This window comes from Halopseudomonas nanhaiensis (assembly GCF_020025155.1).
Classification (GTDB): domain Bacteria; phylum Pseudomonadota; class Gammaproteobacteria; order Pseudomonadales; family Pseudomonadaceae; genus Halopseudomonas; species Halopseudomonas nanhaiensis.
This window is the reverse complement of sequence record NZ_CP073751.1, coordinates 3,287,501-3,342,816: the sequence shown is the minus strand read 5'-3', so window position 1 is coordinate 3,342,816 and position 55,316 is coordinate 3,287,501. Positions and strand designations below refer to the sequence as shown.

Sequence of the window (55,316 nt, the reverse complement as noted above, 5' to 3'; positions counted from 1 at the left end):
CAGCGAGGAGCAGGTCGATCTGCTGCGCAACGAGGTAGCCAAGAGCACCGTTGAAGGTGACCTGCGTCGTGTGATCAACATGAACGTCAAGCGTCTCATGGATCTGGGTTGCTACCGTGGTCTGCGTCACCGTAAGGGCCTGCCGGTCCGCGGTCAGCGCACCAAGACCAATGCTCGTACCCGCAAGGGTCCGCGCAAGCCGATCCGTAAGTAATCGCGAAGGAATATACAGATATGGCTAAGCCTGCTGCTCGTGTTCGCAAGAAAGTAAAAAAGACGGTGGTCGATGGGATCGCCCACATCCACGCGTCTTTCAATAACACCATCATCACCATTACCGATCGCCAGGGCAACGCTCTGAGTTGGGCTACCTCTGGTGGCTCCGGTTTCCGTGGTTCGCGTAAAAGCACCCCGTTTGCTGCCCAGGTAGCTGCCGAGCGTGCTGGTCAGGCGGCCCTGGAATATGGTCTCAAGAATCTCGACGTTAATGTGAAGGGCCCCGGCCCGGGTCGTGAATCAGCTGTTCGTGCCCTGAATGCTTGTGGTTACAAGATCAGCGGCATCACTGATGTCACCCCTATCCCACATAACGGCTGCCGGCCGCCCAAGAAGCGCCGCGTTTAATCAGGAGACGGTAAATGGCTCGATATATTGGTCCCAAGTGCAAGCTGTCTCGTCGCGAAGGCACTGACCTGTTCCTCAAGAGCGGCGTCCGCGCCCTCGACTCCAAGTGCAAGCTGGAAAGCCCTCCGGGCGTACACGGCCAGCGCCGTGGTCGTCTGTCCGAGTACGGCACCCAGCTGCGTGAAAAGCAAAAGGTACGTCGTATTTACGGCATCCTCGAGCGTCAGTTCAGCAACTACTACAAGGAAGCCGCTCGCCTGAAAGGCGCAACCGGCGAAAACCTGCTGCAGTTGCTCGAGCGTCGCCTGGATAACGTGGTTTACCGGATGGGCTTCGGCTCCACCCGTGCCGAAGCGCGTCAGCTGGTTTCGCACAAGGCAATCATGGTAAATGGCAAGACCGTCAACGTCGCTTCGTTCCTGGTATCTCCGGGTGACGTGGTTGCTGTACGCGAGAAAGCCAAGAACCAGCTGCGCATCAGCGGCTCGCTGGATCTGGCTGCTCAGCGTGGCTCGGTCGAATGGCTGGAAGTCGACGCAGCGAAGAAGGAAGGCGTGTTCAAGAGCCTGCCTGCACGCAGCGATCTGTACGCCGACATCAACGAAAACCTGATCGTCGAGCTGTACTCCAAGTAAGCGACAGACAGCAAAAGGTGCCTCCCATGCAAAGTTCGGTTACCGAGTTTCTAACACCGCGTCATATCGACGTACAGGAAAGCTCGCCCACGCGCGCCAAGATTACCTTGGAGCCGCTGGAGCGTGGTTTCGGTCACACCCTGGGCAATGCGCTGCGTCGCATTCTGCTCTCCTCCATGCCCGGTTGCGCCGTGGTAGAGGCGGAAATCGACGGCGTGTTGCATGAGTACAGCGCCATCGAAGGCGTGCAGGAAGACGTCATCGAGATCCTGCTGAACCTGAAAGGCCTGGCAATCAAGATGCACGGTCGTGATCACGTTACCCTGAACCTTTCCAAGAAGGGTCCGGGTGCCGTGACTGGCGCAGACATTCAGTTGGACCACGACGTCGAGATCGTCAACCCCGATCACGTCATCGCCAACCTGTCTGCCAACGGTTCGCTCAACATGAAGCTCACGGTCGCTCGCGGTCGTGGCTATGAGCCGGCCGACGCCCGTCAGTCTGACGAAGACGAAAGCCGTTCGATTGGCCGTCTACAGCTGGACGCCACCTACACACCGGTTCGCCGCGTCGCGTACGTCGTCGAAAGTGCTCGTGTAGAGCAGCGCACCAACCTGGACAAGCTGATCATCGATCTGGAAACCAACGGCACGCTGGATCCGGAAGAAGCCATTCGCCGCGCTGCGACCATCCTGCAGCAGCAGCTGGCCGCATTCGTCGACCTGAAGGGCGATCATGAGCCGGTTGTAGAGCATCAGGAAGACGAGATTGATCCGATCCTGTTGCGCCCGGTTGATGATCTGGAATTGACAGTGCGTTCAGCCAACTGCCTGAAAGCCGAAAATATCTATTACATTGGCGATCTGATCCAGCGTACCGAAGTGGAACTGCTGAAGACCCCGAACCTTGGCAAGAAGTCCCTGACAGAAATCAAGGACGTTCTGGCCTCGCGTGGTCTGTCACTGGGTATGCGTCTGGACAACTGGCCGCCGGCAAGCTTGAAGAAGGACGATAAGGTTTCTGCCTGATCGTCTCGACACCGAGGATTTGAAAGATGCGTCATCGTAAAAGTGGTCGTCACCTGAATCGGACCAGCTCACACCGCAAGGCCATGTTCCAGAACATGGCAGTGTCGCTGTTCGAAAACGAACTGATCAAGACTACTCTGCCCAAGGCAAAAGAACTGCGCCGTGTGGCTGAGCCCCTGATCACCCTGGCCAAGGAAGACACCGTGGCCAACCGTCGCCTGGCATTCGACCGCACCCGCAGCAAAGAAGCTGTGGGCAAGCTGTTCAATGACCTGGGCAAGCGTTATGCCGACCGTCCCGGTGGCTACGTGCGCATCCTCAAGTGCGGCTTCCGCGCTGGTGATGCTGCACCCATGGCCTATGTGGAGCTGGTCGATCGTCCGGAGCTGGCTGCTGCCTCTGAAGAGTAAGCTGCCCGCTGCGAAAAAAAGCCGAGCATCGCTCGGCTTTTTTGTGCGCGTGAATTGATGTTAGTAGATATCTATCGAAGAGCTTTGGTTTATAAATTAGAGCTTTTAAGCGAGGCGGCTGATACTGCATTTGCCCGGCGAACACCCGGATCCAATCGCACAAGGAACTCCGCATGCTTGATAGAAAAACCATGACAACCAGTGCCGGCAACCCCATTGCCGACAATCAGAACTCGTTGAGCGCCGGCCCCCGTGGGCCGCTGCTGCTGCAAGACTATCAATTGATAGAAAAGCTTGCGCACCAGAACCGCGAGCGCATTCCCGAGCGCGTGGTTCATGCGAAAGGGTGGGGCGCCTTTGGCACGCTGACCATCACCCATGACATCACTCAGTACACCCGCGCGCGGCTGTTTTCCCAGATCGGCAAGCAGACAGATCTGGTGATGCGCTTTTCGACCGTCGCTGGGGAGCTTGGCGCAGCGGATGCCGAACGCGACGTTCGCGGCTTCGCAGTAAAGTTTTATACCGAAGAGGGCAATTGGGATATCGTCGGCAACAACACACCGGTGTTCTTCGTTCGCGACCCTCTCAAGTTTCCCGATTTCATTCATACGCAGAAACGCCATCCGCGTACAAATCTGCGCTCGCCGACTGCCATGTGGGACTTCTGGTCGCTTTCGCCGGAAAGCTTGCACCAGGTGACCATGCTTATGTCCGACCGTGGTTTACCTACCGACGTGCGGCACATCAACGGTTACGGCTCGCATACCTATAGCTTCATCAATTCAGCCAATGAACGTTTCTGGGTCAAATTTCACTTCAAGACCCTGCAGGGACATCGGCACTGGACCAACGAAGAGGCGGAGAAGGTCGTCGGGAAAACGCGCGAGAGCACACAGGAAGATCTGTACAGTGCCATCGAAGGGGGCGATTTCCCGCGCTGGCGCATGTGTGTGCAGATCATGAGCGAGGAGCAGGCCAAACACACGCGTTACAACCCATTCGATCTTACCAAGGTCTGGCCTCACGGGGAGTTTCCGTTGATCGAGGTGGGCACCCTGGAGCTTAACCGCAATGCTGAGAACTACTTTGCCGAGATCGAGCAGGCAGCCTATTCGCCATCCAACGTAATCCCTGGCGTCGGCTTTTCTCCCGACAAGATGCTGCAGGCGCGCGTATTTTCCTACGCGGACGCGCATCGCTACCGCCTGGGCACGCATTACGAGGCGCTGCCGGTCAACGCGCCTAAATGTCCGGTGCATCACTATCACAAGGACGGAGCCATGCGCTTCATGCCGAATATGCCGGTGGCCGATGCGTACTATGAGCCCAATTCGTTTGGCGGGCCGACGCAGAACCCGGAACATCGGGAGCCGCCACTGCCGCTTGAAGGCGACGCCGATCGATACGATCACCGGGCAGGCAACGATGACTACGATCAGCCGCGTGCGCTGTTCGAGTTGTTCGACGAAGGCCAGAAGCTGCGGTTGTTCAGCAACATTGCTGCGGCGATGCAGGGTGTACCCGGGTTCATCATCGAGCGTCAGCTTGGTCATTTCGACAGGATTCATCCCGACTACGGCAACGGTGTCAGGGCAGCTTTGAAAGCGTTGATATAGGAGCCGTTAAAAAAAACCGGGCCTGATGCCCGGTTTTTCTATGGCGGTTATGCCCGATCGCGTTTCAGCAGGGGACCGAGGAACAGACCGGTATGCGAGTGCTTCATCTCGGCAACCTGTTCTGGCGTTCCGCTGGCAATGATCTGTCCGCCCTTGGACCCACCCTCGGGCCCCAGATCGACAATCCAGTCTGCCGTCTTGATCACATCCAGATTGTGCTCGATGACCACGACGGTGTTGCCGTGATCACGCAGTCGGTGCAGGACGTCGAGCAGCTGCTGAATATCGGCAAAATGCAGACCCGTTGTGGGCTCGTCGAGGATGTACAGCGTCTTGCCGGTGTCGCGTTTCGACAGCTCACGCGCCAGTTTCACCCGCTGCGCCTCACCACCCGAGAGCGTCGTCGCCGACTGCCCGAGACGAATATAGGAGAGGCCGACCTCCATCAAGGTCTGGAGCTTGCGCGCCAGGGCCGGGACGGCGTCGAAGAAGCTTCGGGCTTCCTCGATGGTCATCTCCAGGACCTCATGGATGTTCTTGCCCTTGTATTTGATTTCCAGTGTTTCGCGGTTGTAACGCTTGCTCTTGCACACGTCGCACGGGACGTAGATGTCGGGCAAAAAGTGCATCTCCACCTTGATCAGCCCGTCGCCCTGGCACGCTTCGCACCGCCCACCCTTGACGTTGAACGAGAAACGTCCAGCCTTGTAGCCACGCGAGCGAGCCTCCTGCGTCCCGGCAAACAGCTCGCGAATCGGCGTGAACAGGCCTGTGTAGGTCGCAGGATTGGAGCGTGGCGTACGCCCGATCGGGCTCTGGTCGATGTCGACCACCTTGTCCAGGTGTTGCAGGCCGTCAAAGCTGGTGTACGGAGCGACGTCCAGCGTCGTCGCCCCATTCAGGGCGGTCGCCGTGATCGGGTGCAGTGTGTTGTTGATCAAGGTTGACTTGCCGGAGCCGGACACGCCGGTGACGCACGTCATGAGCCCAACAGGGATCTCCAGATTGACGTTCTGCAGGTTGTTGCCACAGGCTCCCTTGAGGCGCAGCCACTCGTTCTTGCGCGGGGGCGTGCGCTGTGCCGGTACGGCAATCTTCATGCGTCCGGACAGGTACAGTCCGGTCAGTGAATTCGGGTCCGCCATGACTTCGCCAGGGGTACCCTGGGACACGATCCGGCCGCCATGGATCCCCGCGCCCGGACCGATGTCCACCACGTAATCAGCCAGCCGGATGGCGTCCTCGTCATGTTCCACGACGATCACCGTATTACCCAGGTCGCGGAGGTGCACCAGCGTGCCGAGCAGGCGCTCGTTGTCGCGCTGGTGCAGACCGATGGAAGGCTCATCCAGGATGTACATCACCCCGACCAGCCCGGCGCCGATCTGGCTGGCGAGGCGAATGCGCTGGGCTTCGCCGCCGGACAGCGTATCGGCACTGCGGTCGAGCGTGAGGTAGTCCAGTCCGACATTGACAAGGAAGGCGAGACGCTCACGGATTTCCTTGAGGATCTTTTCGGCGATTTCGCCGCGATTTCCAGGGAGGGTCAGCTGGGCAAAGTATTCCGCTGCCGCACCGACCGGAAGGGTAGTCAGCCCTGGCAGATTGCGCTCGTCGATGAATACATGACGTGCCTCGCGACGCAGCCGCGTGCCGGCGCACTCCGGACAGGGCTGGGTGCTGAGGTATTTCGACAGCTCCTCACGCACGCTCTGCGATTCGGTCTCCCGATAACGCCGCTCAAGATTCGGCAGGATGCCTTCGAACGGATGCTCGCGCTTCACCACGTCACCCCGATCGTTCAGGTAGCGAAAGCTGACCTTCTCGCTACCGGTGCCGCTGAGGATCAACTTGCGATGCTTGTCCTGCAGCTCGCCGAACGGTTGATCGAGGTTGATGCCGTAGTGGTTGGCCAGGGAGCTGAGCATCTGGAAGTAATAGACGTTGCGTCGGTCCCAGCCGCGAATGGCGCCCTCGGCGAGTGTCAGCTCGCCGTTGACCAGACGTTTGCTGTCGAAGAACTGTTTCACGCCGAGGCCATCGCAGGTGGGGCAGGCGCCGGCGGGGTTGTTGAACGAGAACAGCCGCGGCTCGAGCTCGCTGATCGAATGGCCGCATTGGGGGCACGCAAAGCGTGCGCTGAAGACGATCTCGGGCGCCAGTTTCTCGCCCTCCATCGGCGCAATGATCGCCAGTCCGTCGGCAAGATTCAGTGCCGTCTCGAAGGACTCGGCGAGGCGCAGCTGCAGATCGGCGCGTACCTTGAAGCGATCGACGACGACTTCGATCGTGTGCTTCTTGTTCTTCTCCAGCGCGGGCGCTTCGTCCAGGTCGTGGATGCGGCCGTTGATACGGGCACGTACGAAACCCTGGGCGCGCAGCTCCTCGAACAGCGCCAGGTGTTCACCCTTGCGTTCGCGCATGACCGGCGCCAGCAGCATCAGCTTGCTGCCTTCCGGTAGGGCAAGCACCTGATCCACCATCTGGCTGACGGTCTGCGCGGTCAGCGGCAGGTCATGATCGGGGCAGCGGGGTGTGCCGACCCGCGCGAACAGCAGGCGCAGGTAATCGTAGATTTCAGTGATGGTGCCGACCGTCGAGCGTGGGTTGTGCGAGGTCGACTTCTGCTCGATGGAGATCGCCGGAGACAGTCCCTCGATGTGGTCGACATCGGGTTTCTCCATGATCGACAGGAACTGACGGGCGTAGGCCGACAGCGATTCGACATAACGTCGCTGCCCTTCGGCATACAGCGTGTCGAAAGCGAGGGACGATTTTCCGGAACCGGACAGGCCGGTAATCACGATGAGCTTGTCACGGGGCAGATCGAGATCGACGTTCTTCAGATTGTGGGTGCGTGCCCCACGGATGAGAATGGTATCCACAGTACTTTTACCCAGCGGCCAGCAAAGCCGGTTAGTATACGTTGCCCGCGAGCAGGGCAGCAAAATCCCGGCCTTCGCAGCCGTAATTTCCCGTTCGCATTGCAACCAGAGATGTCCAGACGCAGCGTTGCAAGCGCTACGCTGCGTAGTCATGCGTGCTAAAATGCGCGCCTTTTCGAACCCGGAGATTCCATGCAGCAGGCTGATTCGATGTCGCCGGTCGAGCGCCGCGCCGCGGTGTCGCTCGCGGCCGTGTTCGCCTTTCGCATGCTCGGCCTGTTCATGGTCCTGCCGGTACTGGCCACCTACGGTCAGCATCTCGAAGGCGCGACGCCGTTGCTCATAGGAGTGGCCATAGGAGCCTATGGTTTCACCCAGGCGCTGTTGCAGATTCCGTTCGGCATGTTGTCCGACCGCATCGGCCGCAAGCCGGTCATCATCGGCGGACTTATCCTGTTCGCCCTGGGCGGGCTGGTGGCGGCGCAAGCCGACAGCATGATGGGAGTGGTGCTCGGCCGCATTCTGCAGGGCGCAGGAGCGATTGCTGCTGCGATCATGGCGCTGGTTGCGGATCTCACACGAGATCAACACCGCACCAAGGCGATGGCCATGATCGGAATGAGCATCGGCGTGTCCTTTGGCCTGGCCATGATCGCCGGGCCGTTGATCGCGGCGGCTGCCGGGTTGGCGGGGGTGTTCTATACCACCGTAGCGCTGGCGGTGGTCGGGCTGGGGTTGGTGGCATGGGTGGTGCCCACGCCTACCCTCGCGCTGCAGCATCGGGAAGCCGGCGTGGTGCGATCAGCGCTGCTGCCGGCGTTGAGCAATCCGGAACTGCTGCGGCTGAACTACGGCATCGGCGTCCTGCACGCGATCCTCATGGCGAGTTTCGTAGTCATCCCGCTGGCGCTGCAGGATCGCGGCGGGTTACCGACCAGTCAGCACTGGTGGGTGTACCTGTCCGCGCTGCTGGTATCCTTCGTCGCGATGGTGCCAGCCATCTTTTACGCCGAACGCAAGCGCCGGGTGAAACAGGTGCTGCTTGGTGCCGTCGCACTGCTGGCGCTGGTCCAGGGTCTGCTTTGGCTCAATCTCGACTCGCTGGACGGTCTGGTCGTTTCCATTATCGTGTACTTCACCGCATTTAACCTGCTCGAGGCCACGCTCCCGTCACTGCTGAGCAAGGTCGCCCCACCGGGTGCCAAGGGCACTGCGATGGGAATCTACTCCACCAGCCAGTTCATTGGCGCTGCGCTCGGGGGCGCGCTCGGCGGGGCCGTTTACGGGCAGTTCGGACTGGGAGGGGTTTTCCTGCTGTGCGCTGTGCTCGCTCTTTCCTGGTTGGCGATTGGTGTTACCATGAGTCAACCGCCCTATGTCAAAAGCTATCGCCTGCCGTTGCCCGACACGCACTCCCGGGATGAGGCGCTGCTCCGGCGAATTCTCGCGGTGCCGGGCGTGGCCGAGGCGGTAATCGTGGCCGAGGAAGCGGCCGCATACATCAAAGTCGATACGCAGGTGCTGGATCGCGAAGCGCTGGATCGAGTGCTACAACCAGCCTGAGCTCAGGCACGTCAGGAGATTTGAAAATGGCCAGAGGCGTCAACAAGGTAATTCTGATCGGCAACGTCGGTGGCGACCCGGAAGTCCGCTATCTGCCCAACGGCAACGCCGTTGCCAACGTCACGCTTGCTACCTCCGATAGCTGGAAGGACAAGCAGACCGGCCAGCAGCAGGAGCGTACCGAGTGGCACCGCGTGGTGTTCTTCGGGCGTATTGCCGAAGTGGTCGGCGAATATGTGCGCAAGGGTTCGAAGATGTATATCGAAGGCCGGCTGCAGACGCGCGAGTGGGAGAAGGACGGTGTCAAGCGCTATACCACCGAGATAGTGGTCGACATGGGTGGGCAGATGCAGTTGCTCGATGGTCGTCCTCAGGGCGGAGAGCAGGGCGCCGCGCCGTCGCGTCCTCAGCAGCAACGCCCGCAGCAGCAGCCGTCGCCCCAGCCGGCTCAGCAGCAACCGCAGGCGATGCCCGATTACGACAGTTTTGACGACGACATTCCTTTCTAGAATGTAGCTGGTCGACCAGCCCGGTTTGGCCGAGGATGATTTCTTCGGCCCACCGGGCTTTGTTTTGCCCAGATAAAAGCGAACACACGATGTCAGAAGTCTACTTTGTGCGACATGGCCAGGCGTCCTTTGGCTCCAGCAACTATGACCAGCTTTCCGAGACCGGGCATCGCCAGGCTCGCCTGCTCGGCGATTACTTTCGAGAGCGGGATATGCAGTTCGATCACATCCTCACAGGCGACATGGTTCGTCATCGCGAGACTGCCGAGGGCATCTGCGCCGGTCTCGGTCTGGTCGATCCCGCCTTCGAGGTGTTCCCGCAGCTCAATGAATTCGATTTCCACGCGATCCTGTCGGCCTATACCGCGCAGTTTCCCGAAGAGCCGATGCCTGAGAAGCCATCGGTCGCCGATTTCTTCAAGCGCCTGCGCAAGGGCATCATCCTCTGGTCGAAAGCCGAACTCGAGGGCGAGTTGCCCGAGACCTGGGCGGCATTCGAAGAGCGCGTCGCCTTCATGCGGAGCGACCTGATGGCGCGCTGCGCCGGCAAGCGGGTGCTCGCGATCAGTTCCGGCGGCGCCATCGCCATGCTGGTTCGCCAACTGCTCGGTGCGCCCTGTGAAACGATGGTCGAGCTGAATCTGCAGACGCGCAATACCGGGCTCATCCAGTGCGTGTTCAACCACCGGTCGATGCGCCTGAGTACGTTCAACAGCGTGCCGCACCTTGATCATCCGCAACACCAGGCGCTTATAACCTACGCATAAGGCGCGTGGTGACGACGTCTGCGTAACACTGCACAATAGGCGCAGATTCCGTTGACGAGACAAGGCTGATTCAGATGCGCATGCGGGTTTTGCTGCTGGGGAAAGAGACCCGTCTGGGTCAGGCCTTGCTGGCGCAGGCGACTGTGGAATCGATTCTGCTGCAGACGCTGGATATGCCTGCCGCTGGCTGGAGCGAGCAGGCGCTGGACTCGATTGTCGAGCAGAGCCCTGATCTGGTGGTGAATCTGGCTTTTTATCATGAGCAGTTTCAGCTTGGTCTGCTCGACGACGCGGCGCTTGCCGTTCAGCAGCGCTTCAATACAGCGCTCATAGAGCGTTGCTCCAGGCACGACATCGGTCTGTTCATGCTCTCCAGCGCGCGTGTGTTCGATGGTCTGAAGGCCGGCGCGTACACCGAAAAGGATCAACTGGCTCCCTCCGATCCGCTGGGACGGCTGCAGGCCGAGCTGGAAAAGCAGCTGCGCGCCGCCACGGATCGTCATCTCATTCTGCGCTTCAGCTGGTTGCTGGATTGTTCGCCCGAGGGTCTGCTTGGCCGACTGCTCGAGCAGATGCACAGTGGAGAGCCAGTGCAGCTGGCAGAGGAATGGCGCGGTAATCCGACTCCGATTGACGATGCAGCGCGAGTCATGCTGGCAATCCTGAAGCAGCTGGACTGTGACGCGCCCCTGTTCGGCACGTATCACTATGGCAGCAACGAAATATCCAGCTGGATCTCATTCGCCAAGAGTCTGGCCCAGGAGCTGCTTGCGAGTCAGCAGCTCGATGCCGACCCGGTGGTGCAGCCGGTGTCCTTCGCCAGTCAGCAGATGGCAGGGCGTGAACCGCAGAATGCCGCACTGACGAGTCGCCGCTTGCTGATGGCGTTCGGCATCAAGCCGCGTGCCTGGCGGGCGCAGCTCGGTACTCTGATCGATCCGCATAACGCATGACGGCCGCGTTCGCGGCCGTCATGCGCCTATCCTCGCTGGCTCAGAATTTGTAGCCCAGCCCGACCATGTACACGTACGGGTCAATGTCGACGCTGACCTTGCCCGGGATGTCGCCGACCTTGAAGTTGGCTTCGGTGTCGATGTCGGCGTACCAGACGGCGGCATTGACGACGATATTGTCGGTCAGCATGTAGTCCACGCCGGCTTCCAGTGCCAGCCCCCATGAGTCGTCCAGCGACAGATCGTTGAATCCCCCGGCCGATGGCCCGGACTTGAAATCCTCGCTGAAGAACGTGGTGTAGTTCAGGCCCGCCCCGACGTAGGGCTGCAGCGCCGAGCCGGATCCCAGCGGAAAATACTGCAGGGTGAGGGTCGGTGGCAGGTGCTTGATCTCGGCCAGCTCGCCGACGCCATTGAGGTTGATGGTGTGCTTGAACGGCGTAGCCGCGAGCAGCCCCAGGCCCAGTTTGTCGCTCAACATGAAGGTGCCGGTGAGTCCAAGCTGTACGTTGCTGTCAACGCCCACTTCTAGGTCGGTGGCCGTACCGTCGAGTTTGACCTTGCCGCTATTTTCCTGAGGGTCTACTGCAACCGCGCCGGCGCGCAGGATCACATCGCCCGTTTCATAGGCCTGTGCGGTAACCGAGGCGGCCAGCAGGGCCGGGGCGAGGAGGATGGCGGCGGACAGCTTCTGTGGAACGCGAGACATGATGTAACTCCTGATGCATGTGTTGTCAGGCGCCACTGTATGCGCTAGCGAAGCGCCGAATATTGATCTGAAGCAATGCTTCACCCCCGTCCCCTGCGACGCGCTGCCACAGCGGTTGAAGTCTTGTCTGAGGCCGATGATAATGCTTCTCTTTTGTGGCTGGCCGCTCGGGCCGGCTTCTCCCGGGGGAGATTCGCAATGAGATCGGTATTTATGGTGGCGGCCGCCGTCGCATCGTTCTCGGTGCTGGCGCAGGACGCTGCCCAGCGCGCTCTTGACGAAAGCGAGGCGTTGACGCGGGACGCGGTGCAATCCCAACAACGCATCGATGCGCTCGATGACGCCACGCGTGATGCGCTCGAGCGCTACCGGCAGGCGCTCACCCGTCGGGAGCAGCTTGTCGACTATAACCAGCAGCTCGAGCGGATCGTGGCGTCGCAGCGCGATGAACTGGAGCAGCTGCAAACCCAGTTGGCGAGCATCGAGGATACACAGCACGCGGTACTCCCCCTGCTGCAGCGCATGCTCGGTTCGCTGGAGCAGTTCGTTGAACTTGACCTGCCATTTCAGCTGGAGGAGCGTCGCGAGCGCGTGGCTCAGCTCAAGTCGCTGATGGCCAGTCCCGGCGTCAGCGTTGCGGAGAAATATCGCCGCGTGCTCGAGGCCTATCAGATCGAAAGCGACTATGGCCGCACGCTTGAGGCCTGGCGCGGGGCGCTGCACAGCGGCGACGATACCCGCGTTGTCGATTTTCTTCGGCTCGGGCGCGTGATGCTCTTCTACCAGACGCCCGATGGCAGTGAACAGGGATACTGGGATCCCCAGCAGGGCAGTTGGTCAGCCCTGCCCGGCGACTATCGACGCACGCTTGAACAGGGAATGAACATTGCCCGGCAACAGCAGACCCCGGCCTTGTTGCGCATGCCGCTGCCGCCCGTCCAGGCTCAGGAGGATGCGCAATGACCGTCGCGATGCGCCGATTCATCGGCAGTATTCTGCTTGGCCTGCTGACGCCCGTGTGCCTTGCCCAGAGCGAGACCGGCCCGGCCAGTCTTGACGCGCTCCTGGAGAGCATCCGTGAGGTGCGTGGCGCCGAACAGCAGGCTATGCGTGAGCGTGAGCAGCGCTTCGTTGCCGAGCGTGATCAGCGCCAGGCGCGTATGCGTGAGGCTGAGCAGGCGCTGGCAGAAACACAGGAGCAGACTGATCGTCTGCAGGCGGAATTCGAGCAGCTCGAAGACGACATCGGCGAGGTACGGACCCAACTGGATGAGCGTAGCGGCAATCTCGGCGAGCTGTTCGGCGTGGTCAGACAGATGGCCGCCGATACGCGGGGTCAGTGGCAGGATTCCCTGCTCAACGCGCGGTTCCCTGAGCGCTTGCAGTTGCTCGGCAAGCTCGAACAGAGCCGGGGGATACCCACGGCAGACGAACTCGAACAGTTCTGGTACATGCTCCAGCAGGACATGACGGCGAGCGGTCGAGTCGTCCGCTTTGCTGCCGACGTCGCGGGAAGGGACGGCCATCAGCAGGTGTTGCCGGTGGTTGCGGTAGGTCCGTTCGTAGCCTTGCAGGGCGAGGACTATCTGTTGTACGAGCCTGACGCCAATCGCTTCCAGGTGGCCGCACGCCAGCCCGGCGGTGGCAACCTGGCCGAAGATTTTGTCGAGCCGCGCGAAGGCCTGGCCGACCTCTGGGTCGATCCGACACGCGGCAACGTGCTGGCGCAGCAGCAGCTGACGCCCTCGCTGCTCGAGCGTGTCCATCAGGGCGGGCTGGTCGGCTATGTGATCATCTGCCTGGGTGCCCTTGGTCTGCTGCTGGCCATCGCACGCCTGGCCTGGCTGCACCGGGTCTCGCGACGGATCGATCATCAGGCCGACGATCTTGATCATCTTCATCAGGACAACCCGTTGGGCCGGGTGCTGGGCGTGATTGGGGACCATCCGCGTCTTGAAGAGCTCGATACGCTTGAGCTGAAACTGGATGAGGCAATCCTGCGCGAGACACCGCGTCTGGAGCGCTGGCAGGGTCTGATCAAGCTGCTCGCCGCCGTGGCGCCGCTGCTGGGGCTGCTCGGAACCGTGACTGGCATGATAGCCACCTTCCAGGCCATCACCCTGTTCGGCACCGGCGATCCGAAAATGATGGCCGGGGGCATTTCACAGGCATTGGTCACCACTGTGCTGGGTCTGGTCGTGGCAATTCCGTTGCTGTTTCTGCACAGCCTGGTGGCCGCCCGGAGCAAAGCCCTGGTGCAGCTGCTGGAACAGCAGAGCGCCGGGTTGATCGCGTTGCATCTCGGCAATGGGGACCGTCGAGGTGACTGAGGCGCTGTGGCTGCTCCGAGACTTCCTCGACAGCGGCGGGTGGGTGCTGTGGACGATCCTGTTCACCACCATCCTGTTGTGGACGTTGATGCTCGAGCGGCTCTGGTTTCTGTCGCGAATCTTTCCCGCCGAGGCCGGTCGGCTGCAGGCAGACTGGCTGGCACGCGACGATCGCCATTCCCTGCCGGCCCGCTGCATTCGCCACGCCTGGTTGTCGCAGGCCCAGCAGCGTCTCACGCGCTATCTGCCGATGGTGCGGGTGCTGATCGCACTCTGCCCGCTGCTGGGGCTGCTGGGTACCGTGACGGGCATGGTGCAGGTGTTCGATGTGATGGCGCTGAGCGGGAACGGCAATCCACGGGAGATGGCTGCCGGCGTTTCCCGTGCCACGGTACCGACCATGGCAGGCATGGTCATCGCGATCAGCGGTCTGTTCTGCCTGGCACGCCTTGACCAGCAGGCGCGTCGCGCGCTGCAGATGCTCACCGACAAGTTGCACCACGACTAGGAGCCGCCAATGCGCATGCGCAGGCACCACACCAGCAGCGAAGACGAGGCAGGCATCGATTTGACGCCAATGCTGGACATCGTCTTCATCATGCTGATTTTCTTCATCGTCACCAGCTCCTTCATCAAGGAAGCCGGTATCACCGTGCAGACCCCGTCTGCCGACACGGCCGAGAACCAGCCCAGAGGCAACATATTGATTGCCGTGGATGCCAGCGGCGAGATATGGATCGATCGCCAGCAGGTCGATATCCGTTCGGTCCGCGCTGCCGTTGAGCGGATGCGGGTCGATCAGCCGGACAGCTCGGTCGTCGTGCAGGCCGACCGTGACGCCCGCAGCGGCCTGGTCATCCGTATCATGGATCAGGTCCGACTGGCCGGGGTCGCCGACGTGGCACTGGCGGCGACGGCTTCAGGTTCGGGCGGAACGCGCTGATGCGTCTGCTGGTCAGTCTCGGCGCTGCGATGCTGGTCGCCCTGGCACTGTTCGGGCTGATGGTCCTGCTGGTCATGCCGCCGCGCGATGACCAGCTACCTGATGAAGAACTGGCCCGGGTCGGTTTCGTTCGCAGCGTCAGTGATACCAGCAGCGAAGAGCGTGAGCCGCGACGCGCGCTACCCGAGCGACCGCAGCCACCGGACGCGCCTGAACCACCGCCGCCGGAGGTAACGCCGCCAGCGCCGGCGCAACCGGAAGCCGCGCTTGATCTGGCGATTCCCGATGTGCCAACCGACATCAGCATCAGCACTGCGCCCAGTCTCGACAACCTCGTGGCTGCCCCGAGCGAGCCGCAGCCGCCTGCTGAGCCGGCGCCCTCCAGCGCCGCGCCAGCGCCGGCGGAAGCGCCGGCGGAAGCGCCCGCTCCGGCTGACATGGGCGAGCCGGGTGTCGAAGAAGACGTGACGCCGCTGGTCGACATTCCGCCCAACTACCCGCAGCGCGCCAGCGCGGCAGGAATCGAGGGCAAGGTGATACTCCGTTTTACCATCACCGCAGAAGGTCGTGTCGACAACCTGCAGGTAACCGAAGCCGAACCGCCGGGAGTGTTCGATCGCGAAGCGCGGCGGGCGGCAGCCCGCTGGCGGTTCACTCCCCGACGCGAGAACGGTCAGGCAGTGCCGCGCGAGGCTACCAAGACATTGTACTTCCGGCTGCAGGGGCGAGGTCGATGAACGGCGCCCGTCATATCGCCTGGGCACTGTCGCTATGGCTGGTGAGCGCTGGTGTCCAGGCGCAGCAGCAGGTGTCGCCCGCCGTATTCGAGGCACTTAGAGAGGCCCAGCGCCTGCAGCAGGATGGCCGTCCTGCGCAGGCGCGTGAGCAGTTGGAGTCGGTGCGCCGCAGCCTGCCGGACGGCTCGTTGGAACTGGCGCTGGTGCAGCAGCGCCTCGGCTATCTGGCGATTGCGCAGGATCGTACGGGTGACGCCATCGACTGGTTGAGGCGGGCACTCGAGCATGAGGTGCTGGATGACCAGGCAGCGGCGCAGGACCGGCGAAATCTTGCGCAACTGCTGGTGGTCGAGGGGCGCTACAGCGAGGCGGTACGCGTGCTCGAGACGCAGCAGCGCAGCGGTCCGTTGCCGCTCCCGCTCAAGCGTCTGCTGGTACAGGCCTACAACGAGCTTGAACAGTACGACAAGGCGATCCCTCTGGCCGAACAGGTAGTCACGGCCGATCCGCAGGTCGATGCAGTGTGGTACCGCCTGCTGGCAGGGATGAATCATCGGCTGGGGCGTTATGGTCAGGCCGAGCGCTGGTTGCACGTGGTGCTGCGCAGACAGCCGGCAGAGGCCGAGCACTGGCGTCAACTCGCCGGAATGCAAAGCCTCGATGGCCGGCAGATCGACGCCGCGGCAACGCTCAGGCTGGCCCACGAGAGCGGCGTGACGCTAAGTGAACAGGATCTGCACAATCTGGTGGCGGTGCACACACAGGCTGGCGCCCCCTGGCAGGCTGCACGGTTGCTGCAGGCGCTTCTCGACGAGGGCCTGCTGTCGCGCAGCACCCAGCGCCAGCGCCTGCTGGCCCAGCTATGGCTGCAAGCGAGGGATCGCGAACGTGCCACCGCCGCCTGGAGGACCCTGGCCGGCAGCACTGGAGCGACGGGCGACTGGTTGCAGGTGGCGCGATTGCAACTGGAAGACCAGCAGTGGGCGGATTTGCTGGCGACCCTTGAGCGGGCGCGCTCAGGTGCCAGTGCAGCGCAGCTGGCCACCATTGGTCAATGGCAGGATTACGTGAACGCAGTTCAGGCTGAAGACGACGAGGCTCAGTAGACGTAGGGCTCGATCGTGCTGGCGTTAATCTGGTAACCCGCCGCGGCCAATTCGCTCTCCACTCGTTCGACCCGCATTGGCCCGCTGATCCAGAACGGCTGGTACAGGGCGTCGAGCTCTATCCCTTCGCTGGTTCTGACATGCACGATCTGATTGGACGGCGGTGGCGGTACGTGGATACAAGCGCCGAAATACGGGACCAGCAGGAATTCGATCACCCGACCTTCGCTGAGGTCCAGCGGCACCACGTAACCTGGCAGGCGCACCTGGCGCCCGTTCAACTCCGAGACCACCGGTGCAGCGGGGTTCAGTTGCTCGGCCGGATCACCGGTCTCATCGATCATCTCGCCCATGCTGGACAGATCATGCATGGTCTGCGGCGCGGGCATCGGCTCTTCATATCCCGCTGGAATGAGATCGTCCCAGGTCAGCTCTTCGACAGCTAACGCAGCGGCTGACCACAGGGAGAGCAGTGCCAGAAGAAGTGCGGAGGGTGCGCGCATGGTTCAGATCCGTATCGATAAGCCGTCGGTCAGCGACATCCGGTAGGCGCGCCAGGCTGGGATGCAGCCGATCAGCACGCTTGCAAGCAGGATCCCGCCCAACAGCCGCCACTCGGTCGGCGCCGGCGGCTGAATCGCGATGAAGAGCCCATAGTGGGTCAGCAGCCAGGGCCTGGCAAGCCATAGCACTGCGTACAGGATCATCAGCCCGCACCCGATGCCGGTCAGCGCCAGCGCCAGCGCTTCGCTTAGCAGCAGACCGAACACGTGCAGCGGGCGGGCGCCGACCGAGCGCAAGATGGCCATCTCTCGACGCCGCTCGTTGAGTCCGGCCAGTACTGCGGTGAGCATGCCGATCAGGCCGGTCAGCACCACGCAGCCCGATACCAGCAGCAGAGCCTTTTCCGCAGTGCCGAGCAGACTCCAGAGTTCCTGCAGTGCGACGCCCGGAAGGATTGCCTGGAGCGGCTCGCCACGATACTGATTGACATCGCGCTGCACGGCGAAGGTGGCTATGCGACTGTCCAGGCCAAGCAGGACGGCGGTTATCGAGGTGGGCGTCAGATCGACCTGACGTGCCTGGTCAGCGCTGATCCGATTGGGGCCGCGTGCCGGTGTGCCGCCATTCCAGCCTAGGTGGATCGCCTGCATTCCCTCCAGGCTGATGTGTACGGTGCGGTCGACCGGGGTCCCGGTGCGCGCCAGAATGCCGCTGATGCGAAACGGCTTGTCCGCATGATCGATGAAACTGACCGAGCCGGTGCCATGTGCCAGAACGATCTCGTCGCCCACGCCGTAGCCGAGGTCCCGCGCCACGTCGGCGCCGATCACTGCGTCGTAGAGATCATCGAAGACCACCCCCTCCGACAGCGCGAGCGCTTGCTGCTTTCCGTGACGGAAGTGATCGAAATAGCCGGTGTCGGTACCCATGACCTTGAAGCCGCGATGGGAATCGCCGAGCGAGACGGGAATGGCCCAGTCGACGCGCGGGTGGCTGGCCATGTGCTGGTAACTGTTCCAACTGATGTTATTGGTCGCGTTGCCGATGCGAAAAACCGAATACAGCAGCAGCTGCACCGAGCCGGAGCGTGCGCCGACGATCAGATCGGTGCCGGAGATGGTATTGGCGAAACTGGCCCGGGCCTCCGTCCGGATACGCTCCACGCCTAGCAACAGGGCCACGCTCAGCGCAATCGCCAGAACCGTCAGCAAGGCAGTGAAGCGCCGGTTGGCCAGGCTCTTGAATGACAGCCGCAGCAGATACATCAGCGCCGCTCCCGTGTAGAGGTCTGATTCAACCGCTCGAGCGAGAGGCTGCGATCGAACAGGTTTTCCAGCGAGGCGTCGTGACTGACGAACAACAGGCTGGTGCCGGCCCGAGCGCATTCGTCGAACAGGATCCGGATGAACACCTCGCGCGTATCGGCGTCCAGCGCAGAGGTCGGCTCGTCGGCAATGATCAGTTCGGGTTTGCCAATCAGCGCGCGTGCCGCCGCGACGCGTTGCTGCTGCCCGACAGACAGCTCATTGACCGGTTTGCGCAGCTGCGCCTCCTGCAGCCCGAGTCCGATCAGCAGCGTTCTGGCGGCTGCTTCAAGATTGTCGTGCTCGGCCAGCGCACGTTTGCATCGGAGCGCGGAAAAACGGCAGGCGAGGGTGACGTTGTCGATGACCGACAGATACGGCAGCAGATTGAACATCTGGAAAATGTAACCGGTATGGTCGGCCCGAAAGCGGTCGCGGCCGGCCGAAGACAGCGCCGCGAGGTCCTTTCCCAGCAGCCGTACCACGCCGCTTCCCGGACGATGGACCCCGCCGATCAATCCCAGCAAGGTGGTCTTGCCGCTGCCGGAGGGGCCTTTCAGAAACACCCGTTCGCCGCGGCCCAGCCGCAGGTCGTCGATCGCCAGCAAGGGCGGTTGGCCCGGCCAGGCATAGCGCAGCGATTCGATGTGAATGATCTCGGCGACCATGCGTGGTGGGCAACTCCCTGGGCTGTGGCGAAGTGACTGGCGTCTATCTTACAGCTTCACTTCCGGCTGGGTAGCGGTGACTTCGCCGCCCTGCTGACCACGGGTACCCACGCTCTGGATCAGCAGTTTCTCGGTGTTGGGAAACACGCTGAACAGCGCCAGTTCGATGCGGTCGAGCGCGTCGGGGTTGTCGCAGCGGAAGCGGTAGTGTGCGGCAATGTCCTGATGGGTTTCACTTTGCTCGTGCTCGTGCTCGTGCTCGTGCTCGGGTGGGGAGTCGTTTCCGCTGGCCTGGGTCTGGACAGCCTCGAGCAGAGCGCTGTGTATGTCCGCCGACTCGGCGACGCAGCCGGCCTCGGCGGGGAGAATGTACAGGCTGCCGGGTTCGCGCAGAGTCTTGAGCACTCGCTGAGCCTGCTGGCGCTCGGACTCGTTGGTCGGCATGTGCTCGAACCCGAGGAAATTGTCGGCCGGCCCGGACAGTTCCAGCTCCAGTACATGCCCATCCAGCGCCAGGTTGAGGGCGCCAACACCGTGCTGGTGCACGCCAGGTTGAGCGCCATCTTCGTGATGGTGATCGTGGTCATGGTGCTGCGCATGGGCCAGAAGGGGTAATGCGACACAGCATACAGCCAGGGCAGGGCGAATCCGCTTCATGTTTAACCTCCGCTGAAATATCGGATGTTATCTTATAACTATAGTGTTGGCGACAGCAGCCGCCTCACCGGCTGCCTGCTCAGTAGAGCGCCTGGTACATCTTGCGGCGATACTGGATGGTGAGGGGGTGCTGCCCTCCCAGGGCGTCGAAGACTTGCAACAGGCTGCGCTGCGGGCTGTTGTCGGCATACCCGCGTTCGGTCTGGAACAGGCGCATCAAAGCGTCCAGAGCAGGTTCATAACGACCTTCGGCCAGATCCAGCAACGCCAGTTGATAGAGCGCTTCGGTATCGGCGCTGTTACCGAGGCGCGCCTGCAGATCGTCCCGGGGCGGCAGCGTCGACGCTTCGCTGGCAAAGTTCAACTGCGCGCGCAGGCCTGCCAGAGTCTGTTTGCTGGCATCGCTTTCAGGAATCGAGTCGACGATCTGCTGCGCTTCATCGGGCCGCCTGGCCGCGATCAATGCGCGGGCCAGCAACAGCAGAAATGGCTCGTCGCGAGCCTCCTGATCAGCCGTCTGCAGCACAGTGACAGCCTGCTCGGCCTCGCCGGCCTCGAGCAGTTCGGTGGCCTGTTCGATCAGGTTGGTACCCGGCGCCGGGACGGGCTCCGCTGCGTTGACATAAGGTTCGATCATCGCCCGGATCGCACTTTCCGGCTGGATACCGGCAAATCCGTCGACCGGCTGTCCGTCCTTGAACAGCACCACCGTTGGCAGGCTGCGTATGCCGAAGCGCTCGGTCAGCGCTGCCTGCTCGTCACAGTTGACCTTCGCCAGCAACAATTCGCCCTGCATGCCTTCGACGATCTTCGCCAGGACCGGCATCAGCGCCTTGCACGGCGCGCACCAGTCGGCCCAGAAATCCACCAGCACCGGCTTGTGGAAGGAATTGTCGAGGACGTAGCGCTCGAAGTCGTCGGCAGTCACGTCGAAGATGTAGGTCGGTTGGCTCATGCGATGGGGCCCGGTATTGAGTGATGGGACAGTATATGGTGGCTGGGTGGCGGTGATTCAAGACACTGCCTGGTACAGCGCCACCTGCCGGAATTCAGCGGGCTCGCCCAGGTCCGGCAGGGTTTGCCCGCTAAGCATCTGCAGCCTGCTGAAACCGGGGTGCTGCAGATCACGCACCCGACTGTCGGCGACCAGCACCGTGCTGGCGCGCTGGCGAAACCGATCCAGAAACGGCCGGTTGCCGCTGTCGTATAGCACATCGGCGGCAATGATCAGGTCGATATCGCCGGTTACCGCAAAATAGTCCTCAGCCAGTTGCAGATCGATGCCGTTGAGCTCTGCGTTCAGCGCGCAGGCCTGTAACGCCGGGCCATCCAGATCACAGGCGATGCTCTCGCTGGCGCCGGCGAGGCGACAGGCGAGGGCGACGATACCTGACCCGGCGCCGAAATCGAGAATCCGCTTGCCGCGAACGTGATCGGGGTTGTCGAGCACCCAGCGCGCCAGGGCCAGGCCGCTGCCCCAGCAGAAGCCCCAGTAAGGCGGCGCTTCGAGCAGCCGGCGGGTTTCTTCGGCGGCGAAGGCGCGATCCAGATTGACCGGATCGAGCAACCACAGACTCAGCTCCGGCAGCCCGGGAAGGTTCGACTTACAAAGCCGTGCCTCGCTGAGCACCCTTTGCAGCTCGGCTTCCAGTTGCGCTCGCAGCATCGCCTTGACCCCCGCAAAAGCGCGTATTCTACAGCCGGGCCGATTTATTCGCAGCTGACAAGGGAGTAACATGTGCAGCGCTCATTTCCCGCGGCCAGGATTCACTTCCCATGCATTGTCCGTTCTGTACTGCCCATGACACCAAGGTGATCGACTCACGCCTGGTGGCCGATGGCGACCAGGTTCGGCGTCGGCGGGAATGCCTTGCCTGCCAGGAGCGCTTCACTACCTTCGAAACGGCCGAACTGGTTCTGCCTCGCGTCATCAAGCAGGACGGGCGCCGACAGCCGTTCGACGAAGACAAGTTGCGTGCCGGCCTGCTCCGGGCGCTGGAAAAGCGCCCCGTGAGCGTCGAGCAGATCGAGGCGGCGATCAGCCATATCAAGCATCGGTTGCGTGCCACCGGGGAGCGGGAAGTGAAAGCCATGGTAGTAGGCGAGATGGTCATGAACGAGCTCAAGCAGCTCGACGAAGTCGCCTACATTCGCTTCGCTTCGGTCTATCGTCGCTTTCAGGACCTCAACCAGTTCCGCGAAGAAATCGAACGGCTGTCCAGGCGCGAGCGCGATGACAACGTCTGAACAGGACGGTCTCGACCGTTCGCACATGGCGCGGGCGCTGGAGCTGGCTGCGCGCGGTCTGTACACCACCGAGCCGAATCCGCGGGTCGGCTGCGTACTGGTCAAGGGCGACCAGGTGGTCGGAGAGGGCTGGCATGTCCGGGCCGGCGAAGGGCATGCGGAAGTCAACGCGCTGCGCCAGGCCGGTGATCGCGCCCGGGGCGCTACCGCATACGTCACCCTCGAGCCCTGCAGCCACTTCGGCAAGACGCCGCCTTGTGCCAATGCCCTGATCGATGCAGGGGTGGCGCGAGTTGTGGCTGCCATGCAGGATCCGAACCCGCAGGTCGCCGGGCGTGGCCTGGAGCGGCTTCGCCAGGCAGGCATCGATGTCGCATGCGGCCTGCTCGAGGCCGAGGCCGCGGCGCTCAATCCCGGCTTCATCAAGCGCATGCGTACCGGACTGCCCTATGTGCGGGTGAAGCTGGCCATGAGTCTGGACGGACGCACGGCGATGGCGAACGGCGAGAGTCAGTGGATTACCGGGCCGGACGCGCGCGCCGATGTTCAGCGTCTGCGCGCCCGCAGCAGTGCGATCGTCAGCGGTGCCGACAGCGTACTGCTGGATGATTCGGCGCTTACCGTGCGCGCCGCCGAGCTGGGCCTGCCTGCCGCCGAGGCCGAGGCGGCGGCTGCCCGTCAACCGCTGCGAGTGCTGATTGATGGTCGCATGCGCGTGCCGCTCGAAAGCCGCCTGTTTCACCAGACGGGTCCTGTGCTGGTCGTCTGCCGGGGCGTGCGCGGACGGGAGCAGGACTACGGCTTCGCCGGAGCCGAGCTGCTGACGCTGCCGGATGCGGCTGGCGAACACGTGGATCTCAAGGTGCTGGTCGAAGAACTCGGCGAGCGCCAGTGCAACGAGCTGCTCGTCGAATCCGGTGCCGGGCTGGCCGGCGCGTTCCTCCAGGCTGGCCTGGTCGATGAATTGATTGTTTACATGGCGCCACGGCTGCTCGGCAGTCGGGCGCGACCGCTACTGGATCTGCCCATCGACAGCATGGCTGACGCCATGGACCTCGATGTGATCGACCTGCGGGTTGTCGGCCGGGACTGGCGCATCACGGCGAGACCGATTTTTCCTTCCTGAGAGTGTTCCATCATGCAAAGCGGTGTGCAGGTCCTGTTGATCCTCATGGCGATCGCAGCGTTTCTGGGTGTCGTGTTCGAAGAAGTCATACATGTAAACAAGGCCAAGGTGGTGCTGTTCTTCGGCGCGCTTGCCTGGATGGTGCTGTTCATAGCGGCGCCTGATCCGGCATTTCGCGAGCGTGTGCAGGCCGCGCTTAACCACAACATTACCGATATCGCCAGCCTCTGGCTGTTCCTGCTGGCAACCATGACGTTCGTTGCCTACCTGAACAAGAAGGGGCTGATCGAGAACATCATCTACTCGATACTTCCGGCGAACATCACCGAGCGCAAGCTGCTGTTCCTGACTGGTCTGTTCTGCTTCGTGTTCTCGTCGATCGCCGACAACATCACCGCGACGCTGGTATCCATCGCGCTGGTGGTCAGCCTCAATCTGGAGCTGCGCAAGACGCTGCGCTTCGCCACACTGGTGGTGTTCGCGGTCAATTCCGGCGGGGTGGCGATGATCACCGGCGACGTCACCACACTGATGATTTTCCTCGCGAACAAGGTGGAGATCACCCATCTGCTGCTGCTGGCCTTCCCGGCTCTGCTGGCCGTCTTGCTGTTGGCCGCGCTGCTGTCGGTTGGTCTGAGCGGCGACGTGATGATTCAGAAGAGCGCGCTCAAGCCGATACGCGGCGTCGACAAGGTCATCGCCGGAATCTTTCTGCTGACCATCCTCGGCACGATTGCCGGCAGTCTGCTGTTCAGCATCCCGCCGGTGCTCAGCTTCCTCACGGGTCTGGCAGTCATGTTCCTGGTCGCGCGTTTTTTCAACGAAGACATCGAAAACGACCCGATCCTCGAATATATCCGCGCGATCGAATTCGAGACCCTGCTGTTCTTCCTTGGTGTGTTGCTGCTGGTCGGCATGCTGCAGTTCATCGGGGTGCTGCAGGGCCTCACCGCGCTCTACGACCTGTTGCCGCCGATGGGCGCTAACTTCCTGATGGGACTGCTGTCGGCGCTGATCGACAACGTACCGTTGACTGCAGCGCTGCTCAAATCCGATCTGGAGATGACCACGGCCGAGTGGATGGGCCTGACTTATGCTGTCGGTGTGGGCGGATCATTGCTTATAATCGGCTCCGCGGCGGGCATCGTGGCGATGAGCAAGGTGCCCGGCCTGACCTTCATGACATACCTGCGCAGCTTCGGGCTGCTGCTGATGGCATTCGCCTTCGGCTTTCTAGCGGTATACGGCGTCGGCCTGCTGGTCGGCTGACGCGCATCTGAGAAGAGGCAATCTATGTTCACGGGCATCATCGAAGCGGTCGGTCAGATTCAGAGCATGCAGCCCAAGGGTGGCGACGTGCGTCTGTACGTGAAGACCGGCAAGCTCGACCTGAACGATGTGAAGCTGGGTGACAGCATCGCGGTCAACGGCGTTTGCCTGACCGCGGTCGAGTTACCTGGAGACGGGTTCTGGGCCGACGTCAGCCAGGAAACTTTGCGCCGCAGCGCGTTGGCCGGTCTGAAGGCCGGCAGCCGCGTCAATCTGGAGAAGGCATTGACGCCCTCGTCACGCCTGGGCGGGCATATGGTCAGCGGTCATGTCGACGGGGTCGGCACGGTCGTTTCGATGGAGGAAGACGCGCGCTCCTGGCATTTCCGTATCGAAGCGCCGGCTGCGCTGGCCCGCTACATCGCCGAGAAGGGTTCCATCACCGTGGATGGAACGAGTCTGACGGTGAATGCAGTCGACGGGGCAATCTTTGATCTGAACATCGTCCCGCATACCCTGCAGGAAACCATCATGGGCGAGTATCAGACCGGACGCGCCGTCAACCTGGAAGTCGACCTCATCGCGCGGTATCTGGAACGTCTGCTGCTGGGTGACAAGGCGGCCGATCCGGGCAGCAAATCCAGTATCAATCTGGCCTTTCTCGCCGAGAATGGCTTCCTCAAGCCCTGATTCATGTGCCCGGGGAGGGCCAGATGAAACTCAATACCGTAGAAGAACTGATCGAGGACATCCACGCCGGCAAGATGGTCATCCTGATGGATGACGAAGACCGCGAGAACGAGGGCGATCTGATCATGGCCGCCGAGGCCTGCCGCGCCGAGCACATCAACTTCATGGCGCGCCACGGTCGCGGCCTGATCTGCATGCCGATGAGCCTGGAACGTTGCGAGCGCCTGCGTCTGCCTCTGATGGTGCAGCGCAACGGTTCCGGCTTCGGCACCAAGTTCACCGTCTCCATTGAAGCTGCCGAAGGCGTTACCACCGGCATCTCGGCTGCCGACCGCGCCCGCACCGTGCAGGCTGCCGCTGCGCACAACGCTGTGGCCGAGGATATCGTCAGCCCGGGCCACATTTTCCCGTTGATGGCCCAGCCCGGTGGTGTGCTGGCGCGCGCCGGGCATACCGAAGCGGCGTGTGATCTGGCGCGCATGGCCGGCTTCGGCGAGTCCGGCGTCATCTGTGAAATCATGAATGATGACGGCAGCATGTCGCGTCGTCCCGAGCTGGAAGCCTTCGCCGAGCAGCACGGGCTGAAGATCGGCACGATCGCCGACATGATCCATTACCGACTGCTCAACGAGCGTACCGTGCAACGCGTGTCCGAGCAGCCGCTCGATACCGAGCTGGGCAGCTTCAATCTGGTCACCTTTCGCGACACGCTCGACAGCACCGTGCACATGGCGCTGACGCTGGGCGAAATCCAGCCCGAAGAGCCCACGCTGGTTCGGGTACACAATACCGATCCGTTGCGCGACCTGTTCATGGTCCGCCAGGAGGGCCGCTGGACGCTGCATGCTGCAATGGCACGGTTGAGCGAGGAAGGCCACGGCGTGGTCCTGCTGCTCGGCGGACACATGGAAGGCGACGAGCTGCTGCATCACGTCAAGCAGCTGGCCGGCGAGGAGCCGCCCGTGCGTCGCCCGGCGACCTACAATACAGTGGGTGCCGGTTCGCAGATCTTGCGTGACCTGGGTGTGCGCAAGATGCGCCTGATGTCGGCGCCGATGAAGTTCAACGCCATATCCGGGTTCGATCTGGAAGTAGTAGAATACGTCCCCTGCGAATAAACGTACCCGATTCACGGCTGGACCAGGCGTCCAGCCGGTTCTTTACGAGAGAGTGAACATGACTGCTATCCGTACCATCGAAGGCGATTTCATCGCTGCCCAGGGCCGCTACGCATTGATCGTCGGCCGTTTCAACAGCTTTGTGGTGGAAAGCCTGGTGGCCGGCGCTGTCGACACCCTCAAGCGCCATGGCATCAAGGAAGCCGACATCACCATCGTCCGGGTCCCCGGCGCCTTCGAAATTCCGCTGATGGTCAAGAAGGTTGCCGAGCTCGCGCAGTTCGATGCGATCATCACGCTTGGTGCGGTCATTCGCGGGGGCACGCCGCATTTCGAGTACGTCGCGGGCGAATGTGTCAAGGGAACCGGCGCCGTGTCGCTGGAGTTCGGTATTCCGGTCGCCTTCGGCGTGCTGACCGTCGACAGCATCGAGCAGGCGATCGAACGCTCCGGCACCAAGGCCGGCAACAAGGGCGCGGAAGCAGCCATGTCGGCAATCGAGATGGTCAGCGTCATCAAGCAGCTGGGGGCTTAAGTGTCCGATTCCGATCAACGCCCGGCCGACGCCGGGCGTCCCAAGGCATCCGCACGCCGCAAGGCGCGCAGCTTCGCGGTGCAGGCGCTTTACTCCTGGCAGATCGCCGACATGGCGCTGTCCGACATCGAAGCGCAGTTTCGCACCGATAACGACTTCGCCAAGGTCGATGGCGCCTATTTCCATGAGCTGCTTACCGGCGTGCCGCGCTCGCTTGATGAAATCGACGGACAGCTGGGCAAGGTACTCGACCGGCCGGTGAAGGAAGTCGATCCGGTCGAGCTCGCGATCCTGCGTATCGGCGTCTACGAGTTGCTCAAGCGTATCGATGTACCGTACAAGGTGGTGATCAACGAAGGCATCGAGATGGCCAAGATCTTCGGCGCCACCGATGGCCACAAATACGTGAACGGTATCCTCGACAAGCTCGCGCCTTCGCTGCGCAGCGTCGAGGTCAATGCCGCCCGCCGAGGACGCTGACAGGCCAGGGGAGTGCCGGCATGCCAATGGGTGAATTCGAGCTGGTCCGCCGGTTCTTTCGCAGCAAGGCCCTCGAACAGGCCGGTGATCGCCAGCGGGTGGCGTTGGGCATAGGCGATGATGCCGCTCTGCTCGACGTACGCCCCGGCTTCCGCAGTGTCATCTCCACGGACTCGCTGGTCGAGTCCGTTCATTTTCCCGCGCAGTATGCCCCGGCCGATCTCGGCTATCGCGCGCTAGCCGTGGCAGCCAGTGATCTCGCAGCGATGGCCGCGCGGCCCGTCGCGTTCACGCTGGCGCTTACTCTTCCAGATACCGACGAAACCTGGCTTGAGGGTTTTTCGCAGGGGCTGGCTGCGGCGGCCGGCGACCTTCGCATGTCGCTGATCGGCGGCGACACTACCCGCGGCCCCTTGAATATCGGCGTGACCGTCTTTGGTGAAGTCGCCAGGGGTGCGGAGATGCGTCGTGACGGCGCGCACCCGGGCGACCTGCTCTGCGTCAGCGGCCCGCTTGGAGATGGTGCCGCCGGCCTGGCCGCAGTAACCGGCCAGGCGCTGCCGGCCAGTCTCAACGATGACGAGCGCGATTACTTGCGTCGACGGTTCTGGGCACCGCAGGTGCATTGGGAGTTCGGGCTGGAGCTGGCGCGGGTGGCCAGCGCCGGGCTGGACGTGTCCGACGGCCTGCTGGCCGACGCCGCCCATCTGGCCGAAGAGAGCGGGGTGGGGCTGCAGATACGCCTTGCCGACGTGCCCGTCTCGTCTGCACTGGCACACTGGCCCGCCGCTCAGCGTGAAGCCTGGATGCTCAGCGGGGGCGACGACTACGTCTTGCTGTTCACCCTGCCGCGCGCGAGCGAAGCGCAGCTCACCGTGTGGCGTGCCGCGGGCTGGCCGATTGCCGTGATTGGTCGTGTAGTAGGCGGCGAGGGCGTCTGGCTCGACCGTGGCGACGGCCTGGAAACCTATTCCGGAGTCCCCGGCTATCAGCATTTCGGAGGTACGAGTGTCTGAATCCCGCGAGCCCGTCCCGGCTTCGGTATGGCGCAACCCGGTACATTTCCTCGCCTTCGGTTTCGGAAGTGGTGCCGCACCGTTCGCGCCCGGTACCTGGGGCACGCTGGCGGCGATGCCGTTCATCCTGCTCTGGCAGCAACTGCCGGTTGCGGGTTACGCGCTGGTCATCGTGCTGGCGACGCTGCTCGGCATTTGGCTGTGTCAGCGCACCGCCGATGATCTGGGTGTACATGATCATGGCGGAATCGTCTGGGACGAGTTTGTCGGCGTATGGATCGCGCTCTGGCTGGCGCCGCCAGGCTGGGCGTGGTTGCTAGCCGGCTTCGTGCTGTTTCGTCTGTTCGACATCGCCAAGCCCTGGCCCATAGGCTGGGTCGACAGGCGGGTTGGTGGCGGGCTGGGCATCATGCTTGACGATATTCTGGCCGGCTTCATGACGCTCGGCGTGCTGTGGCTTGCCGAGCTGGTCGTCGTGCGCCTCTAGACGCGCTGGACAGCCGTTCTGCGCATCGCTAACGTGAGTCATCAGCTGGCAAGGGACCGCTTGTGCATGAAGACCATACGACTGTCACTCTTCGCGTGTTTACTGATGTTGCCTGCGGCAGGCGTGCTTGCTGCGCCCGATGTCAGGGTGGTGGGCCTGTTCAATGACGCAGCGGTGGTTACCATCGATGGGCAGCGGCACATGCTGCGCGTCGGCCGGCCCGGCCCGCAGGGCGTGGAGCTGTTGGCCGCCAGTAGCCGCAGTGCGACCCTGCGTATCGACGGGCAGGCGCGCGAGTTCGGTCTGGAGACCGACTACAGCGAAGCCTATACCGATCGCGAGAAGATCCGCGTCAGCATCCCGCGTGGCGCTGGCGGGCACTACCGCACCAATGGCTCCATCAACGGTCAGGGTGTTGCGTTCATGGTGGACACCGGCGCGACCAGCGTGGCGATGAATTCCGAGCAGGCCAGGCGACTTGGCGTCGACTACAAGCTCGACGGCACGCCGATCAAGGCGACCACGGCCAGCGGGCAAGTCTCCGGTTACCGGGTCAGTCTGGCGCGGGTCAAGGTCGGCAACATCGAACTGAGCAATGTGGACGGGCTGGTTCTGGAAGGTGCCTTTCCCCTCGAGGTGCTGCTCGGCATGAGCTATCTGCGTCGGGTGCGGATGGAGGACCAGGGCACGGTGATGGTGCTCGAACAGCGTTACTGAAACAGTCGGCGGCAAACGCGTCATGCGCCGACATTCATCCGGGCGAGAGCGTCGCCGCCACGGGCAGCACCTGCTACTATAGCTCCCCCTTTTCAAGCGGTCAGACAGGAGATTGGAGTGCCAGTCACCTTTGTTGCGTCATCCCAGCTTCCCACCCAGTGGGGCACGTTCACCATGCATGGATTCCTCGAGCCGGGTACCGGCAAGGAGCACGTTGTGCTGACCATGGGTGACGTCGCTGACGGCCAGCCGGTGCTCGGCAGGCTGCATTCGGAATGTCTGACCGGTGATGCGCTGTTCAGCCTGCGCTGCGACTGTGGCTTTCAGCTCGAGGCGGCGCTCAAGGCGATCGCTGCCGAAGGTCGGGGCGCACTTCTGTACCTGCGTCAGGAAGGACGCGGTATCGGACTCATGAACAAGATCCGCGCCTACCATCTGCAGGACAATGGTGCCGACACCGTCGAGGCCAACGTACAGCTGGGCTTCGGAGCCGATCAGCGTGATTACGCCATCTGCAAGCCGATGCTCGCGCATCTGGGGATCACCAGTCTCAAGCTGCTGACCAACAACCCGCGCAAGGTCAAGGCGTTGGAAGATATCGGCATCGGCGTGGCGGACAGGCTGCCGCTGCAATTCGGACAGAATCCGCATAACAGCAAGTACCTGGCAACCAAGGCGGGCAAGCTCGGCCACCTGCTAGGCAACCTGCATCAGGCCGAGGTCGAATAATGGTCGAGCCACGTACTCACTGGCAGGCATTGAAGCGTAACTGGCGGATGCAGTGTGCTGCCTCGCTCATACTGCCAGTCGCCCTGGTCTGGTTTCTCGGTGACTGGGAGCCGGCCTGGCCGGAAGGGGCAATGCTGCTGTTCGTCGTCGGGCTGCTCAGCATGGCGCCGACCCTATGGCGGTTTCGCACCTACAAGCGCGCGTTGATCGAGGCGGATGCACAGAGTACCTCCACGACTGCCGAGGACGCCTGGAGCCGGCTCCATCATCAGCAGCTGATGGGGTTGCTGCACGCCAAGCTGCCTGGCTGGGTCGGCATGCTCCACTATGTATGCACCGCCGAGCTGGTGCCGCTGGTTCTGCTGGTACTCGCCACGCAGGGCATCATGCTGCTTTATCGCCCGCCGTCTGCCTGGGTGAAGTAGTGCGGGCCTGGCTGACCGGCGCGCTGCTGTGCCTCAGCCTTCCGCTGTCGTCTGCCGAGCGTATCGTCAGTCTTGCGCCCTTTCTGACCGACATGGTCGTCCTGTTCGAGTCGCAAGACCGGCTGGTCGGCGTGATCGATGACCAGTCGCTTCCCAAAAAGCTTGAGACCGTGCCACGCGTTGGCGCCTACCAGTCGCTGTCGCTTGAACGCATCGTCGTGGCCCGTCCCGACCTCGTGCTGGCGTGGACCTCGGGCAATCCGGCCGAACTGCTGACGCGTCTTGAGGCGCTGGGGATAGACGTGCGTCGCTTCGACCCACAGACGCTGGCGCAGATCGATGCGATGACCGTGGAGCTGGGCAGTGTGCTGGGGCGCAGGGAGCGAGCGGCTGAGCTGAGCGCCGCCTTCCGATCCCAACTGGATCGTACGGCTCGACCTGCCGGAACGCGCCCGCCGAGGGTGTTCGTGCAGCTCTGGGATGACCCCATCTTCACGATCGCCGGCGAACAGTTGCTTAGTGATGCACTGCGTCATTGCGGAGCGAGAAACATTTTTCACTCCCAGGCCGGGTTGTCACCGCAGGTCAGCGTCGAGTCCGTGCTGGCGGCAGATCCTGAATTCATCATCGCGCTGGCAGATCAATCGGAGCGGGCGCAGGTATGGCTGAACCGCTGGCGGGCCCATCAGGGCATTGCCGCCGTCAGGCATGCGCGGCTATATGCGCTGCGCAGCGACACATTGGTCAGACCCACTCCGGCCATCGCGGAGGGAGTATCCGAGCTCTGCCGGCTGTTGAATCCGAGCAAGAGCGTTGTCGAAGGTGGCCAGGTTCGCTGACCGGCTGGCGTGGAGGCAGCACCCAGTCAGCAGGGTGCTGCCTGCCGACTTCACATCTCCGGCGTCCAGGTCATCGACAGCCGCGCATTGAGCTGCTCCTCCTGGTAAGAATAGACACGTCCGGCCGTCGAGTAGTTGGCCAGGCTATAGTCACGCTCAAGAAGGTTGCTCACGCTGAAATCCCACCGCAGCGAAGGGAGCATATTCCAATTGGCCCGCGCCTCCAGCGTGCCGAAGCCGGACAGGGCTTGCGCGTTGGCCCGGTCGTTATAGCGCTGACTATTGGCGATCACGCCGAAGCCGATGCCGACATCGCCGAACCGGCGATCGACGTCGATGCTCAGCGTGCGCTTGGCCCGCCGCGGCAGTTGCTTGCCGGTTCCGCGCTCGCGGGGATCCAGCCAGGCCGCGGAGGCGGCGGTTTCCCAGCCGAGCACATCCATCCCCACACTCAGTTCCAGTCCGTGAATTCTCGCCTCTGAGATGTTCTGCGCCACATAGAACGGGTCGAGGAGAATCATGTCGTCGATGTCAGTCCGAAAGGCAGCCACCTGCAGGTCGGCGTGGTCCAGTTGGCCGCGCCATTGCAGTTCGTAGCTCTTGGAACGCTCGGGGTTCAGTAGTGGGTTGGCGCCAAAGGCCGTGTAGAGGTCGTTGAAGGTCGGAGCTCGGAAGCCTTCGCCATAGGAAGCCACCAGGCTCTGGCCGTCAGCAATCGGCAAGATCAGTGCGGCATTGCGTGTGTTGGCATGGCCGAACTGTTCGTTGTCATCGTGCCTCCAACCGAGCTCCACGCCGAGGCGATCGCCGCCGAACCGGTATTGCACGAAGGCAGCCTGATTGTAACGCTCGGTCCGGGTGAAGCTCGAGTTGCTGTGCAGGCGGTCCTCGCACCAATCCAGGCCAGCCTGCAGCTGGTGCGCGTCCCTCAGCTTCAAGGTATTCAGCCAGCTGGCCGAATCGCGGTAGGTGTTGTACGTGTATGTCGCGAGATCATAGCGGCTGTCGCGCTTGTCTTCGGCATGACCGGCCTCGAGGCGTGTCGTCCAGAGCGGATTGGCCTGCCATTGCAGATGGGTCGACGCAGTGCTCAGCCGGAAATCGTCTTCTGGATTGCCAAAGAGGTCGTACTCGGTGTTGCCCGATTGTTCAGCTAAACGGACGCCCAGCTCAACGGCGTCGGTCACCCAATGATCGACGCTCAGGTTGTAAGCCTCGTTGCGGTAGCCGTCGCGATCCTGGTCCCCGCCCTGATTGTGGCGCGTGCGGTCGAAGCCGGCGGTCTCGCTCAAGGTTGCGCCGATGTCGAATGTCGTGCGCGCGTCGCCGCCGGAGAGCCCCAGGCTGCGCACATAGGTCTGATTGCTGCCGATACCCAGCTTCAATCTGGGCTGCAGGCCCGGGGTACCCCGACGGGTGAATATCTGAATTACACCGCCGATCGCATCCGAACCATAGATCGCCGAGCGCGGCCCGCGGATGACCTCGATGCGCTCGATGTTCTCGATATTCAAAAACTCCAGGCTGGGCTGGCCGGCCGATGCACTACCGATGCGCTGGCCATCCACCAGCACCAGGCTTTGCGTCGCGCTGGTGCCGCGCATCGACAGGGTGGTCAGGCTGCCCAATCCACCGTTGGTGGTGATTGATACGCCAGGGATGCGCCGTAGCAGCTCGGCCACGGATCGGGGCTGCAGTCGTTCGATATCGGCGCGGGTAAACACGTTGCTGGCAGCGGCAGTGCTGCCGGCTGGCTGGGGCTGCCGCGAGGCAGTGATAATGCTGTCGCTCAGGGCGAGGGGGCCGGCCGCGAGCGCGCCGGTCGGCAGAAGCAGGGCAGGTAGCAGAAACAACGACTTGTTCATGAATATCCTCAAAAGCAGCTTTTGAGGAGGGCGAAAGTCGGCCAGGCTTGAGGTTCGAAGGGAATCGGCCGCACGCCTGCGCTGACCGGTGGCGCCCTCCGCGTCACCTCAGCAATCATCAGGGCCGGTCTCCGGGCTCACGACATCGAGCGGGCCGCCTTCCCATGCTGAAGCACAGTGGCTGATGGCGCGCTCTGCAGGCCTGGCCTGCGGTCGTTTACCGTTGCGGGGGCAGCGTCGGAGTTGCACCGACTTCCCGTTTCACCCGGCATAACCGGGCACCCTGCGATTGAAAAGCCGACGGACTTTATTGGTTCGGCGCGATGGGGTCAAGCCTGCCTGATCGTCGGTTCACCAGACAGTGCCAGCCGAGCGCGTACTGCCTTCTCGATACCGGGGGCGTCAAGACCGCATTCAACCAGCATTTCCGATGGCTTGGCGTGTTCGACGTAGATGTCTGGAAGTCCGAGGTTGAGAACGGGCTTGCTGATGCCTTCGGCAAGCAGCCACTCGTTCACCGCGCTGCCGGCACCACCCATGACGGCATTTTCCTCGACGGTAACCAGCAGGTCGTGGTCCTCTGCCAGCTGGCGAAGTAGATCGGTATCCAGCGGCTTGATAAAGCGCATGTTGGCCACGGTGGCGTCCAGCGAGGCGGCAGCGGTCAGTGCGTTGGCGTGCAAGGTGCCGAAGCAGAGCATGGCGACCGCGCTACCCTGGCGGGTAATCACACCCTTGCCGATTGGCAACGGTTCGAGCGACGGGTCGATTGCTGCGCCCGGGCCGATGCCGCGCGGATAGCGGACAGCGGCCGGACCGGAAAACAGGAAGCCGGTGCTGAGCATCTGCCGCGTTTCGTTTTCATCGGCCGGGGCCATGATGACCATGTTGGGCAGGCACCGCAGGTACGACAGATCGAAACTGCCCGCATGGGTCGGCCCATCTTCGCCGACCAGGCCCGCACGGTCGATGGCGAACAGGACATCGAGATTCTGCACTGCGACGTCATGCACCAGTTGATCGTAGGCACGTTGCAGGAAGGTCGAATAGATCGCCACAACCGGCTTCATGCCTTCGCAGGCCATGCCTGCCGCCAGGGTCACTGCATGCTGCTCGGCGATGGCAACGTCGAAGTAGCGGTCCGGAAAGCGTTCGCTGAAGGCGATCAGGTCGGAGCCTTCCTTCATCGCCGGGGTGATCCCGACCAGGCGTTTGTCCTGTGCAGCCATGTCGCACAGCCATTGACCGAAAACGTTGGAGTATTTCGGTTTGCTGGCGCTTGCCGGTGTCGCCGGAGCGGGTTTGGGCTCCAGCTTGGTAATCGCGTGATAGCCGATAGGATCGGCTTCAGCCGGAGAAAAGCCCCGGCCCTTCTGGGTGATCACATGTAGAAACTGCGGCCCCTTGAGCTTGCGCATGTTCTTCAGCGTGGTCACCAGAGTCGGCAGATCGTGCCCATCGATAGGACCGATGTAGTTCCAGCCCAGCTCCTCGAACATGGTCCCCGGCACCAGCATGCCCTTGGCATGTTCTTCGGTGCGCCGTACCAGCTCCCAGGCCTGGGGAATCTTCGACAGGACCTTCTTGCTGCCCTCGCGAACATGCGAGTAGGTGCGGCTGGAGAGAATCTTGGCCAGATAGTTGGACAGACCACCAACGTTGCGCGAGATGGACATGTCATTGTCGTTGAGGACCACCAGCATGTCCGGCTCGACGTCGGAGGCATGATTGAGCGCTTCGAACGCCATGCCGGCAGTCAGTGCGCCATCGCCGATGACCGCGACCGTGCGCTGCTCCAGACCGCGCAGACGCGCGGCCACCGCCATGCCCATGGCAGCGCTGATGGAGGTGCTCGAGTGTCCCACGCCGAAGGTGTCATAGGGGCTTTCGCTGCGGCGGGGGAAGGCGGCCAGGCCGTCCTTCTGGCGCAGGGTCTGCATCCGTTCGCGTCGGCCGGTAAGGATCTTGTGCGGATAGGCCTGGTGGCCCACATCCCATACCAGCCGGTCCACCGGCGTCTGATAGACATAGTGCAGCGCGATGGTCAGCTCGATGACGCCGAGACCGGCACCGAAGTGTCCGCCGGTCTGACCTACGCTCCACAACAGAAACGCACGCAGCTCGTCTGCGAGCACGAGCAGGCTGTCATCGTCCAGCCGGCGCAGTGTCGCGGTGTCGTCGATGCTGTCCAGCAGCGGGGTGCTAGGACGCTCGCGTGGTATTTCGTGAAAGGTACTCGGCATCGATACTGCACTCTGGGTGCCAGCGCGCTGGCGAAAAATCAAACCGGCAGTTTACCCGATTGACTCGGCTTGCCCAACTGCGCTGCCGGTTTGCGGCTGGCCACGGTTCCGCAGACCGGTCCGAGGCCGGATGAGCAAGCCTTCAGAACCGGCGCTGAACGATGTAATCGGCGAGCTGGCGCAGGCGCGAGGCATTCGCACCAAGACCTTCCAGCGATTCCAGCGCCTGGTCACGCAGCTGCAGGGCGAGGGTCTGGGCCTGCGCGAGCCCCAGCAGGGCCGGATAAGTCGGTTTGTCGCGGGCGATGTCGGCACCCTGACGCTTGCCCAGCGTGGCGGTGTCGCTCTGCACGTCGAGAATATCGTCCTGCACCTGAAACGCCAGACCGATCGCCCGGGCGTAGCTGCGCAGGCTGTGCAAGTGCTCCGGCGTGGCCCGAGTGCTGGCCAGGGCGCCGAGCTGGACTGCGGCACTGATCAGCGCCCCGGTCTTGTGCAGATGCATGTCTTCCAGCGTGGCCAGATCGAGCTTCCGGCCAACCGAGCCGAGGTCGATCGCCTGACCGCCAACCATCCCCTGCGGGCCGGCGGCCGTGGCGAGCAAGCGGATCATGTCCAGCCGCGTCGCCGGGCTGTAGTGCTCTTCCTTCGCCAGCCAGTCGAAAGCCAATGCCTGCAGTCCGTCACCGGCGAGAATGGCGGTCGCTTCGTCGTAGGCGCGGTGACAGGTCGGCTGACCGCGGCGAAGGTCATCATCGTCCATCGCCGGAAGATCATCATGAATCAGTGAGTAGGCGTGGATCAGTTCCACTGCCGCCGCGGCGCTGTCGGCCTGCTCGAATTCTCCGCCCAAGGCTTCGCAGCTGGCGTAGGCCAGCAGCGGTCGGACGCGTTTACCGCCGATGGTCACGCTGTAGCGCATGGCGGCGTAGAGTCGGTCGAGCAGGGGGTGCTGATTAACCAGCTGAGCGGTCAGATGCCGATTGATGCGCTCCTGACAATGCTGCAGGTAATCGGCAAAGGGACTCATTCGGCTTCGCCGTCGAAGGGGGTGGTCGTCAGTGCACCGTTCTGCTCGATCAGCTGTTGAACCTTCTGTTCGGCGAGTGTCAGCGCCTGCTGGCATTCCCGGGTCAGGGCGACACCCTGCTCGAAGGCTGTCAGCGACTGTTCCAGACTCAGGTCGCCGCTTTCCAGCCGCTCGACCAGTGCCTGCAGTTCGCCAAGCGACTGTTCAAAAACCACCGGTTTCTTCCGGGCCATGCGGTTACCTCGGTTATCTGGACTGGATCGGGTCCCGGCGAACATTACCCAAGCCGACCCGGGGAATCAATCAGGCATACACGTCGTGAAAATAATATAGCGTCAACGACCAGGCGATCACCGTGACGACCCGGCGAAGCCAGATGTTGGGCAGCCAGCGGGCGATCAGTCCACCACAATAGCCACCGCTGATGGTGCCCACGAGCATGATGCCCAGTGCCGGCCAGTGCACTGCGCCGGCAATGATGAAAGTCAGTGCGGCGACGCTGTAGATGACCGACGACATCAGGCTCTTGATCGCGTTGATGCGGGCGATCTGCGTATGCCCGGAGATCGCCAGACTGGCGATCATCATGATGCCCATCCCGGCACCGAAGAACCCGCCGTACAGCGAGACGACCAGCTGCGAGCAGAAACCGGCCGGCGTCAGATGTTCGCGTCCACGCTGAGCGGTATCGAGCCGTGCCACCTGTTTGCCCAGCCAGGCGCTGAAGGTAAACAGCAGCGTAGCCAGCAGCAGCAGCCAGGGCACCAGGGTGTAAAACATCTGATTGCTGGTGAGCAGCAGCAGGAGGCCGCCAGCCAGGCCGCCGGCGGCGGCCGCGATCATCAACGGGACCAGATAGCGGCGGAACGACAGACGCCGCAGTTCCGGGCGCAGCGCCAGCGCAGCGGAGACGCTGGCCGGCCACAGCGCCACGGCATTGGTGGCGTTGGCGGTAACCGGAGCGATGCCAACCGCAAGCAGCGTGGGAAAGGAGAAGAACGTGCCGCCCCCCGCCAGCGCGTTCATCGCTCCGGCGGCGAAACCGCCCAGGGCGATCAGCGCAATCTGCATCAAATCCATGCTGGTTCCTGATCGAGGAAGAAAGGCAAGCGCTGCGCTAGAAATCGCCCCACAGCTGCTGAACGACACTCAGCGCGACCACGGGCGCCGTTTCCGTGCGCAACACCCGGGGACCGAAGCGCGCCGCAACGAACTCCGCGGCGACCGCCCGGCTGATTTCCTCTGGCGAGAGCCCGCCCTCGGGGCCGATGAGCAGGCCGATCGATGCGGGGCGGGGCCGACTGGACAGATCCTGCTCGGTGCGATGGTGCAGAACCAGCTTGAGCTCGCACTGCAGTGATTCCAGCCAGGCATCCAGTTGCTGGGGAGGGTGGATGATCGGGATGACACTGCGCCCACACTGTTCACAGGCGCTGACTGCAATCTGCTGCCAGTGACCTTGACGCTTGTCGGCGCGTTCGCCTTGCAGCTTCACTTCACAACGCTCGGTGAACAGGGGCGTGATCTCGCTGACGCCGAGCTCCACCGCCTTCTGGATGGCCCAGTCCATCCGCTCTCCGCGTGAGAGCGCCTGGCCCAGATGTACCGTGAGGGCGGGCTCGGCGAGGCCGGCGACGGACGGCCCAAGCGTAACCCTGACCTCGCGTTTGCCCACCTCGGTGATCTGTCCAGGCCACTCCTGGCCGCTGCCGTTGAATACCTGTATGGCGGCCCCCGGGCTCAACCGGAGGACGCGCCCCACGTAGTGCGCCAGGTCACCTTCGAGCAGGTGTTCGCCTTCGCAGAGGTCGGCATCGAGATGAAAGCGCGAGACACGCACCCTTCAGTCCCGCGTCGCCAGCTGAATGCCTTCCCAGGCGACGGCAGCCAGATGATCGATCTGGTCCGGTGTGATGACATAGGGTGGCATGAAATACACCACACTGCCGAGCGGACGCAGCAGGGCTTCGTTCTTCAGGCCATGCTGATAGACCCGGATGCCGCGCCGCTCCTGCCAGGGGTAGGGCGTACGGTTGGCCTTGTCCTTGACCATCTCGATAGCCAGCACCATGCCGGTCTGGCGAACCTCGGCTACGTGCGGATGATCGACGAAGTGCGCCGTTGCGCTGGCCATGCGCGCGGACAGCACCTTGTTTGCTTCGATCACGTTGTTCTGTTCGAACAGATCCAGCGTGGCGAGGGCCGCCGCGCAGGCCAGCGGATTGCCGGTGTAGCTGTGCGAGTGCAAAAACGCGCGCATGCTTTCGTAATCATCGTAGAAGGCGTCATACACGTCGTCGTTGGTCATGCACACCGCCATGGGCAGATAGCCGCCGGTCAGTGCCTTGGACAAACACAGGAAGTCAGGTGTAATGCCGGCCTGCTCACAGGCGAACAGGGTGCCGGTGCGGCCGAATCCAACCGCGATTTCGTCGTGAATCAGGTGAACCCCGTAGCGGTCACAGGCTTCGCGCAGCAGCTTGAGATACACCGGATGGTACATGCGCATCCCAGCCGCACACTGGATCAGCGGCTCGACGATCACCGCTGCGACCTCTTCATGATTCTCGGCGAGGGCGCGTTCCATATGCTCGAACATTGTGCGGCTGTGCTCTTCCCAGGTGGTCCCGGGTTCACGTTCGTAGCAGTCGGGTGACGGTACGGTGATCACACCCATCAGCAGCGGCTCGTAGGTCGCCTTGTACAGGCCTACGTCACCGACAGCCAGCGCGGCAAGCGTTTCGCCGTGATAACTGTTGGACAGGTTGATGAAGCGCTTCTTCTTCGGCTGACCCTTGTTGAGCCAGTAGTGAAAGCTCATCTTCAGTGCCACTTCGATGCACGACGAGCCGTTGTCGGCATAGAAGCAACGGGTGAGCGATGCAGGGGTGATGTCCACCAGACGCTCCGACAGCTCGATCACCGCCGGGTGACTGAAGCCGCCGAGAATAACGTGTTCGAGCGTGTCGAGCTGTTGCTTGATCCGGTCGTTGATGTAGGGATTGGCGTGGCCGAAGACATTCACCCACCAGGAGCTGACCGCATCAAGGTACCGATTGCCTTCGAAGTCATGCAGCCACACGCCTTCACCCCGTTTCACCGGAATGATGGGCATGTGCTCGTGATCTTTCATCTGGGTGCAGGGATGCCACAGAACCGAAATGTCGCGCTGCATCCACTGGTTGTTCAAGCCCATAATCGCCTCGCCATCGGAATTCATCCGGACGATTGTACATGAGCGGTCGAAGGGCTGCAGTTCAGCGGGTGCCGTAGATGACCATGGTCTTGCCCTTGACCTCTATCAACCCCTGTTCCTCGAGGCTTTTCAGCACGCGGCCGACCATCTCGCGAGAGCAGCCTACTATGCGGCCGATTTCCTGGCGGGTGATCTTGATCTGCATGCCGTCCGGGTGCGTCATCGCGTCGGGCTGTTTGCACAGTTCCAACAGACTGCCAGCCACACGGCCGGTGACATCGAGAAAGGCCAGGTTACCGACCTTGCGAGTGGTGTTGCGCAGCCGCTCGGCCATCTGACGGCCGACTGCGTAGAGCAGGTCGGGATCGCGCTGGCTAAGCTCGCGAAACTTGCTGTAGCTGACCTCGGCGACCTCACACTCGGTCTTGGCGCGGACCCAGGCGCTGCGATCCTGCTGCGCGGCGGACTGGTCGAACAGTCCCATCTCGCCGAAGAAGTCCCCCTGGTTCAGGTAGGCGATGATCATCTCCCGGCCGTGTTCATCCTCGATCAGGATCGTGACCGAGCCCTTGACGATGTAGAACAGGCTGTCGGAGACATCCCCGGCATGGATGATGGTGCTGCGAGCGGCGAATTTGCGGCGGTGACAGTGGGCGAGGTAGGCGTCGAGATTCTTTATTTTCGGTGTCAGGGCAGTCGCAACCATTACTTGTTTTCCTGGCAGTGAAGCGTGTCAGGCTCGCCGGGCAGAGGCAGTTGGCGGGCTTGCAGACTTCTTATTTTTCGAGCGTACCGGTATAGCGGGTCGATCCAGAGAGCCTCGAGCTGAGACCAAAACCGATTATGTCCAGTTTTGCCGGTCATGGCCATAGCGGCACTCTGCCTCATGCGGCTGTGCTATCCTGCCCGGCCTCTGAACTAGCGAATTTACCCTGCCGGAGGGTCGGATGAAAGCACATATAAAGTGGGTCGACGGTGCCATGTTTCTGGGCGAGTCGGGTAGCGGCCATACGGTCGTGATGGACGGCCCTCCGGACGCCGGCGGACGCAACATGGGAGTGCGGCCGATGGAGACCGTGCTGATCGGCCTTGGCGGCTGCGCCAGTTACGATGTAGTGAGTATCCTGAAGAAGGCCCGGCAGGACATTCGCGACGTTCACACGCTGCTTGACGCCGAGCGAGCCGAGACCGAGCCGAAGGTGTTCACTCGAATTCATGTGCACTTCGTTGTCACCGGCAAGCAACTTAAGGAAGCGCACGTCAAGCGCGCGGTCGAGCTCTCGGCAGAGAAGTATTGTTCCGCATCGATCATGTTCGGTCGCGCCGGGGTCGAGATTACCCACGACTACGAGATCGTCGAGGTCGATTGATCTCAAACGCGGTAGGTCGCGGCCGTCATGACCTTGGACATCAGCGTCATGGCTGCCTTGACCGGTGCCGGAAACCGCACGCCACCGGCTGCCATGGCCTGGTTGCCATGCTCAATCTCGTCCTCGCGCATCTGCTCGAGAATAGCGCGCGAGCGCACATCGTCTTCGGGCAGGCGGGTCAGGTGATTATCGAGGTGCCGCTCGACCAGCTGTTCGGTGGCCGCGACAAATCCCAGGCTGACCCGATCGCTGATCAGACCGGCTACCGCACCCATACCGAAGGACGCGCCATAGAACAGCGGATTGAACACGCTCGGATGGCTGTTCAGCTCCCGCAGGCGCTGCTCGCACCAGGCCAGATGGTCGATCTCTTCTTCTGCTGCCTGCTCCATCTTTCCGCGAACGTCCGGCAGCTTGGCTGTCAGCGCCTGGCCCTGATACAGAGCCTGTGCGCACACTTCACCGGTATGGTTGATGCGCATCAATCCCGCCACACGGCGACGCTCCGCCTCGACCAGCGGTGTATCGGCCAGTGGCAGTGCCGGCGACGGGCGATTGGCCAGCGCCGCGCCGGGTACCAGCGTACGCAGCGATTGGTCTGCCTGGATCAGCAAACGATCTAGAAAGGTGTGTTGGCGTGTGCTCATGCATTGCTCCCTGGAAAAACGCAGTCTAGCCCTCGCGGAAAGAAATCATCCTGCGCTGAATCAACCTGGCGGCCAGCCCATCTGACGCTGCCCCAGTACATGCAGATGAATGTGGTAGACCGTCTGGCTACCCATTTCCTTGCAGTTGAATACGGTACGAAAACCCGCTTCGCACCCCAGATCGAGCGCCAGCTTCTGGCCGACGTAGACCATATGACCCACCAGTTCGCGATCGGCCTCGGTAACATCGTTAAGCGTGGCGATGTGCTTCTTTGGAATGACCAGAAAATGTACCGGCGCCTGCGGGTTGATGTCATGGAAGGCCAGCACCTGGTCGTCCTCGAAAATCTTCTTTGCCGGGATTTTTCCCTCGGTTATCTTGCAGAACAGACAGTCCACGGGGCGTCCTCATCGTATTGGAGCGTTTCAGTGTACTAGACCGCGCCCGGATTGAAACCGTGCGCGCTATCAGGGAAGAAGGGGCTCGCTGTGAAAAATGATATGCACGATCTGTCGCTGCTGCTCGACTCCAGGACCAGGCTGGTAATTGTCGAAACCTGGGACGAGCCGCGGGTGCTCGAGGCAATCGGTATGCTCGCAATCCGGCGCGCCCAGACCTGGTATACGTGGAACCACGTGGAAGGTCTGCGCAGGCTTGGATTCGGCAGTGACGTCGAGCAGGCAGAGGATACAGCCGACCCGGACAAGGCGCTGGAGCGGATCCGTACGGACAATCAACCTGCGCTGTACGTGATGTGCGACCTGCATCCTTTTATCGACTCGCCGCGGGTGGTTCGTCAGCTGAAAATGCTGGCAATGAATCCGGCCGAGCCGGCTCCGACCCTGATTCTGGTCAGCCATGCGCTGACGCTTCCTCCAGAGCTTCGACGGCTGGCGTCGAGCCTGAGCCTGAGCATGCCCTCGGCCGAGCAGCTGGCGACCATCGTGCGCGAGGAGGCCGCCCGCTGGAGCGAGCAGAATCAGGGCAAACGGGTGCGCACCGACAATCAGACGCTGGAGCAGGTGGTTGGCAACTTGCGCGGCACCACCCACGCAGAGGCCCGGCAACTGGCGCGCAAACTGATCCACGATGATGGTGCGATTACCCGTGAAGACCTCCCGGTCCTGAACAGGGCGAAATTCGGATTGCTGGGCATGCAAGGTGTGCTGAGTTTCGAATACGAGACGGCGCGGTTTTCCGAGGTGGGGGGACTGTCTTCGCTGAAAGCTTGGCTTAATGACAGGCAAGCGGCGTTCAGTGAGGCTGGTAGCGCCGACGTGCCCAAGGGGTTGTTGCTCGTAGGTGTGCAGGGTGCCGGTAAAAGTCTCGCGGCGAAGTCGGTGGCCGGCGTGTGGGGCCTGCCGCTGTTGCGGTTGGATTTCGCCTGCCTGTATGACAAATACATCGGCGAAACCGAGAAAAATCTGCGCGAGGCGCTGAATCTGGCAGACAGTATGGAGCCCTGCGTGTTGTGGATCGACGAGATCGAGAAAGGATTGGCGCCGGACAGTGGCGAATCCGGGGTCTCCAGACGCCTGCTCGGCACGCTGCTGACCTGGATGGCGGAGCGAAAAACCCGCGTGTTTCTGGTTGCTACCGCCAACGATGTTTCGCAACTGCCGCCGGAGCTGATTCGCAAGGGGCGAATCGACGAGATGTTTTTTGTCGACCTGCCTGACGAATCCGTCCGGGCAGACATCTTCGCCATTCATCTGGCACGCCGGGAGTTGGAGGTCAACCGCTTCGATCTCCCTGCGCTGGCGGCTGCCAGCGCAGGGTTTTCAGGCGCGGAGATCGAGCAGGCCATCGTGGCGGCGGTGTACGCTGCCGCGGCGCGTCAGGAACCGATCGGTACTGCCGAGCTGATTGATAGGCTGGCGCAGACGTCGCCGCTGTCGGTGGTCATGGCCGAGCAGATCGACGCCCTGCGCGCCTGGGCACAAGGCCGAGCGGTGATGGCCGGGTGATTAGTACGGCTTGACCACCACGAGAATCACGATCGCCAGCAACACCAGCACCGGTGCTTCGTTGAACCAGCGGAAAAAGACGTGGGATCGCGTATTGGCATCGGCTGCAAACCGCTTGAGAAATGCTCCGCACATGTGATGGTAACCGATCAGCAACACCACCAGGGCAAGCTTGGTATGCATCCAGCCCTGCTTCATCCATTCCGGGGAAAGCGCGAGCAGCCAGATGCCGAACACCAGGGTGGCGATCATCGAGGGCAGCATGATGCCGCGGTACAGTTTGCGCTCCATGACCTTGAAGCGCTCCCGGCTGGTGCTGTCTTCGGCGGCTGCGTGATAGACGAACAGTCGCGGCAGATAGAACAGACCGGCGAACCAGGTGACGATAGCGACGATATGCAGAGCTTTGATCCACAGGTACACGGGTGATTCCTTTGTAAGCCCGGGGCAGGGCGGGTGATGGTTGCTGGCAATTTCCGCCAACGCTTTTATCATAGGGCAGCATCAGTCACGTTCAAACGTCGGGAAATGAATCATGATCAAGGTCGGCATTGTAGGCGGAACCGGTTACACGGGAGTTGAGCTGCTTCGGTTGCTTGCCCAGCACCCCGAGGCGCATGTCGAAGTGATCACCTCGCGCTCCGAAGAAGGCGTGCGCGTCCCGGACATGTACCCCAATCTGCGCGGCCATTACGACCATCTGGCGTTTAGTGTGCCTGACGTCTCCAGGCTGGGACGCTGCGATGTCGTGTTCTTCGCCACACCGCATGGCGTGGCCCATTCGCTGGCAGGCGAACTGCTGGCCACCGGTACGCGCATTATCGACCTGTCCGCTGACTTCCGTCTGCGTGACGCCGATGAGTGGAGCAGGTGGTATGGCCAGGCACACGGCGCACCGGAGCTGCTGAACCAGGCTGTTTACGGTTTGCCCGAAGTGAACCGCGAGGCGATTCGCGAGGCTCGTCTGATTGCGGTTCCCGGATGCTATCCGACCGCAGCCCAATTGGGCCTGATCCCGTTGCTCGAAACCGGACTGGCCGATGCCCGCACGTTGATTGCTGACTGCAAGTCCGGCGTCAGCGGTGCGGGGCGTGGTGCGAGTGTCGGGTCGCTATTGGGCGAGGCCTCCGAGAGCATGAAGGCATATGGCGTTTCGGGTCATCGTCATCTGCCGGAAATCAGTCAGGGGCTGCGTTTGGCTGCAAACGGACCCATAGGCTTGACCTTCGTCCCCCATCTGACGCCGATGATCCGCGGTATCCACGCGACACTGTATGCCACCGTGACGGATCGGTCGGTCGACTTGCAGGCACTGTATAGCGAACGCTATGCCAGCGAGCCTTTTGTCGATGTGCTGCCCAAGGGCAGTCATCCGGAAACCCGCAGTGTGCGTGGCTCGAACATGTGCCGCATCGCGGTGCATCGCCCGCAGGATGGCGATCTCGTCGTGGTGCTCTCGGTCATCGACAACCTCGTCAAGGGGGCCTCCGGGCAGGCGATTCAGAATATGAATATCGCTCTGGGTCTGGAGGAAACGCTTGGCCTGGCCCACCCGGCGTTGATGCCATAAGGTGGAGCGGCGCCGTCGCCCGCCGCTGCGCGGGCATAATCTGGTTGTCGTACCGCACCGGACTCGCGCCCAGCAGCTGAGAAGTCAGGCGCTGACGCTGCTGGTGTTGCTGTCCATTCCCGGCGCCGGCTGGCTTGGCTGGGACGCCGCGATGCGGTCGCAGGAGAGTATGCGCGCCGAGCGTGACGAGTTGGCGGTGACTCTGGCCGAGACGCGCGTTGAGCTTGAGGAGATGTCCCAGCAGTACCGACAGATCGAGGTGGATCTGCTCGTGTCCCGGGAATCCCTCAAGGGTAGCCAGGGAATGATTCACGACCTGGAGCAGCAGCTGTTTCGGCTGCAGCAGGACCTCGCGGTTTATCGAGGTTCGCTCTCTCCCCGTGCCATGGCCCCCGGTTTGCGCTTCCAGGCGTTTGAGCTGCAGGCAACCGAAACCCCCGGCGTGTATCGCTACAAGGTAATGGTCACCCGGGTGGGCGACGAGTCCAAGACCACGCAGGCCAGTCTGTTCATCGATGTGCTGGGCGAAAAAGACGGTGAACCGGCAAGCGTTCCGCTTTCCAGCATGACACCGGCCGCAGATGAGGACGGCTTGTCGCTCGACTTCCGCTATTTCCAGGTGGTGCCCGCGAGCAGCGAGGACGCCGAGCTCTCACTCCCTGAGGGATTCACGCCACGGCAGGTCCGCCTTCGCGCCAGGCATGACGGCAAGCTTCTGGTCGAGCAGACCTTCGACTGGTCTGTCACCAGCGTAGGTCAATGAGCAGTCCAGCTTCGGCTTCAATCACGGTGTGCTGTCCCGGCACCCATTCCCCCCTTGCTGACACGCTAACGGCGCAGTTGACGCTGATTGCAGCTGCATCATCGCCTTAGCGCGGATGCTGGCAATCGATGATGGCCTTTGATGGAACCTCAGGGTCAGTCCGCTTACTAAGCTTTGTAACAAACGATATCGAGCGTGGTCAGTGGTTCCCCGGAACAGCAGGGAGCGTCTTTGGGTCGGGAGGGCAGGGAGCGGATGAAGGTAATGCATGTTGTGGCTGGGGAGCTGACCGGAGGCGCCGCGAGAGGTGCCTACTGGTTGCACCAGGCGATGCGCTCGATTGGAATAGATTCTGTCGTGTACACCAACAGCCGCGCTACACATGGCGATGAGTCCGTCGTTACTACCAATCTCAATAAGCCTCAGTTATTGGTCAATCTTGCGCGTAGCCAGATTGACCAATCGCTTGCCAGCCTCTATCAGGGCCGCAGCTCTGGCATGTTCAGCACGGGGCTTCTCGGGACCGATCTGAAGAAGAGCGACGCTTATCGCAATGCCGACATCATTCATCTGCATTGGATCAACGCCGGCTTTATCAACATGAAGCACCTCGAGGGCATCGACAAGCCGCTTATCTGGACCATGCGCGACATGTGGCCGATGACCGGGGGGTGTCACTACTCGATGGGCTGCGGAAAGTTCGAGAGCGGCTGCGGCAGTTGCGATCAGCTGGGCAGTCGCTCGGACCGTGATCTGTCCCGATTCGTGCTCAATCGCAAGCAGCGCTATCTGCCGCGGTCGATGAAGGTCGTGGGTATCAGCAGCTGGCTCACGGAACAGGCCCGACAGAGCAAGTTGTTTCGCGATTTCGACGTGCGCACCATCCACAACAACGTCGACAGCTCGGAATTCTTTCCGGTGGATAAGGCGCTCGCGCGGCAGATGCTCGGCATCGATACCAGGAAGACCATCGTGCTGGCCGGCTCGACCAACGCTGGCGATCCCTACAAGGGCTTCGGCACGTATCTCGAGTCTCTGAAACTGCTCGACCCTAGCCAGTACCATCTCTGTTTTTTTGGCAAGCTGGAACAGTCGATCATCGAAAGGCTCGGGTTCGAATACACCTCTTTCGGCTACCTCCACGACAGCATTGCGCTGCGCCTTCTGTACTCGGCGGCAGACGTCTTTGTCGCCCCCAGCCTTATGGAAGCCTTCGGCAAGACGCTGGCCGAGTCCATGGGCTGTGGCACCCCAGTGGTCTGCTTCGACGCCACCGGACCGAAGGACATCGTTACCCATCAGCACGATGGCTTCAAGGCGCAACCTTTTGAGGCACGGAGTCTCGCCGAGGGTGTCGAATGGATAGCGCAGACGCCCAATTACGACGAGTTGAGCAGGAACGCACGGCAAACCATCGTGAACAAATTCGACAGCCGGGTCATTGCACGTCAATACCAGGCGCTATATGAGGAAGTTCTGGCGGAGGCATCCATCAAGCCGAACAGCGCAGCGCAGCCATGCGGTAGCCATTCGCAGCAGTAATCCCTTTCGCTCGGAAGCAAGGAGTAGTCATGAATTACAGAAGCTTGAATGATCTGTCGCGGCTTAGTACTGCCGGCGCATGGCAGATACCCAATGATGTCGAGTTGGTGGTGGGGATACCTCGAAGCGGCCTGCTCGCGGCGAGTGTCATTGCGCTCAAGCTGAACATTCCGCTGACTGACGTGCAGTCGTTTCTGCGCAACGACGAATTACGAAAGGGAAAGACCCGGACTTACAAGCATGAAGCGCTCACGCGCCCGCTGGACGCCCGGAAGATTCTGCTGGTGGACGACAGCATCTGCTCCGGTAACTCGCTCCGAGCGGCGGTCGAGGAGATCAAGAAAGACTTTTCCGGCGAGGTAGTTACGCTGGCGGCCTTCGCAGAGAAGAACAATCAGCACATGGTCGATGTGCATTTTGAACTGGTCGAACAGCCCCGCATGTTCGAGTGGAACATCATGCATCACCCGTACCTGGCTCAGTCCTGTCTGGATCTCGATGGTGTTGTGTGTGTCGACCCGACTCCCGAAGAGAATGATGATGGCCCCAACTATCTGAGCTTCCTGAGCAACACCCGGCCATTGTTCATTCCCTCGGTGGAAGTCGGACACCTCGTCAGCACGCGGCTGGAGAAATACCGCCCCCAGACGGAAAAGTGGCTCGAACGGCATGGGGTACGCTACGGCAAGCTTCACATGCTGGATCTGCCATCGGCAGAAGAGCGCCAACGCTTTAATGTCGATCAGAAATTCAAGGCGGATATCTATTCCAAAGAACCGCTCGCTAGGTTGTTCGTCGAAAGCGAAAAACAACAGGCCATCGAGATCCTGTCGTTGACGGGCAAGCCGGTGTACTGCATCGAGACCAACGAAATGTACAAGCCGAGCGAGCTATCGCTGCTCAAGGCCAACGCGGTACGCACAGGAGCCCTGGTAAGAACCAAAGGTTTGAGCAAGCTCAAGGCAGCTGTGCGCAAGTGGTTATCGGTCAACTCGGTGCGCAAGGCGTAAGCGCAAGCTGTCTGTTCGAACGTCGACGCTGCCCGCGCCGATATGGGCCTCCTTTCCACCATCGCTGCTTTGCGCCGCAGTAGGCAGAAACGCTGCGCGCTGCATTATAAGATGATGTCGGTACTGCCAACTCGCTCGGCGCGAAATGCCAATGGGTAGCGTCGCGACGGGCTGATGAAGGTAAGATGCGGTTTTGTAATCGCGCAGGTGGGAAAGGGGAGCAGCGTTTCGATGTTTGGAAATGAAAAGCACAAGCGGGCCGATATCGGTCAATTCAGCGGAAAAACCACGATCATCGCGCAGGAAGCCGAGCTCAGGGGCGACGTCCGGTTTACCGGAGCGCTGCAGGTCGACGGTCGAATCATAGGTGACATCGAAACCGATCAGGGCTTGGTGCGAGTCAGCGAACATGGCTACGTTGAAGGCATCATTCGTGCGCCTAGTGTTCTGGTTAATGGGCAGGTTGTCGGCGATGTACATGCATCGGAACATCTCGAACTGGACACCAAGGCGCGCATCGCTGGCGATCTCTATTATCAGGCGATGGAGATGGTCATTGGTGCGCAGATCAGCGGCCAGCTGCACTATGTCGGCGGATCGGAGGCAATGTCCTTACGGACGATCGGTGCCGACGCCGAGCCTGAGCAATAGTTGACCAAAAGACTCGGGAAAAGGATAATGTTCAACCTGTTGTGCTGCGATGGTTGTCGCTGGAGGTTGAATGTCTACCGCTGAAGTCTTTACCCCGACTCCCCTAATTTTTTCCGAGAATGCTGTCGGCAAGGTTCGCTCGCTCATCGAAGAAGAGGGTAACGACAGCCTCAGTCTGCGCGTATTCGTCACTGGGGGCGGCTGCTCCGGCTTCCAGTACGGGTTTACTTTCGACGATGAGATGGCTGAAGACGATACGGTCGTGGAGCGCGATGGCGTGAGGCTGGTGGTCGACCCTATGAGCTTCCAGTATCTGGCAGGTTCGGAAGTGGACTATCAGGAAGGGCTTGAAGGGTCTCGCTTCGTCATCAACAACCCCAACGCGGCGACGACGTGCGGGTGCGGTTCTTCGTTTTCGGTATGACCTGCTAACCCGGATACATCGCGCCTAGGATGCGGTAACCACTGGCGCCGGTTACCGCCGGAAGGTTGCCGGGCTTGTTTGCCTCGCAGCGCCAGGCCAACCACGCAAAAGCCATCGCCTCCATCCAGTCCGGATTCACTCCGAGTATATCCGTCGTGTGCACGGTTGCCGCAGGCATCAGCTGCCCCAGTCGCTGCATCAGGAAATCATTACGCGCACCGCCTCCGCAGATGTACATTTCGCCGCTGTGGGCAGACTGCGCGGCCGCTGCATCGGCGATGCTGCGCGCGGTCAGCTCAAGGAGCGTGGCCTGGACATCCACGGCCAGCGGCTGCGTCTCAAGAGATCGCAGCTGTCGTTCCAGCCATCCCTGGTTGAAGTACTCGCGTCCCGTGCTCTTGGGTCCGATTCGTGCGAAGTACGGGTCTGAAAGCATGGTGCTCAGAAGCGATGCCACCGGCCGGCCACTGCGCGCCCATTTACCTCCGGCGTCGTAGGGTTGACCTGTATGGAGCTGGGACCAACCGTCCATGAGGACATTGCCCGGGCCGCTGTCAAAGCCGGTTACCGGCTGCCCGGGACGCAGCAACGTCAGGTTGGCGAAGCCACCGATGTTAACCAGTACCCGGGCCTGCTCGGGATCACTGAGAAGCCAGTCGTGAAATGCCGGAACCAGTGGCGCGCCCTGGCCGCCCGCGGCGATGTCCCTGTTGCGAAAGTCGCTGATCACTGTGATGCCGCTGAGTTCTGCCAGCAGCGCGGGCGCACCGATCTGCAGGCTGAACCCCAGCTCGGGATGATGGCGGATGGTCTGGCCATGGCTGCCGACAGAGCTGATGCTAGATGGGTCGATGCCGCATCGATCGAGCAGCGCGGTCACGCCCTGGGCCGCGAGGCGGGCCCATTGTTGACCCGCCGAACCTGCCCTGCGGATTTCATCCGCGCCAGGCTGGCAGAGAGCCAGGAGTTCTTGCTTGAGTTGGGGGGGAAGAGGCAGGCACAGCGCGTCGACCAGCGTGGCGAGACGATTGCCCTCATCGAACTCGGCCACGGCGATGTCGATACCATCCAGGCTGGTGCCTGACATGATACCGACATGCAGCGAGCGCATTACTCTTGCAGCATGGCCAGCTGGGTGTCCCCGCGCTGGTCGAGGTTGGCCATCAGCTTTTTGCTAAGGGCGAGGAAGGCCGTGCGCTCGGACTGGGCGATAGGATCCGATGCGGGCAGTTTGACGCTGAGCGGGTCGACGTGGGTCCCATTGATCTGGAACTCATAGTGCAGGTGAGGCCCTGTCGCCAGACCGGTCATGCCGACGTAGCCGATAACCTGGCCCTGCGAAACGCTTTTGCCTACAGAGACACCCTTGGCATATCGGACCATGTGAGCATACAGCGTCTGATACTTCTGGCCGTGCTTGATGACCACCGTGTTGCCGTAACCACCCTTCCGGCCAACGTGGACCACGCGTCCATCGCCGGTAGCCTTGATCGGTGTTCCAGTGGCGGCAGCGTAGTCAACGCCCTTGTGCGCGCGGATCTTGTTCAGTACCGGATGCCTGCGACCGGGGTTGAAGCGTGAGCTGATCCGGGCGAATTCCACAGGGGTGCGAATAAAGGCCTTGCGCATGCTGGTGCCGTCAGCCCGGTAGTAGCTGCTGTAACCCTGCTTGTCGGTGTAGCGTACTGCGGTAAAGGTCTTGCCGCGATTGACGAAACGCGCGGCGAGAATGTTCTTGCTGCCGACCGCCTTGTCTCCCACGCGAAGCTCTTCGAAGAGCACTTCGAAGGTATCGCCCTTGCGTATTTCACGTGCGAAATCCACGTCATAGCCAAACACGTTGGCCATCTGCATGGTGAGATTATGCGAGAGGCCTGCGCGCTGGGCCGATAGGAACAGTGAGCTGTCGATCGTGCCAGAGGCGAAACGCGTATGAACCTCCGGTTCGATCAGCTCTTTGCTGAAACCGTACTTATCGCCCTTGCGGTCCAGACGGATCGTTTCGAGGTCGTTGATTTTGGAACGCATGGCTAGCAGATCGCCGTGCTCGTCCAGTTTGAACTCGATAACCTGGCCGACGTTGAGTCGAGTGAAACGCTGTGCGTCCTTGCTCGCCATCGCCGAGTGCAGGGTGCCTGAAGACAGGCCGATCTGGCTGAACAGAACGGAGAGGGTGTTTCCCGCTGCGACAGTCACGCTGATCCAGTCGGTAGGTGTCTTGACGACCTCTTCGGCGGTCACGGCTTCAGTAGCCAGGGGCGTCTCGGTCAGTGCTTGCAGAACGGCAGGTGCAGACTCTGATTGCACCGCTTCAACTGGCTTGGCCAGTTCCAGCGGTGAGGTGGCGGTCAGGGTCTCGCTCACCAGTTCGTCCAGCTCGGCGGCTGCTGCTGCCTGGGATTGCAGCTGAACCGGGTCCAGCTCCAGTTGTACGAATGTCCGTTTGGCTTCGACGTCCGTGGTTGGAATAACGAGCAGAAAGATGCTCAGCGCGGCGGCAATACCACTGGCGGCCACCAGGTGGCTCTTCGGATATCGCGGCGTCTTTGTCTTGTGGGAAGCCATAAGCGCTCTTCTGGTTGATTCTTTGGAATGTCGACTAACTCGCTAAATTATAACTGAAACCTTCTTCTGGCAAGTTTTTGTCGACTCCGTCTGTCATTTTTTACAACGGCACTCTGCGACGTAAATCCGACACTAAATTATTGTCGACCGCTGCGCGAGGTTCTTTAGTTGAATTCGACCGGTAATATTGTATGGTTTGTGGCCTCTTTCACATCCCTGATGCAGAACAGGATCGAGCATAGATGAAGTCGGTTGAAGAACAGCTGGCGCTGATCAAGCGTGGCGCGAGTGAAGTGCTTATAGAAGATGAGCTGCGAGCCAAGCTCGAGCGTAACGAGCCGCTACGTATCAAGGCGGGGTTCGATCCTACTGCGCCTGATCTTCACCTCGGCCATACAGTGCTGATCAACAAGCTGCGGCAGTTTCAGGATCTCGGGCATCACGTCATGTTTCTTATCGGCGACTTCACCGGAATGATCGGTGATCCGACCGGCAAGAATGTTACACGCCAGCCACTGACACGCGAGCAGGTCGCGCAGAATGCGGAGACCTATAAAGAGCAGGTATTCAAGATCCTCGATCGCGATCGTACCGAGGTCATGTTCAATTCGAGCTGGATGGACCAGTTGGGTGCGGCCGACATGATCCAGCTGGCAGGCAAGTACACCGTCGCGCGGATGCTCGAGCGTGATGATTTCGACAAGCGCTACAGCGCCGGGCAGCCGATCGCCATTCACGAGTTTCTCTATCCGTTGGTGCAGGGGTATGACTCCGTTGCCATGCGCGCCGATGTCGAGCTTGGCGGGACCGACCAGAAATTCAATCTTCTGATGGGTCGTGAGCTCCAGCGGCAATACGGGCAGGCATCCCAGGTCATCATTACCATGCCGCTTCTAGAAGGGCTCGACGGCGTGAAGAAGATGTCCAAGTCGCTGGGTAATTACGTAGGCATAAATGATCTGCCAGGCGAGATGTACAACAAGATCGTGTCCATGCCCGACACGCTCATGTGGCGGTACTTCGAGTTGCTCAGCTTCCGAAGCATGGTAGAGATTTCCGAATATCGTGCCGACGTCGAGCATGGCGCGAATCCGCGGGATATCAAGATCAAGCTCGCCGAAGAGCTAGTGGCGCGTTTCCATGGTGAGGAGGCTGCGGCTGCTGCACACCGGTCGGCGGGTAACCGGCTGAAAGACGGCGAACTGCCTGACGACATGCCGGAAGTTTGGCTGGAAACGGACGAAGATCTTCCGGTCTCGGCAGTGCTGAACCGCGCTGGGCTGGTCAAAAATGCTGCAGCTGCGCGGGATCTGCTGGCGGCTGGCTCGGTGAAGGTCGATGGTCAGGTGGTCGATCGCGAATTTGTGTTTCGCCTCGGCGTAAGCTACGTCTGTCAGGCAGGCAAGAAGAAGTTTGCGCGAATCCAGTTGAAAAACCCTTGACGGCATTTCTCTGGGGCCTATAATGCGCGTCTCCCTGGTCGGGGTGCTTTGCATAAAGCGCTTTACAATCAATAGGTTAGCGATAATTTAGAGGTTGACAGGCTGGGGAGAAGGCGTAGAATGCGCCGCTCTGTGAAGGCTGGCGGTAACGGACTTTGCGGGTTGATGGGGCGACTCATCGAAGGTTTTCGGAAGGTGTTGACAGCGGTGAGAGCTGCTGTAGAATGCGCCTCCCTGACACGGAGAAGCGAGAGCTTGCCGGGTCGGCCAAGCGAGTAGTGAGGCGGTAAAAAACTTCACGAAAAAGCTTGACGGAATAGAAGGTTAGCGTAGAATGCGCGGCCTTGGTTAAGCGGAAACGCGAACCGAATCGCTCTTTAACAAGATGAATCAAGTAATTCGTGTGGGTGCTTGCTGGGCACGATTGATGATCGCAAGATTATCAGCCAAGCAAGTAACTCTTGTGAATTCATGAGTTTTTAGCTAAGGCTGAGCCAAGTTTAGGGTTTTCTCAAAACCCGATCAGTATTAAAACTGAAGAGTTTGATCATGGCTCAGATTGAACGCTGGCGGCAGGCCTAACACATGCAAGTCGAGCGGTAGAGGGGAGCTTGCTTCCCTTGAGAGCGGCGGACGGGTGAGTAATACCTGGGAATCTGCCTGGTAGTGGGGGATAACGTTCCGAAAGGAACGCTAATACCGCATACGTCCTACGGGAGAAAGCAGGGGATCTTCGGACCTTGCGCTATCAGATGAGCCCAGGTCGGATTAGCTAGTAGGTGAGGTAAAGGCTCACCTAGGCGACGATCCGTAACTGGTCTGAGAGGATGATCAGTCACACTGGAACTGAGACACGGTCCAGACTCCTACGGGAGGCAGCAGTGGGGAATATTGGACAATGGGCGCAAGCCTGATCCAGCCATGCCGCGTGTGTGAAGAAGGTCTTCGGATTGTAAAGCACTTTAAGTTGGGAGGAAGGGTTGTAGATTAATACTCTGCAACTTTGACGTTACCGACAGAATAAGCACCGGCTAACTCTGTGCCAGCAGCCGCGGTAATACAGAGGGTGCAAGCGTTAATCGGAATTACTGGGCGTAAAGCGCGCGTAGGTGGCTAAGTAAGATGGGTGTGAAATCCCCGGGCTCAACCTGGGAACTGCATCCATAACTGCTTGGCTAGAGTACGGTAGAGGGTAGTGGAATTTCCTGTGTAGCGGTGAAATGCGTAGATATAGGAAGGAACACCAGTGGCGAAGGCGACTACCTGGACTGATACTGACACTGAGGTGCGAAAGCGTGGGGAGCAAACAGGATTAGATACCCTGGTAGTCCACGCCGTAAACGATGTCAACTAGCCGTTGGAATCCTTGAGATTTTAGTGGCGCAGCTAACGCAATAAGTT

Annotated in this window: 59 protein-coding genes, 1 rRNA gene and 1 riboswitch (2 of these 61 running past the window's edge); of the genes, 39 read left to right on the top strand and 21 right to left on the bottom strand. The window is 61.5% G+C overall.

The annotated features are described in order from the left end of the window. The 6 genes from rpsM to KEM63_RS15330 form a co-directional block, all read left to right on the top strand. Positions 1–214: the 3' portion of a 30S ribosomal protein S13 gene (gene rpsM / locus KEM63_RS15355; protein WP_223653171.1), read on the top strand. Its footprint begins 143 nt before the window's first position; 214 of the gene's 357 nt are visible here — the last part of the coding sequence; the start codon falls outside the window, past its left edge; the stop codon is at positions 212–214. Positions 215–234: 20 nt separating this feature from the next. After that, positions 235–624 (top strand): 30S ribosomal protein S11, encoded by a 390-nt coding sequence (gene rpsK, locus KEM63_RS15350; protein ID WP_093395551.1) that lies wholly within the window; start codon positions 235–237, stop codon positions 622–624. A 14-nt stretch (positions 625–638) separates the two neighbouring features. Further along, positions 639–1,259 (top strand): 30S ribosomal protein S4, encoded by a 621-nt coding sequence (gene rpsD / locus KEM63_RS15345; RefSeq protein ID WP_223653169.1) that lies wholly within the window; start codon positions 639–641, stop codon positions 1,257–1,259. Positions 1,260–1,285: 26 nt separating this feature from the next. Further along, a complete protein-coding gene (locus KEM63_RS15340; RefSeq protein ID WP_223653167.1) occupies positions 1,286–2,287 on the top strand; it encodes a DNA-directed RNA polymerase subunit alpha in 1,002 nt (333 codons plus the stop codon). Positions 2,288–2,313: 26 nt separating this feature from the next. Continuing rightward, positions 2,314–2,697: a 50S ribosomal protein L17 gene (gene rplQ, locus KEM63_RS15335; protein ID WP_093395542.1), complete on the top strand. Its 384-nt coding sequence runs from the start codon at positions 2,314–2,316 to the stop codon at positions 2,695–2,697. Between the two features lie 173 nt (positions 2,698–2,870). Next, on the top strand, positions 2,871–4,316 hold the full coding sequence (locus KEM63_RS15330; protein WP_223653165.1) for a catalase: 1,446 nt from the start codon (positions 2,871–2,873) through the stop codon (positions 4,314–4,316). Positions 4,317–4,363: 47 nt separating this feature from the next. Here the strand turns inward: KEM63_RS15330 and uvrA are convergent, their stop codons facing one another. Beyond that, on the bottom strand, positions 4,364–7,201 hold the full coding sequence (uvrA, locus tag KEM63_RS15325; RefSeq protein ID WP_223653163.1) for an excinuclease ABC subunit UvrA: 2,838 nt from the start codon (positions 7,199–7,201) through the stop codon (positions 4,364–4,366). 192 nt (positions 7,202–7,393) lie between these two features. Between uvrA and KEM63_RS15320 the strand changes: the two genes are divergently transcribed. The 4 genes from KEM63_RS15320 (at position 7,394) to KEM63_RS15305 (ending at position 10,993) form a co-directional block, all read left to right on the top strand. Beyond that, positions 7,394–8,764: an MFS transporter gene (locus tag KEM63_RS15320; RefSeq protein WP_223653160.1), complete on the top strand. Its 1,371-nt coding sequence runs from the start codon at positions 7,394–7,396 to the stop codon at positions 8,762–8,764. A 26-nt stretch (positions 8,765–8,790) separates the two neighbouring features. Further along, the gene (gene ssb / locus KEM63_RS15315) at positions 8,791–9,273 is read left to right on the top strand and encodes a single-stranded DNA-binding protein (RefSeq protein WP_223653151.1); all 483 of its coding nucleotides are present in this window, start codon (positions 8,791–8,793) and stop codon (positions 9,271–9,273) included. An 89-nt stretch (positions 9,274–9,362) separates the two neighbouring features. Continuing rightward, on the top strand, positions 9,363–10,040 hold the full coding sequence (locus KEM63_RS15310; protein ID WP_223653149.1) for a histidine phosphatase family protein: 678 nt from the start codon (positions 9,363–9,365) through the stop codon (positions 10,038–10,040). 74 nt (positions 10,041–10,114) lie between these two features. Continuing rightward, entirely contained in the window at positions 10,115–10,993 is an 879-nt protein-coding gene (locus KEM63_RS15305; protein WP_223653148.1) for a sugar nucleotide-binding protein, read from the top strand. A 40-nt stretch (positions 10,994–11,033) separates the two neighbouring features. On the opposite strand, the gene KEM63_RS15300 is transcribed toward KEM63_RS15305, so the two are convergent. Next, positions 11,034–11,702, bottom strand: coding sequence for an OmpW family outer membrane protein (locus KEM63_RS15300; RefSeq protein ID WP_223653145.1), 669 nt, complete (start codon positions 11,700–11,702; stop codon positions 11,034–11,036). A 198-nt stretch (positions 11,703–11,900) separates the two neighbouring features. Here KEM63_RS15300 and KEM63_RS15295 point away from each other — a divergent pair, with 198 nt between their 5' ends. From KEM63_RS15295 to KEM63_RS15270, 6 genes are read left to right on the top strand one after another with little or no spacing between them, the layout of a single operon-like run. Beyond that, positions 11,901–12,665, top strand: coding sequence for a DUF3450 domain-containing protein (locus KEM63_RS15295; RefSeq protein ID WP_223653143.1), 765 nt, complete (start codon positions 11,901–11,903; stop codon positions 12,663–12,665). 8 nt (positions 12,666–12,673) lie between these two features. Next, positions 12,674–14,032, top strand: a complete 1,359-nt coding sequence (locus KEM63_RS15290; RefSeq protein ID WP_423747868.1) for a MotA/TolQ/ExbB proton channel family protein — start codon at positions 12,674–12,676, stop codon at positions 14,030–14,032. Beyond that, a complete protein-coding gene (locus KEM63_RS15285; RefSeq protein ID WP_223653139.1) occupies positions 14,025–14,540 on the top strand; it encodes a MotA/TolQ/ExbB proton channel family protein in 516 nt (171 codons plus the stop codon). Before KEM63_RS15290 ends, KEM63_RS15285 begins: the two co-directional genes overlap by 8 nt. A gap of 9 nt (positions 14,541–14,549) precedes the next feature. Further along, the gene (locus KEM63_RS15280) at positions 14,550–14,975 is read left to right on the top strand and encodes an ExbD/TolR family protein (RefSeq protein WP_223653137.1); all 426 of its coding nucleotides are present in this window, start codon (positions 14,550–14,552) and stop codon (positions 14,973–14,975) included. Further along, positions 14,975–15,712: an energy transducer TonB gene (locus tag KEM63_RS15275; RefSeq protein ID WP_223653136.1), complete on the top strand. Its 738-nt coding sequence runs from the start codon at positions 14,975–14,977 to the stop codon at positions 15,710–15,712. The genes KEM63_RS15280 and KEM63_RS15275 overlap by 1 nt, the downstream gene beginning before the upstream one ends. Further along, on the top strand, positions 15,709–16,818 hold the full coding sequence (locus KEM63_RS15270; RefSeq protein ID WP_223653134.1) for a tetratricopeptide repeat protein: 1,110 nt from the start codon (positions 15,709–15,711) through the stop codon (positions 16,816–16,818). The genes KEM63_RS15275 and KEM63_RS15270 overlap by 4 nt, the downstream gene beginning before the upstream one ends. On the opposite strand, the gene KEM63_RS15265 is transcribed toward KEM63_RS15270, so the two are convergent. The 6 genes from KEM63_RS15265 to KEM63_RS15240 all read right to left on the bottom strand — a co-directional run bounded on the left by KEM63_RS15265 (position 16,812) and on the right by KEM63_RS15240 (position 21,617). After that, positions 16,812–17,321, bottom strand: coding sequence for a DUF3299 domain-containing protein (locus tag KEM63_RS15265; RefSeq protein ID WP_223653132.1), 510 nt, complete (start codon positions 17,319–17,321; stop codon positions 16,812–16,814). The genes KEM63_RS15270 and KEM63_RS15265 overlap by 7 nt on opposite strands. Before the next feature lie 3 nt (positions 17,322–17,324). Then, the gene (locus tag KEM63_RS15260; RefSeq protein WP_223653129.1) at positions 17,325–18,587 is read right to left on the bottom strand and encodes an ABC transporter permease; all 1,263 of its coding nucleotides are present in this window, start codon (positions 18,585–18,587) and stop codon (positions 17,325–17,327) included. Further along, positions 18,587–19,294 carry an ABC transporter ATP-binding protein gene (locus tag KEM63_RS15255; RefSeq protein ID WP_223653128.1) on the bottom strand — a complete coding sequence of 236 codons (708 nt, stop codon included), beginning with the start codon at positions 19,292–19,294 and terminating at the stop codon, positions 18,587–18,589. The genes KEM63_RS15260 and KEM63_RS15255 overlap by 1 nt, the downstream gene beginning before the upstream one ends. A 48-nt stretch (positions 19,295–19,342) precedes the next feature. Then, positions 19,343–19,951 carry a DUF2796 domain-containing protein gene (locus KEM63_RS15250; protein WP_223653126.1) on the bottom strand — a complete coding sequence of 203 codons (609 nt, stop codon included), beginning with the start codon at positions 19,949–19,951 and terminating at the stop codon, positions 19,343–19,345. Positions 19,952–20,030: 79 nt separating this feature from the next. Further along, positions 20,031–20,906, bottom strand: coding sequence for a thioredoxin (gene trxA, locus KEM63_RS15245; RefSeq protein WP_223653117.1), 876 nt, complete (start codon positions 20,904–20,906; stop codon positions 20,031–20,033). Positions 20,907–20,963: 57 nt separating this feature from the next. Then, the gene (locus KEM63_RS15240; RefSeq protein ID WP_223653115.1) at positions 20,964–21,617 is read right to left on the bottom strand and encodes a class I SAM-dependent methyltransferase; all 654 of its coding nucleotides are present in this window, start codon (positions 21,615–21,617) and stop codon (positions 20,964–20,966) included. A 110-nt stretch (positions 21,618–21,727) separates the two neighbouring features. On the opposite strand from KEM63_RS15240, the gene nrdR reads away from it, so the two are divergent. The 13 genes from nrdR (at position 21,728) to KEM63_RS15175 (ending at position 31,629) form a co-directional block, all read left to right on the top strand. Next, positions 21,728–22,198 (top strand): transcriptional regulator NrdR, encoded by a 471-nt coding sequence (gene nrdR / locus KEM63_RS15235; protein WP_223653113.1) that lies wholly within the window; start codon positions 21,728–21,730, stop codon positions 22,196–22,198. Next, positions 22,185–23,324: a bifunctional diaminohydroxyphosphoribosylaminopyrimidine deaminase/5-amino-6-(5-phosphoribosylamino)uracil reductase RibD gene (gene ribD, locus KEM63_RS15230; protein ID WP_223653111.1), complete on the top strand. Its 1,140-nt coding sequence runs from the start codon at positions 22,185–22,187 to the stop codon at positions 23,322–23,324. Before nrdR ends, ribD begins: the two co-directional genes overlap by 14 nt. Before the next feature lie 12 nt (positions 23,325–23,336). Beyond that, positions 23,337–24,593: a sodium:proton antiporter NhaD gene (nhaD, locus tag KEM63_RS15225; protein WP_223653109.1), complete on the top strand. Its 1,257-nt coding sequence runs from the start codon at positions 23,337–23,339 to the stop codon at positions 24,591–24,593. 24 nt (positions 24,594–24,617) lie between these two features. Next, positions 24,618–25,283, top strand: coding sequence for a riboflavin synthase (locus KEM63_RS15220; protein WP_223653107.1), 666 nt, complete (start codon positions 24,618–24,620; stop codon positions 25,281–25,283). 23 nt (positions 25,284–25,306) lie between these two features. Next, positions 25,307–26,401, top strand: coding sequence for a bifunctional 3,4-dihydroxy-2-butanone-4-phosphate synthase/GTP cyclohydrolase II (ribBA, locus tag KEM63_RS15215; RefSeq protein WP_223653106.1), 1,095 nt, complete (start codon positions 25,307–25,309; stop codon positions 26,399–26,401). Positions 26,402–26,459: 58 nt separating this feature from the next. Further along, entirely contained in the window at positions 26,460–26,936 is a 477-nt protein-coding gene (ribH, locus tag KEM63_RS15210; RefSeq protein WP_223653104.1) for a 6,7-dimethyl-8-ribityllumazine synthase, read from the top strand. Then, the gene (gene nusB, locus KEM63_RS15205) at positions 26,937–27,416 is read left to right on the top strand and encodes a transcription antitermination factor NusB (RefSeq protein WP_223653102.1); all 480 of its coding nucleotides are present in this window, start codon (positions 26,937–26,939) and stop codon (positions 27,414–27,416) included. Between the two features lie 26 nt (positions 27,417–27,442). Continuing rightward, positions 27,443–28,432 (top strand): thiamine-phosphate kinase, encoded by a 990-nt coding sequence (gene thiL / locus KEM63_RS15200; protein ID WP_423747867.1) that lies wholly within the window; start codon positions 27,443–27,445, stop codon positions 28,430–28,432. Continuing rightward, positions 28,425–28,919: a phosphatidylglycerophosphatase A family protein gene (locus tag KEM63_RS15195; protein WP_223653097.1), complete on the top strand. Its 495-nt coding sequence runs from the start codon at positions 28,425–28,427 to the stop codon at positions 28,917–28,919. Before thiL ends, KEM63_RS15195 begins: the two co-directional genes overlap by 8 nt. Positions 28,920–28,985: 66 nt before the next feature. Continuing rightward, complete coding sequence (locus tag KEM63_RS15190; protein WP_223653095.1) at positions 28,986–29,636, top strand: retropepsin-like aspartic protease family protein; 651 nt, start codon at positions 28,986–28,988, stop codon at positions 29,634–29,636. Positions 29,637–29,753: 117 nt separating this feature from the next. After that, positions 29,754–30,365 carry a GTP cyclohydrolase II gene (gene ribA, locus KEM63_RS15185; RefSeq protein WP_223653093.1) on the top strand — a complete coding sequence of 204 codons (612 nt, stop codon included), beginning with the start codon at positions 29,754–29,756 and terminating at the stop codon, positions 30,363–30,365. Then, positions 30,365–30,790, top strand: a complete 426-nt coding sequence (locus KEM63_RS15180) for a hypothetical protein (RefSeq protein WP_223653092.1) — start codon at positions 30,365–30,367, stop codon at positions 30,788–30,790. The genes ribA and KEM63_RS15180 overlap by 1 nt, the downstream gene beginning before the upstream one ends. Then, positions 30,790–31,629 carry a cobalamin-binding protein gene (locus KEM63_RS15175; protein WP_223653091.1) on the top strand — a complete coding sequence of 280 codons (840 nt, stop codon included), beginning with the start codon at positions 30,790–30,792 and terminating at the stop codon, positions 31,627–31,629. The genes KEM63_RS15180 and KEM63_RS15175 overlap by 1 nt, the downstream gene beginning before the upstream one ends. 50 nt (positions 31,630–31,679) lie before the next feature. On the opposite strand, the gene KEM63_RS15170 is transcribed toward KEM63_RS15175, so the two are convergent. The 8 genes from KEM63_RS15170 to crp all read right to left on the bottom strand — a co-directional run bounded on the left by KEM63_RS15170 (position 31,680) and on the right by crp (position 40,669). Next, positions 31,680–33,494 carry a TonB-dependent receptor domain-containing protein gene (locus KEM63_RS15170; RefSeq protein WP_223653090.1) on the bottom strand — a complete coding sequence of 605 codons (1,815 nt, stop codon included), beginning with the start codon at positions 33,492–33,494 and terminating at the stop codon, positions 31,680–31,682. Positions 33,495–33,599: 105 nt separating this feature from the next. Next, a riboswitch (cobalamin riboswitch) is annotated at positions 33,600–33,794 on the bottom strand. Between the two features lie 29 nt (positions 33,795–33,823). Continuing rightward, entirely contained in the window at positions 33,824–35,737 is a 1,914-nt protein-coding gene (gene dxs / locus KEM63_RS15165) for a 1-deoxy-D-xylulose-5-phosphate synthase (RefSeq protein WP_223653089.1), read from the bottom strand. Between the two features lie 142 nt (positions 35,738–35,879). Next, positions 35,880–36,767: a (2E,6E)-farnesyl diphosphate synthase gene (ispA, locus tag KEM63_RS15160; protein ID WP_223653088.1), complete on the bottom strand. Its 888-nt coding sequence runs from the start codon at positions 36,765–36,767 to the stop codon at positions 35,880–35,882. Continuing rightward, a complete protein-coding gene (locus tag KEM63_RS15155; RefSeq protein WP_223653087.1) occupies positions 36,764–37,000 on the bottom strand; it encodes an exodeoxyribonuclease VII small subunit in 237 nt (78 codons plus the stop codon). The genes ispA and KEM63_RS15155 overlap by 4 nt, the downstream gene beginning before the upstream one ends. A 70-nt stretch (positions 37,001–37,070) precedes the next feature. Beyond that, positions 37,071–37,847, bottom strand: coding sequence for a sulfite exporter TauE/SafE family protein (locus KEM63_RS15150; RefSeq protein ID WP_223653085.1), 777 nt, complete (start codon positions 37,845–37,847; stop codon positions 37,071–37,073). A gap of 37 nt (positions 37,848–37,884) precedes the next feature. Beyond that, a complete protein-coding gene (locus KEM63_RS15145) occupies positions 37,885–38,607 on the bottom strand; it encodes a 16S rRNA (uracil(1498)-N(3))-methyltransferase (protein ID WP_223653084.1) in 723 nt (240 codons plus the stop codon). A 3-nt stretch (positions 38,608–38,610) separates the two neighbouring features. Next, positions 38,611–39,963, bottom strand: a complete 1,353-nt coding sequence (locus tag KEM63_RS15140; protein ID WP_223653082.1) for an adenosylmethionine--8-amino-7-oxononanoate transaminase — start codon at positions 39,961–39,963, stop codon at positions 38,611–38,613. Positions 39,964–40,024: 61 nt separating this feature from the next. Continuing rightward, positions 40,025–40,669 (bottom strand): cAMP-activated global transcriptional regulator CRP, encoded by a 645-nt coding sequence (gene crp, locus KEM63_RS15135; protein ID WP_223653080.1) that lies wholly within the window; start codon positions 40,667–40,669, stop codon positions 40,025–40,027. Positions 40,670–40,910: 241 nt separating this feature from the next. On the opposite strand from crp, the gene KEM63_RS15130 reads away from it, so the two are divergent. Then, positions 40,911–41,333, top strand: coding sequence for an OsmC family protein (locus tag KEM63_RS15130; protein WP_223653077.1), 423 nt, complete (start codon positions 40,911–40,913; stop codon positions 41,331–41,333). Between the two features lie 2 nt (positions 41,334–41,335). On the opposite strand, the gene coq7 is transcribed toward KEM63_RS15130, so the two are convergent. Both coq7 and KEM63_RS15120 read right to left on the bottom strand, forming a co-directional pair. Then, on the bottom strand, positions 41,336–41,980 hold the full coding sequence (coq7, locus tag KEM63_RS15125) for a 2-polyprenyl-3-methyl-6-methoxy-1,4-benzoquinone monooxygenase (protein WP_223653075.1): 645 nt from the start codon (positions 41,978–41,980) through the stop codon (positions 41,336–41,338). A gap of 60 nt (positions 41,981–42,040) precedes the next feature. Next, positions 42,041–42,379, bottom strand: a complete 339-nt coding sequence (locus KEM63_RS15120) for a histidine triad nucleotide-binding protein (RefSeq protein WP_223653073.1) — start codon at positions 42,377–42,379, stop codon at positions 42,041–42,043. A 90-nt stretch (positions 42,380–42,469) separates the two neighbouring features. On the opposite strand from KEM63_RS15120, the gene KEM63_RS15115 reads away from it, so the two are divergent. Next, positions 42,470–43,948: an AAA family ATPase gene (locus tag KEM63_RS15115; protein ID WP_223653071.1), complete on the top strand. Its 1,479-nt coding sequence runs from the start codon at positions 42,470–42,472 to the stop codon at positions 43,946–43,948. On the opposite strand, the gene hemJ is transcribed toward KEM63_RS15115, so the two are convergent. Next, positions 43,949–44,371: a protoporphyrinogen oxidase HemJ gene (gene hemJ, locus KEM63_RS15110; protein WP_223653068.1), complete on the bottom strand. Its 423-nt coding sequence runs from the start codon at positions 44,369–44,371 to the stop codon at positions 43,949–43,951. It lies immediately after the preceding gene. Between the two features lie 112 nt (positions 44,372–44,483). Here hemJ and argC point away from each other — a divergent pair, with 112 nt between their 5' ends. The 6 genes from argC to erpA all read left to right on the top strand — a co-directional run bounded on the left by argC (position 44,484) and on the right by erpA (position 49,908). Continuing rightward, positions 44,484–45,518, top strand: coding sequence for an N-acetyl-gamma-glutamyl-phosphate reductase (argC, locus tag KEM63_RS15105; RefSeq protein WP_223653066.1), 1,035 nt, complete (start codon positions 44,484–44,486; stop codon positions 45,516–45,518). A 1-nt stretch (position 45,519) separates the two neighbouring features. Beyond that, positions 45,520–46,281, top strand: a complete 762-nt coding sequence (locus KEM63_RS15100) for a DUF6776 family protein (protein WP_223653064.1) — start codon at positions 45,520–45,522, stop codon at positions 46,279–46,281. A 357-nt stretch (positions 46,282–46,638) separates the two neighbouring features. Beyond that, positions 46,639–47,823 carry a glycosyltransferase family 4 protein gene (locus KEM63_RS15095; protein ID WP_423747815.1) on the top strand — a complete coding sequence of 395 codons (1,185 nt, stop codon included), beginning with the start codon at positions 46,639–46,641 and terminating at the stop codon, positions 47,821–47,823. Between the two features lie 29 nt (positions 47,824–47,852). Continuing rightward, the gene (locus tag KEM63_RS15090) at positions 47,853–48,833 is read left to right on the top strand and encodes a phosphoribosyltransferase family protein (protein WP_223653059.1); all 981 of its coding nucleotides are present in this window, start codon (positions 47,853–47,855) and stop codon (positions 48,831–48,833) included. Between the two features lie 231 nt (positions 48,834–49,064). Next, a complete protein-coding gene (locus KEM63_RS15085; protein WP_223653057.1) occupies positions 49,065–49,484 on the top strand; it encodes a bactofilin family protein in 420 nt (139 codons plus the stop codon). 70 nt (positions 49,485–49,554) lie between these two features. Next, complete coding sequence (gene erpA, locus KEM63_RS15080; protein WP_223653055.1) at positions 49,555–49,908, top strand: iron-sulfur cluster insertion protein ErpA; 354 nt, start codon at positions 49,555–49,557, stop codon at positions 49,906–49,908. 4 nt (positions 49,909–49,912) lie between these two features. Here the strand turns inward: erpA and KEM63_RS15075 are convergent, their stop codons facing one another. Both KEM63_RS15075 and KEM63_RS15070 read right to left on the bottom strand, forming a co-directional pair. Next, complete coding sequence (locus KEM63_RS15075; RefSeq protein WP_223653052.1) at positions 49,913–51,019, bottom strand: anhydro-N-acetylmuramic acid kinase; 1,107 nt, start codon at positions 51,017–51,019, stop codon at positions 49,913–49,915. Next, positions 51,019–52,473, bottom strand: coding sequence for a peptidoglycan DD-metalloendopeptidase family protein (locus tag KEM63_RS15070; protein ID WP_223653051.1), 1,455 nt, complete (start codon positions 52,471–52,473; stop codon positions 51,019–51,021). The genes KEM63_RS15075 and KEM63_RS15070 overlap by 1 nt, the downstream gene beginning before the upstream one ends. 242 nt (positions 52,474–52,715) lie before the next feature. Between KEM63_RS15070 and tyrS the strand changes: the two genes are divergently transcribed. Both tyrS and KEM63_RS15060 read left to right on the top strand, forming a co-directional pair. Then, complete coding sequence (gene tyrS, locus KEM63_RS15065) at positions 52,716–53,915, top strand: tyrosine--tRNA ligase (protein WP_223653048.1); 1,200 nt, start codon at positions 52,716–52,718, stop codon at positions 53,913–53,915. Between the two features lie 531 nt (positions 53,916–54,446). Further along, positions 54,447–55,316: ribosomal RNA gene (locus tag KEM63_RS15060) — 16S ribosomal RNA — on the top strand; it runs 667 nt beyond the window's last position.

Bases quoted from the DNA above. Each gene is read 5' to 3' on its own strand.
- rpsK (WP_093395551.1), top strand. From the start codon at position 235: ATGGCTAAGCCTGCTGCTCGTGTTCGCAAGAAAGTAAAAAAGACGGTG.
- rpsD (WP_223653169.1), top strand. From the start codon at position 639: ATGGCTCGATATATTGGTCCCAAGTGCAAGCTGTCTCGTCGCGAAGGC.
- KEM63_RS15340 (WP_223653167.1), top strand. From the start codon at position 1,286: ATGCAAAGTTCGGTTACCGAGTTTCTAACACCGCGTCATATCGACGTA.
- rplQ (WP_093395542.1), top strand. From the start codon at position 2,314: ATGCGTCATCGTAAAAGTGGTCGTCACCTGAATCGGACCAGCTCACAC.
- KEM63_RS15330 (WP_223653165.1), top strand. From the start codon at position 2,871: ATGCTTGATAGAAAAACCATGACAACCAGTGCCGGCAACCCCATTGCC.
- KEM63_RS15320 (WP_223653160.1), top strand. From the start codon at position 7,394: ATGCAGCAGGCTGATTCGATGTCGCCGGTCGAGCGCCGCGCCGCGGTG.
- ssb (WP_223653151.1), top strand. From the start codon at position 8,791: ATGGCCAGAGGCGTCAACAAGGTAATTCTGATCGGCAACGTCGGTGGC.
- KEM63_RS15310 (WP_223653149.1), top strand. From the start codon at position 9,363: ATGTCAGAAGTCTACTTTGTGCGACATGGCCAGGCGTCCTTTGGCTCC.
- KEM63_RS15305 (WP_223653148.1), top strand. From the start codon at position 10,115: ATGCGCATGCGGGTTTTGCTGCTGGGGAAAGAGACCCGTCTGGGTCAG.
- KEM63_RS15300 (WP_223653145.1), bottom strand. From the start codon at position 11,702: ATGTCTCGCGTTCCACAGAAGCTGTCCGCCGCCATCCTCCTCGCCCCG.
- KEM63_RS15295 (WP_223653143.1), top strand. From the start codon at position 11,901: ATGAGATCGGTATTTATGGTGGCGGCCGCCGTCGCATCGTTCTCGGTG.
- KEM63_RS15290 (WP_423747868.1), top strand. From the start codon at position 12,674: ATGCGCCGATTCATCGGCAGTATTCTGCTTGGCCTGCTGACGCCCGTG.
- KEM63_RS15280 (WP_223653137.1), top strand. From the start codon at position 14,550: ATGCGCATGCGCAGGCACCACACCAGCAGCGAAGACGAGGCAGGCATC.
- KEM63_RS15275 (WP_223653136.1), top strand. From the start codon at position 14,975: ATGCGTCTGCTGGTCAGTCTCGGCGCTGCGATGCTGGTCGCCCTGGCA.
- KEM63_RS15270 (WP_223653134.1), top strand. From the start codon at position 15,709: ATGAACGGCGCCCGTCATATCGCCTGGGCACTGTCGCTATGGCTGGTG.
- KEM63_RS15265 (WP_223653132.1), bottom strand. From the start codon at position 17,321: ATGCGCGCACCCTCCGCACTTCTTCTGGCACTGCTCTCCCTGTGGTCA.
- KEM63_RS15260 (WP_223653129.1), bottom strand. From the start codon at position 18,587: ATGTATCTGCTGCGGCTGTCATTCAAGAGCCTGGCCAACCGGCGCTTC.
- KEM63_RS15255 (WP_223653128.1), bottom strand. From the start codon at position 19,294: ATGGTCGCCGAGATCATTCACATCGAATCGCTGCGCTATGCCTGGCCG.
- KEM63_RS15250 (WP_223653126.1), bottom strand. From the start codon at position 19,951: ATGAAGCGGATTCGCCCTGCCCTGGCTGTATGCTGTGTCGCATTACCC.
- trxA (WP_223653117.1), bottom strand. From the start codon at position 20,906: ATGAGCCAACCGACCTACATCTTCGACGTGACTGCCGACGACTTCGAG.
- KEM63_RS15240 (WP_223653115.1), bottom strand. From the start codon at position 21,617: ATGCTGCGAGCGCAACTGGAAGCCGAGCTGCAAAGGGTGCTCAGCGAG.
- nrdR (WP_223653113.1), top strand. From the start codon at position 21,728: ATGCATTGTCCGTTCTGTACTGCCCATGACACCAAGGTGATCGACTCA.
- ribD (WP_223653111.1), top strand. From the start codon at position 22,185: ATGACAACGTCTGAACAGGACGGTCTCGACCGTTCGCACATGGCGCGG.
- nhaD (WP_223653109.1), top strand. From the start codon at position 23,337: ATGCAAAGCGGTGTGCAGGTCCTGTTGATCCTCATGGCGATCGCAGCG.
- KEM63_RS15220 (WP_223653107.1), top strand. From the start codon at position 24,618: ATGTTCACGGGCATCATCGAAGCGGTCGGTCAGATTCAGAGCATGCAG.
- ribBA (WP_223653106.1), top strand. From the start codon at position 25,307: ATGAAACTCAATACCGTAGAAGAACTGATCGAGGACATCCACGCCGGC.
- ribH (WP_223653104.1), top strand. From the start codon at position 26,460: ATGACTGCTATCCGTACCATCGAAGGCGATTTCATCGCTGCCCAGGGC.
- thiL (WP_423747867.1), top strand. From the start codon at position 27,443: ATGGGTGAATTCGAGCTGGTCCGCCGGTTCTTTCGCAGCAAGGCCCTC.
- KEM63_RS15190 (WP_223653095.1), top strand. From the start codon at position 28,986: ATGAAGACCATACGACTGTCACTCTTCGCGTGTTTACTGATGTTGCCT.
- KEM63_RS15180 (WP_223653092.1), top strand. From the start codon at position 30,365: ATGGTCGAGCCACGTACTCACTGGCAGGCATTGAAGCGTAACTGGCGG.
- KEM63_RS15170 (WP_223653090.1), bottom strand. From the start codon at position 33,494: ATGAACAAGTCGTTGTTTCTGCTACCTGCCCTGCTTCTGCCGACCGGC.
- dxs (WP_223653089.1), bottom strand. From the start codon at position 35,737: ATGCCGAGTACCTTTCACGAAATACCACGCGAGCGTCCTAGCACCCCG.
- ispA (WP_223653088.1), bottom strand. From the start codon at position 36,767: ATGAGTCCCTTTGCCGATTACCTGCAGCATTGTCAGGAGCGCATCAAT.
- KEM63_RS15155 (WP_223653087.1), bottom strand. From the start codon at position 37,000: ATGGCCCGGAAGAAACCGGTGGTTTTTGAACAGTCGCTTGGCGAACTG.
- KEM63_RS15150 (WP_223653085.1), bottom strand. From the start codon at position 37,847: ATGGATTTGATGCAGATTGCGCTGATCGCCCTGGGCGGTTTCGCCGCC.
- KEM63_RS15140 (WP_223653082.1), bottom strand. From the start codon at position 39,963: ATGGGCTTGAACAACCAGTGGATGCAGCGCGACATTTCGGTTCTGTGG.
- crp (WP_223653080.1), bottom strand. From the start codon at position 40,669: ATGGTTGCGACTGCCCTGACACCGAAAATAAAGAATCTCGACGCCTAC.
- KEM63_RS15130 (WP_223653077.1), top strand. From the start codon at position 40,911: ATGAAAGCACATATAAAGTGGGTCGACGGTGCCATGTTTCTGGGCGAG.
- coq7 (WP_223653075.1), bottom strand. From the start codon at position 41,980: ATGAGCACACGCCAACACACCTTTCTAGATCGTTTGCTGATCCAGGCA.
- argC (WP_223653066.1), top strand. From the start codon at position 44,484: ATGATCAAGGTCGGCATTGTAGGCGGAACCGGTTACACGGGAGTTGAG.
- KEM63_RS15090 (WP_223653059.1), top strand. From the start codon at position 47,853: ATGAATTACAGAAGCTTGAATGATCTGTCGCGGCTTAGTACTGCCGGC.
- KEM63_RS15085 (WP_223653057.1), top strand. From the start codon at position 49,065: ATGTTTGGAAATGAAAAGCACAAGCGGGCCGATATCGGTCAATTCAGC.
- erpA (WP_223653055.1), top strand. From the start codon at position 49,555: ATGTCTACCGCTGAAGTCTTTACCCCGACTCCCCTAATTTTTTCCGAG.
- KEM63_RS15075 (WP_223653052.1), bottom strand. From the start codon at position 51,019: ATGCGCTCGCTGCATGTCGGTATCATGTCAGGCACCAGCCTGGATGGT.
- KEM63_RS15070 (WP_223653051.1), bottom strand. From the start codon at position 52,473: ATGGCTTCCCACAAGACAAAGACGCCGCGATATCCGAAGAGCCACCTG.
- tyrS (WP_223653048.1), top strand. From the start codon at position 52,716: ATGAAGTCGGTTGAAGAACAGCTGGCGCTGATCAAGCGTGGCGCGAGT.